The 57,671-nt window shown below is 37.2% G+C and carries 55 protein-coding genes and 2 pseudogenes (1 of these 57 running past the window's edge); 17 read left to right on the top strand and 40 right to left on the bottom strand.

Going from position 1 to position 57,671, the window contains the following annotated elements; all coding sequences use genetic code 11:
• Positions 1-328, top strand: the end of a protein-coding gene (locus CD003_RS20785; RefSeq protein WP_096203179.1) for a DUF4179 domain-containing protein. Its footprint begins 992 nt before the window's first position; 328 of the gene's 1,320 nt are visible here — the last part of the coding sequence; the start codon falls outside the window, past its left edge; it ends in the stop codon at positions 326-328.
• A 159-nt stretch (positions 329-487) separates the two neighbouring features.
• On the opposite strand, the gene CD003_RS20780 is transcribed toward CD003_RS20785, so the two are convergent.
• Positions 488-1,726 carry an IS110 family transposase gene (locus CD003_RS20780; protein WP_096203178.1) on the bottom strand — a complete coding sequence of 413 codons (1,239 nt, stop codon included), beginning with the start codon at positions 1,724-1,726 and terminating at the stop codon, positions 488-490.
• 331 nt (positions 1,727-2,057) lie between these two features.
• On the opposite strand from CD003_RS20780, the gene CD003_RS20775 reads away from it, so the two are divergent.
• Both CD003_RS20775 and CD003_RS22790 read left to right on the top strand, forming a co-directional pair.
• The gene (locus tag CD003_RS20775; protein WP_096203177.1) at positions 2,058-2,552 is read left to right on the top strand and encodes a DUF3139 domain-containing protein; all 495 of its coding nucleotides are present in this window, start codon (positions 2,058-2,060) and stop codon (positions 2,550-2,552) included.
• Positions 2,553-2,716: 164 nt separating this feature from the next.
• Complete coding sequence (locus CD003_RS22790) at positions 2,717-3,100, top strand: DUF4181 domain-containing protein (protein ID WP_096203176.1); 384 nt, start codon at positions 2,717-2,719, stop codon at positions 3,098-3,100.
• A gap of 336 nt (positions 3,101-3,436) precedes the next feature.
• On the opposite strand, the gene CD003_RS20765 is transcribed toward CD003_RS22790, so the two are convergent.
• The 9 genes from CD003_RS20765 to CD003_RS20725 form a co-directional block, all read right to left on the bottom strand.
• The gene (locus CD003_RS20765; RefSeq protein ID WP_096203175.1) at positions 3,437-4,153 is read right to left on the bottom strand and encodes a haloacid dehalogenase type II; all 717 of its coding nucleotides are present in this window, start codon (positions 4,151-4,153) and stop codon (positions 3,437-3,439) included.
• Between the two features lie 20 nt (positions 4,154-4,173).
• Positions 4,174-5,157, bottom strand: a complete 984-nt coding sequence (locus CD003_RS20760; protein WP_096203174.1) for a quinone oxidoreductase family protein — start codon at positions 5,155-5,157, stop codon at positions 4,174-4,176.
• 38 nt (positions 5,158-5,195) lie between these two features.
• Positions 5,196-6,128 (bottom strand): malonate decarboxylase subunit epsilon, encoded by a 933-nt coding sequence (gene mdcH / locus CD003_RS20755; protein ID WP_096203173.1) that lies wholly within the window; start codon positions 6,126-6,128, stop codon positions 5,196-5,198.
• Positions 6,125-6,772, bottom strand: coding sequence for a malonate decarboxylase holo-ACP synthase (locus CD003_RS20750; protein ID WP_096203172.1), 648 nt, complete (start codon positions 6,770-6,772; stop codon positions 6,125-6,127). The genes mdcH and CD003_RS20750 overlap by 4 nt, the downstream gene beginning before the upstream one ends.
• The gene (locus tag CD003_RS20745; protein ID WP_096203171.1) at positions 6,763-8,481 is read right to left on the bottom strand and encodes a biotin-independent malonate decarboxylase subunit beta; all 1,719 of its coding nucleotides are present in this window, start codon (positions 8,479-8,481) and stop codon (positions 6,763-6,765) included. Before CD003_RS20745 ends, CD003_RS20750 begins: the two co-directional genes overlap by 10 nt.
• Positions 8,474-8,770, bottom strand: a complete 297-nt coding sequence (locus CD003_RS20740) for a malonate decarboxylase subunit delta (RefSeq protein WP_096203170.1) — start codon at positions 8,768-8,770, stop codon at positions 8,474-8,476. Before CD003_RS20740 ends, CD003_RS20745 begins: the two co-directional genes overlap by 8 nt.
• A gap of 19 nt (positions 8,771-8,789) precedes the next feature.
• Complete coding sequence (locus tag CD003_RS20735) at positions 8,790-9,680, bottom strand: triphosphoribosyl-dephospho-CoA synthase (RefSeq protein WP_096203169.1); 891 nt, start codon at positions 9,678-9,680, stop codon at positions 8,790-8,792.
• 12 nt (positions 9,681-9,692) lie between these two features.
• The gene (gene mdcA / locus CD003_RS20730) at positions 9,693-11,354 is read right to left on the bottom strand and encodes a malonate decarboxylase subunit alpha (protein ID WP_096203168.1); all 1,662 of its coding nucleotides are present in this window, start codon (positions 11,352-11,354) and stop codon (positions 9,693-9,695) included.
• Between the two features lie 181 nt (positions 11,355-11,535).
• Positions 11,536-12,183 (bottom strand): GntR family transcriptional regulator, encoded by a 648-nt coding sequence (locus CD003_RS20725; protein WP_096203167.1) that lies wholly within the window; start codon positions 12,181-12,183, stop codon positions 11,536-11,538.
• 389 nt (positions 12,184-12,572) lie between these two features.
• Here CD003_RS20725 and CD003_RS20720 point away from each other — a divergent pair, with 389 nt between their 5' ends.
• The 3 genes from CD003_RS20720 to CD003_RS20710 all read left to right on the top strand — a co-directional run bounded on the left by CD003_RS20720 (position 12,573) and on the right by CD003_RS20710 (position 15,885).
• The gene (locus CD003_RS20720; RefSeq protein ID WP_096203166.1) at positions 12,573-13,706 is read left to right on the top strand and encodes a tripartite tricarboxylate transporter substrate binding protein; all 1,134 of its coding nucleotides are present in this window, start codon (positions 12,573-12,575) and stop codon (positions 13,704-13,706) included.
• A gap of 104 nt (positions 13,707-13,810) precedes the next feature.
• Positions 13,811-14,335, top strand: a complete 525-nt coding sequence (locus CD003_RS20715; protein WP_096203165.1) for a tripartite tricarboxylate transporter TctB family protein — start codon at positions 13,811-13,813, stop codon at positions 14,333-14,335.
• A 26-nt stretch (positions 14,336-14,361) separates the two neighbouring features.
• Complete coding sequence (locus tag CD003_RS20710; protein WP_096203164.1) at positions 14,362-15,885, top strand: tripartite tricarboxylate transporter permease; 1,524 nt, start codon at positions 14,362-14,364, stop codon at positions 15,883-15,885.
• Between the two features lie 60 nt (positions 15,886-15,945).
• Here the strand turns inward: CD003_RS20710 and CD003_RS20705 are convergent, their stop codons facing one another.
• Positions 15,946-16,767 (bottom strand): sulfite exporter TauE/SafE family protein, encoded by an 822-nt coding sequence (locus tag CD003_RS20705; RefSeq protein ID WP_096203163.1) that lies wholly within the window; start codon positions 16,765-16,767, stop codon positions 15,946-15,948.
• Positions 16,768-17,103: 336 nt separating this feature from the next.
• Positions 17,104-18,750: a helix-turn-helix domain-containing protein gene (locus tag CD003_RS20700; RefSeq protein ID WP_096203162.1), complete on the bottom strand. Its 1,647-nt coding sequence runs from the start codon at positions 18,748-18,750 to the stop codon at positions 17,104-17,106.
• Between the two features lie 650 nt (positions 18,751-19,400).
• On the opposite strand from CD003_RS20700, the gene CD003_RS20695 reads away from it, so the two are divergent.
• Both CD003_RS20695 and CD003_RS22480 read left to right on the top strand, forming a co-directional pair.
• Positions 19,401-20,849, top strand: a complete 1,449-nt coding sequence (locus tag CD003_RS20695) for a hypothetical protein (protein ID WP_096203161.1) — start codon at positions 19,401-19,403, stop codon at positions 20,847-20,849.
• Positions 20,850-21,608: 759 nt separating this feature from the next.
• Positions 21,609-21,701: pseudogene (locus CD003_RS22480) on the top strand (YjcZ family sporulation protein); the annotation flags it as partial.
• Between the two features lie 562 nt (positions 21,702-22,263).
• Here the strand turns inward: CD003_RS22480 and CD003_RS20685 are convergent.
• From CD003_RS20685 to CD003_RS20580, 22 genes are all read right to left on the bottom strand, one after another.
• Positions 22,264-22,464 carry a cold-shock protein gene (locus tag CD003_RS20685; protein ID WP_096200152.1) on the bottom strand — a complete coding sequence of 67 codons (201 nt, stop codon included), beginning with the start codon at positions 22,462-22,464 and terminating at the stop codon, positions 22,264-22,266.
• A gap of 775 nt (positions 22,465-23,239) precedes the next feature.
• Positions 23,240-24,037, bottom strand: coding sequence for a 3-(cis-5,6-dihydroxycyclohexa-1,3-dien-1-yl)propanoate dehydrogenase (gene hcaB / locus CD003_RS20680; protein WP_096203159.1), 798 nt, complete (start codon positions 24,035-24,037; stop codon positions 23,240-23,242).
• Between the two features lie 31 nt (positions 24,038-24,068).
• The gene (locus tag CD003_RS20675; RefSeq protein ID WP_096203158.1) at positions 24,069-24,581 is read right to left on the bottom strand and encodes an aromatic-ring-hydroxylating dioxygenase subunit beta; all 513 of its coding nucleotides are present in this window, start codon (positions 24,579-24,581) and stop codon (positions 24,069-24,071) included.
• Positions 24,571-25,902, bottom strand: a complete 1,332-nt coding sequence (locus CD003_RS20670; RefSeq protein ID WP_257008413.1) for an aromatic ring-hydroxylating oxygenase subunit alpha — start codon at positions 25,900-25,902, stop codon at positions 24,571-24,573. Before CD003_RS20670 ends, CD003_RS20675 begins: the two co-directional genes overlap by 11 nt.
• 28 nt (positions 25,903-25,930) lie before the next feature.
• Complete coding sequence (locus tag CD003_RS20665; RefSeq protein WP_179295660.1) at positions 25,931-26,878, bottom strand: VOC family protein; 948 nt, start codon at positions 26,876-26,878, stop codon at positions 25,931-25,933.
• 68 nt (positions 26,879-26,946) lie between these two features.
• The gene (gene nadX, locus CD003_RS20660) at positions 26,947-27,726 is read right to left on the bottom strand and encodes an aspartate dehydrogenase (RefSeq protein WP_096203157.1); all 780 of its coding nucleotides are present in this window, start codon (positions 27,724-27,726) and stop codon (positions 26,947-26,949) included.
• Positions 27,727-27,740: 14 nt separating this feature from the next.
• Positions 27,741-29,192 (bottom strand): aldehyde dehydrogenase family protein, encoded by a 1,452-nt coding sequence (locus tag CD003_RS20655; protein ID WP_096203156.1) that lies wholly within the window; start codon positions 29,190-29,192, stop codon positions 27,741-27,743.
• A gap of 14 nt (positions 29,193-29,206) precedes the next feature.
• Positions 29,207-30,889, bottom strand: a complete 1,683-nt coding sequence (locus CD003_RS20650; protein ID WP_096203155.1) for a thiamine pyrophosphate-binding protein — start codon at positions 30,887-30,889, stop codon at positions 29,207-29,209.
• 26 nt (positions 30,890-30,915) lie between these two features.
• On the bottom strand, positions 30,916-31,707 hold the full coding sequence (locus CD003_RS20645) for an SDR family oxidoreductase (protein ID WP_096203154.1): 792 nt from the start codon (positions 31,705-31,707) through the stop codon (positions 30,916-30,918).
• A 13-nt stretch (positions 31,708-31,720) separates the two neighbouring features.
• The gene (locus tag CD003_RS20640; RefSeq protein ID WP_096203153.1) at positions 31,721-32,644 is read right to left on the bottom strand and encodes a VOC family protein; all 924 of its coding nucleotides are present in this window, start codon (positions 32,642-32,644) and stop codon (positions 31,721-31,723) included.
• A gap of 74 nt (positions 32,645-32,718) precedes the next feature.
• The gene (locus CD003_RS20635) at positions 32,719-33,252 is read right to left on the bottom strand and encodes a cupin domain-containing protein (RefSeq protein WP_096203152.1); all 534 of its coding nucleotides are present in this window, start codon (positions 33,250-33,252) and stop codon (positions 32,719-32,721) included.
• 317 nt (positions 33,253-33,569) lie between these two features.
• Entirely contained in the window at positions 33,570-34,355 is a 786-nt protein-coding gene (locus CD003_RS20630; RefSeq protein ID WP_096203151.1) for an IclR family transcriptional regulator, read from the bottom strand.
• A gap of 200 nt (positions 34,356-34,555) precedes the next feature.
• Positions 34,556-35,374 (bottom strand): alpha/beta fold hydrolase, encoded by an 819-nt coding sequence (locus CD003_RS20625; RefSeq protein ID WP_096203150.1) that lies wholly within the window; start codon positions 35,372-35,374, stop codon positions 34,556-34,558.
• A 25-nt stretch (positions 35,375-35,399) separates the two neighbouring features.
• Positions 35,400-36,152 carry an ABC transporter permease gene (locus CD003_RS20620; RefSeq protein ID WP_096203149.1) on the bottom strand — a complete coding sequence of 251 codons (753 nt, stop codon included), beginning with the start codon at positions 36,150-36,152 and terminating at the stop codon, positions 35,400-35,402.
• 42 nt (positions 36,153-36,194) lie between these two features.
• A complete protein-coding gene (locus tag CD003_RS20615) occupies positions 36,195-36,962 on the bottom strand; it encodes an ABC transporter permease (protein ID WP_179295659.1) in 768 nt (255 codons plus the stop codon).
• Positions 36,955-37,764 carry an ABC transporter ATP-binding protein gene (locus CD003_RS20610; protein WP_096203147.1) on the bottom strand — a complete coding sequence of 270 codons (810 nt, stop codon included), beginning with the start codon at positions 37,762-37,764 and terminating at the stop codon, positions 36,955-36,957. The genes CD003_RS20615 and CD003_RS20610 overlap by 8 nt, the downstream gene beginning before the upstream one ends.
• Positions 37,765-37,829: 65 nt before the next feature.
• Positions 37,830-38,855 (bottom strand): ABC transporter substrate-binding protein, encoded by a 1,026-nt coding sequence (locus CD003_RS20605; RefSeq protein ID WP_179295658.1) that lies wholly within the window; start codon positions 38,853-38,855, stop codon positions 37,830-37,832.
• A gap of 455 nt (positions 38,856-39,310) precedes the next feature.
• The gene (locus CD003_RS20600) at positions 39,311-39,736 is read right to left on the bottom strand and encodes a GlcG/HbpS family heme-binding protein (RefSeq protein ID WP_096203145.1); all 426 of its coding nucleotides are present in this window, start codon (positions 39,734-39,736) and stop codon (positions 39,311-39,313) included.
• A gap of 145 nt (positions 39,737-39,881) precedes the next feature.
• The gene (locus tag CD003_RS20595; protein ID WP_096203144.1) at positions 39,882-40,160 is read right to left on the bottom strand and encodes a hypothetical protein; all 279 of its coding nucleotides are present in this window, start codon (positions 40,158-40,160) and stop codon (positions 39,882-39,884) included.
• The gene (locus CD003_RS20590) at positions 40,147-40,941 is read right to left on the bottom strand and encodes a ParA family protein (protein ID WP_096203143.1); all 795 of its coding nucleotides are present in this window, start codon (positions 40,939-40,941) and stop codon (positions 40,147-40,149) included. The genes CD003_RS20595 and CD003_RS20590 overlap by 14 nt, the downstream gene beginning before the upstream one ends.
• 258 nt (positions 40,942-41,199) lie before the next feature.
• A complete protein-coding gene (gene sda, locus CD003_RS20585; protein ID WP_096203142.1) occupies positions 41,200-41,325 on the bottom strand; it encodes a sporulation histidine kinase inhibitor Sda in 126 nt (41 codons plus the stop codon).
• 364 nt (positions 41,326-41,689) lie between these two features.
• Positions 41,690-42,196, bottom strand: coding sequence for a hypothetical protein (locus CD003_RS20580; protein ID WP_096203141.1), 507 nt, complete (start codon positions 42,194-42,196; stop codon positions 41,690-41,692).
• A 100-nt stretch (positions 42,197-42,296) separates the two neighbouring features.
• On the opposite strand from CD003_RS20580, the gene CD003_RS20575 reads away from it, so the two are divergent.
• Positions 42,297-43,408, top strand: a protein-coding gene (locus CD003_RS20575) for an IS3 family transposase (protein WP_096200054.1) whose coding sequence is annotated in 2 segments (ribosomal slippage) — positions 42,297-42,546 and positions 42,546-43,408 — 1,113 coding nt in all. Because the reading frame shifts where the segments join, the coding sequence is not laid out codon by codon here.
• On the opposite strand, the gene CD003_RS22055 is transcribed toward CD003_RS20575, so the two are convergent.
• From CD003_RS22055 to CD003_RS20565, 3 genes are all read right to left on the bottom strand, one after another.
• The gene (locus CD003_RS22055) at positions 43,405-43,572 is read right to left on the bottom strand and encodes a hypothetical protein (protein ID WP_179295657.1); all 168 of its coding nucleotides are present in this window, start codon (positions 43,570-43,572) and stop codon (positions 43,405-43,407) included. The two genes, CD003_RS20575 and CD003_RS22055, sit on opposite strands and share 4 nt — an antisense overlap.
• Positions 43,573-43,722: 150 nt before the next feature.
• Positions 43,723-44,340 (bottom strand): hypothetical protein, encoded by a 618-nt coding sequence (locus CD003_RS20570; RefSeq protein ID WP_096203140.1) that lies wholly within the window; start codon positions 44,338-44,340, stop codon positions 43,723-43,725.
• Positions 44,341-44,470: 130 nt separating this feature from the next.
• On the bottom strand, positions 44,471-45,046 hold the full coding sequence (locus CD003_RS20565) for a recombinase family protein (protein ID WP_096203139.1): 576 nt from the start codon (positions 45,044-45,046) through the stop codon (positions 44,471-44,473).
• A gap of 147 nt (positions 45,047-45,193) precedes the next feature.
• Here CD003_RS20565 and CD003_RS20560 point away from each other — a divergent pair, with 147 nt between their 5' ends.
• The 4 genes and pseudogenes from CD003_RS20560 to CD003_RS20550 all read left to right on the top strand — a co-directional run bounded on the left by CD003_RS20560 (position 45,194) and on the right by CD003_RS20550 (position 49,396).
• On the top strand, positions 45,194-48,160 hold the full coding sequence (locus CD003_RS20560) for a Tn3 family transposase (protein ID WP_096203138.1): 2,967 nt from the start codon (positions 45,194-45,196) through the stop codon (positions 48,158-48,160).
• 282 nt (positions 48,161-48,442) lie between these two features.
• Positions 48,443-48,562 (top strand): annotated as a pseudogene (locus tag CD003_RS22785) (RepB family plasmid replication initiator protein); the annotation flags it as partial.
• A 3-nt stretch (positions 48,563-48,565) separates the two neighbouring features.
• A complete protein-coding gene (locus CD003_RS22780; RefSeq protein ID WP_373558592.1) occupies positions 48,566-48,748 on the top strand; it encodes a hypothetical protein in 183 nt (60 codons plus the stop codon).
• 132 nt (positions 48,749-48,880) lie between these two features.
• Complete coding sequence (locus tag CD003_RS20550; protein ID WP_096203213.1) at positions 48,881-49,396, top strand: nucleotidyltransferase family protein; 516 nt, start codon at positions 48,881-48,883, stop codon at positions 49,394-49,396.
• Between the two features lie 175 nt (positions 49,397-49,571).
• Here CD003_RS20550 and CD003_RS20545 read toward each other — a convergent pair whose 3' ends face one another.
• Positions 49,572-50,897, bottom strand: a complete 1,326-nt coding sequence (locus tag CD003_RS20545) for a replication protein (protein ID WP_096203136.1) — start codon at positions 50,895-50,897, stop codon at positions 49,572-49,574.
• An 862-nt stretch (positions 50,898-51,759) separates the two neighbouring features.
• On the opposite strand from CD003_RS20545, the gene CD003_RS20540 reads away from it, so the two are divergent.
• Both CD003_RS20540 and CD003_RS20535 read left to right on the top strand, forming a co-directional pair.
• A protein-coding gene (locus CD003_RS20540; protein ID WP_096200054.1) for an IS3 family transposase occupies positions 51,760-52,871 on the top strand; the annotation gives its coding sequence in 2 pieces (ribosomal slippage) (positions 51,760-52,009 and positions 52,009-52,871; 1,113 coding nt in all).
• 173 nt (positions 52,872-53,044) lie between these two features.
• Positions 53,045-53,569: a DoxX family protein gene (locus tag CD003_RS20535; protein ID WP_096203135.1), complete on the top strand. Its 525-nt coding sequence runs from the start codon at positions 53,045-53,047 to the stop codon at positions 53,567-53,569.
• A 321-nt stretch (positions 53,570-53,890) separates the two neighbouring features.
• Here CD003_RS20535 and CD003_RS20530 read toward each other — a convergent pair whose 3' ends face one another.
• Positions 53,891-54,502: an FMN-binding negative transcriptional regulator gene (locus CD003_RS20530; RefSeq protein ID WP_096203134.1), complete on the bottom strand. Its 612-nt coding sequence runs from the start codon at positions 54,500-54,502 to the stop codon at positions 53,891-53,893.
• A gap of 114 nt (positions 54,503-54,616) precedes the next feature.
• Here CD003_RS20530 and CD003_RS20525 point away from each other — a divergent pair, with 114 nt between their 5' ends.
• A complete protein-coding gene (locus CD003_RS20525; RefSeq protein WP_096203133.1) occupies positions 54,617-55,252 on the top strand; it encodes a pentapeptide repeat-containing protein in 636 nt (211 codons plus the stop codon).
• Positions 55,253-55,755: 503 nt separating this feature from the next.
• Here the strand turns inward: CD003_RS20525 and CD003_RS22420 are convergent.
• A complete protein-coding gene (locus CD003_RS22420) occupies positions 55,756-55,878 on the bottom strand; it encodes a hypothetical protein (RefSeq protein ID WP_257008412.1) in 123 nt (40 codons plus the stop codon).
• 293 nt (positions 55,879-56,171) lie between these two features.
• Between CD003_RS22420 and CD003_RS20520 the strand changes: the two genes are divergently transcribed.
• A complete protein-coding gene (locus CD003_RS20520; RefSeq protein WP_096202010.1) occupies positions 56,172-57,407 on the top strand; it encodes an IS110 family transposase in 1,236 nt (411 codons plus the stop codon).
• Positions 57,408-57,671: the final 264 nt, after the last annotated feature.

Genomic DNA, 57,671 nt, shown 5'->3' with positions numbered 1-57,671 from the left:
AACTGGTAACTGGAGCACCACATTTAGAATGCCGACGACGGGAGAAGAGAAAAGAATTGAATTTAATCAAGAATTTGGAACATGGACTTCCGATACGGTGTCAATTTCTCCTCTAGGTGTAACTATATATGGGAATGGTGATTTTAATCGTTCAAGTAAGATTGAAGTAAATGCTACAATTACTGACGGCAGTTCTCTAACTTTTGATTCAATTAGAAGTCTTAGCGAAAATGATAAGATTACGGTTAAATTCTTACCTGATAGGATATTAGATATCTCCAAAATACAATCAGTAACTATTGATGGTATAGATATCTTTAATGAATGATTAGTAGGGTAGCTTGTTGTGCTAAACCAGCTAATAGTTTGTCAACATTTTTCAATAAAAAATTTAAAACAAGCATGATATACTAAAAATGAACACGCCAAATAACCTTCCATGACACTCCTTTTGGAAGGTTTTGTTGTATTTTGTTAGATATAGTTTTTACGCTATATCATGGAAAGTAGTCTTGTTTCTTAGTAAGGCATAAATCCAATGTAAGAGTTTATTTACACAGGCAATAACGGCTACTCTAAATGGCTTTCCTTCTTCACGTTTCTTATCATAAAACTCTCTAAGTCTTTTGTTTCGTGGAATGATCTCATCAGTGGTTTTCTTTTTGCGTGCATCTCGAATTCCACTTCGAACAGCCATATACAAGGCGTGTCGTAGTCTACAAGAACCTCTTTTGGTTATTCGGTTCACAGAGGCAGTGAATCTACCTGAAGAATACACACTAGGATCTACTCCAGCAAATGCGACAAGCTTTTTGGCATGACTAAACCGATCTATCTCTCCAATCTCGGAAATAATCGTTGCAGCGATTTTTTCACCGATACCAGGGATGGTCTGGAGAATCTTATATTCTTCGATTTCTTGTGCGAGAGCATCTATTTCAGTGGCAATCTTAGATAGGTGCTCTTGATATTGAAGAACAATATCTATTAATACATTGAGATTGAAAACATGACTATCATACATATTCTTTTGAAACGGATTGCGTTTGGCTGCTTCTATTAGCTTTTCTGCCTTTTCTCCAGCCCATTTATCAGACCGTCTGGTACATAATGAAGCTATCTTTTCTGTTAACTCTCTTTCGCTAACACCTAATACGGACTCGGAAGTAGGAAATACAGATAAAGTTAATAGCGAAACTCTAGAGTATAAATCACCAAAGACACCTCTATACTCTGGAAATATTTGATCCAACAGAGTGTGCAATTGAACCTTAGTCTGAGCAGCTACTTCTGTAATACTCTCTTGTTGTCTTGTTAGGTTACGAAGGTTTAAGAGTTGTATGCCCCTTTTTTTATAAGGCTCTAATTCTTCTTTATAAAAGAGCTCACAAAGGTGATAAGCATCTATTGCATCAGTTTTTACTTTTCGTAAACTTGAACTTTTCGCTCTATGGGAAATTAGAGGGTTTACAATGATATAGACGTATTTTTTCTCCTCTAAAAATTGAATTACGGGAGAATGATAGTGACCAGTTGACTCTAAAATAACCGTAGGTTGTTGTCCTTTAGCCATTTTTTCTACTTCTTGTAGAAAGATTAATAATGTTCCTAAACCATCAAGATCATGAACAACACTAAAGCTCTTACGATAAGGTTTCCCCTTATCTAAAAATGCCTGTACTTGACTTTCTCCTTTAGCTACATCCAGACCAACGACTGGATTCATATATAAATCTCCTCCTTAGAAAATACAAATTAGTCGGTAACCCCTAACGCTTCTTGTAATATCATAGGTTCGCTTGTTAAACGGGATCTTTTTGTCCCAACCAGCCTGAAACATGTTTATACAAGTAGGGGGTGAACAGTTTAGCTGACGGGATCGAATCCCACGGAAGCTGCGTTCTACCCCGACTACCGTTATAATAAGACCATATAGAAAAAGGTCAACCAGAAATATCTGGCTAACCTTATATTACGAACGGGGGCGATAGCTGAAAAAGGTTAACGCCTTTCTCTTATTGAAGTTACGAGGTTAATGAAAGAAATGAGGTGACTGAGTGAAGATAAAAGCGATTGTTATTATTCTCTTTTTATTATCTATGTTATTTCTTTTAAGATTTTATAATGAGAAAATTGTTCCACATACACATTATTTCGAGGTTAATATTGCTTATTTAACAGTGGTTATTACTGTAATTTTATTTATGGTTACCTTGTTCTTAAGTAAAGAGCATAAGGTTCTATTAAGCATATTTATTACTATTTTTCTTATCGTACTACTATTTGGAATTAGCTTTTGGGGTGTCCGTCCTTATCATATTATTTATGAAGAAGTTCCTAAAAGAATGGAATTATTAGAGTCATATTTAGAGAATAATTATCCAGATAGGACTTGGGAAGTCAAAAAAAGTGATTTTACTTTTGATAGTCACTACTTGATGTTAGTAACATTTGATGATGAGCCAGATACAATATATCGTTACTTAATGAGTGACGAGGTAATAAAAGGAGAAAAAGAATTGAAAAGTAGTGGTAGCAGAAGCCCTAACTAACAACTCCTGAAATTGTAATTAAATTTTGTTATTTAAAAAACGGGGGCGTTTCTGCAACAAGCGGAGACGCTTTTTACATTTCTATCCCAAATAAAAGGGAATTAGTGTTAGCATTAAAATAGAGTATAAAAGCTTGAAGAATTTGGGAAGAAGAGTTGAAAAGTATGTACGGGGGGAAGTACCTAATGTACGATGTAATATTATTATTCACAGCTTTAGGAATGTGGCTCCTATTTGAGAAAGTCATAAAGAGAAAGTTTCAAATGGAGGACGATAAGATTTCAGAAACCAATAGAGGTTATGAGATATACGTGTATGGTAATTGGACCATTGTAATACTCGTAATTGCTTATTTTTTCATTATATTAAATTGGTGGTCGGACTATTATAATGGATGGTTGTCTTTCTTTATAATTGTTACTATTGTAAATGGTTTTGAAGCATTAATGAAACGTATATACCTTAATCACTCTAAAGCGTATCTTGTTCCACTTATTTTTTTAATACCTTGGTATATATCTATAATGTTCTTATCTATATTTTTATAGAAAAAATATAGTTAGTTCCAAGTTGTTGTCACTTATCTTATTCAATTAACGGGGCGTTTGATTAAATCTTTGTTGTAATTTTGCTTAACGTTTCATTTTCCTGATTGTACCCCAGTAAAGACTGATCCTATAACAAGGATCTTTAACTAAATACGCAACATTTACACAACTAATATTCCAACCAAGGAAGAAACGTAGAAATAAACGTTTCTTCCTTTTAATTTTATTCAAAAAAATAACACATGCGAACAAGGCATGTGTCCAAGTTATATATTAAGGGGGGAATACCTAGATTATCTAGCCTCAGTCACGAGGATAGAGTAAAAGAGAATGATATCAAGCACCAACTTGTTTCGCTAAATCGATGATATCATTCGCGATAACATCATACGATTCAGTTGGCCTGAGATCCGGTATGGCATCATGGCCATATTCCAATGGTCTAAGAATATAGGCTGTTTTCATACCGAGTTCCTTTGCGGCTTGTAAATCGTATTGATGTGCAGCAACCATCATCACTTGATGAGGTTGTAAATCAAATAACTCAATAGCCATCTTATATACATTAGGTTCAGGTTTGTAGCTTCTAATTAGCTCCGGAGATAATATCAAGTCCCATGGTAATCCACTATGCTTCGCCATGTTTGTTAGTAGCGAGATATTTCCGTTTGATAATGGACTAATAATAAATTTTTGCTTCAACCGATGAAGTCCAGCGACAGTGTCATTCCACGGTTCCAAACGATGCCAGACTTTATTTAGATGATCGATCTCATCTTCTGAAAAACACTCAATCTCAAACTCATTCAATAAGTTCTTCAATACTAATCTATGCAACTGGTCTAAGTTCATCCACGGTAGCTCTCCTCGTAATACACGGTCCATACTAGGGCGATAGCGTCCACGCCACTCGTCGATAAACTTTGGCCAATTAATATTAATATTTTTACTCTTATTCCATTGCTCCCCTTCTTTAATGACCGTTGTTCGGTAGTCTACGAGTGTTCCAAAGACATCAAATAAAAGTAGTTTACAACCAGATAGATGACTCATAAAAGGTACCATCCTATTAATTAGTTTTGTACATCTAAAATAATCTTTCCTCTACTTTGTCTACTTTCTATTAACTCATGTGCTTTTGCCACTTCTTCTAACGGATATCGCTGACTGATGTTTAGCTTCAATTTATCTTCCGCTAGATAAGAAAGCACTCTACTAGCCGTCTCTTTTAAAAGTAACGGTCGTTTATGAATTGTCGTTCCTAAACTGTATCCTAAAATAGAACGACAACTTGAGTGTAAATCCGTCGTTTTAAACTGACCTGCCCTACCACCAGCAGAACCAAAGTTAACCAATCTTCCATACATTGATAGACAGTTCATATTTCTATCTGATAAATCTCCGGCTATTGAATCTAGAATCACATTAGCACCTTCACCTTTAGTTATCTCATTTACAATTTCATCAAATGGTTCTTCCTCATAGCAAATGACATGATCAGCACCAGCTTCTCTGGCGTATGTCATCTTCTCTTTGCTTCCTACTGTTCCAATCACACAACCAGCCCCTAGTATTTTAGCTAGTTGAATAGATGTTGTGCCGATCCCTCCTGCAGCTGCATGAATCACTACGGTTTCCCCTTTTTCTAGTTGAGCTAGGTTTGCTAGGAGATGATAGGACGTAAAGGAAACGACCGGACAAGCAGCGGCTGTGTCTACTTCTACATTGTCTGGAACTACAAATGCAAGTTCCTTATCTACTGCAATATACTCTGCATAGGACCCGTTTTTAGGAAAAGCGATGACTCGTTGTCCTACAGTAAACTGCTCAACCTCTGATCCCATTTCCTCTATAATCCCAACAGCATCTAATCCCGGAATAAAGGGAGGCTTCCCGAATCCATGATATTTACCATACCTAGCTTTAATATCTGCAAAGTTGACACTCGTTTTCTCCACACGAACGAGTATTTGATTTGAACGGATCGTTGGCTTATCAATTGTTTGATAAGTCAATACGTCGGTTCCTCCAAATTCATGAATAACCACTGCTTTCATTAGAAGGTCCTCCTATTGAATAGATTCTAGTCTCACTATCATTCATTTTCCTGTTCACGTTGTGCCAATAACAATGCTGAATCCAATCCACTAGTAGTCACTGAAATGGCTCGTGCATCTAGAAAAGCTTGCGAGGCAAGGTCCGTTAGTACTTGACCCGGGGGCATTTCGAGAAATAATCGCCCCCCAAGCTCATAACACACTCTAGTTGCTTCATGCCATTGAACAGAGTTAGCGACACTTAATGCTAAGTCATTCCGGATTGCCTCCCCATCTCTCAAGGGACGAGCATTGCAATTCGCTATATACGGAACGGTTGGAGATGAAATCTCGATGTTTCTTAATGCTACATCAAGCTTCACGGAAACATCTTCAAGTAGTGGACAATGTGAAGGAACATTGACCTGTAACATTTGTACTTTTCTTGCACCAGATGATTGAGCCAATGCAAGAACAGACTCAATTCCCCTTTTTGTTCCTGATATTGTGATCTGAGTTGGAGAATTTATATTTGCTAAATAGACAGGTGTCTCTTTTGTAGTAACTTGCTCGATAATCGATTTTACTTGTTGTTTTGTCAGTCCTAAGACCACTCCCATCCCGTATCCATCTGGATAAGCAGCTTCCATTAATTGACCACGTAAGTTCACTAAGTGCAGGGCATCTTCAAAGGGAATGACGCCTGCCGTTACAGCTGCAGCGAATGCACCGACAGAGTGACCTGCGACCATACTTGGCTTAGCTCCGTCTTCTATCAATGCACGCCCCACCGCAACACTAGAGATAAAGATTGAAAGTTGAACAGCTCGAGTAGACTTCAGAGACTCTTCATTATCGAATCTGAATATATCAGTACCTAATAGACTAGTTGCTTCATCTAGAACACTTGTAACCCGGCGATGCTTAGGTAATTCTTGAAGCATCCCCGAATACTGTGAACCTTGACCAGGAAACAAAAATACGATACTCACGTTATCCCTCCTACCGCAACATCACGACACCACGGGTTCGTAACTAAGAGAGGACCAGTCATTGTCTTCAGCAATACAGGATTAACCCCACGTGCGTATTCAGCTAGGGATACAGCCCCTACTCCTGTATCTAATTGTACATCTATTTGAACAGGTAGTTTAGAGAGAGCCTCGACTGTTGCTTTTGCCTTTTTAACCTCTATAGGCTCATCTGCTCGAATGACTATATCTAAGTCACTTGATTCTCTGGCAGCGGAAATACCACTGATCAGTTCAAACCCTACACTACCAGCTGGACCCCATGTACACCCTTGTTTTATCATTAGATTATTAACTTCTTCTAAAACACGAATTGCATTAATCTCTTCGCCCCTTGTAGACGTAGACCACACACGCTCCTTACTTATTTGTTCAGGTGTAACATAGGTTGCGACAGCATCCATAGGAAGAAACGCGGCAAACCTCTCACTACGAGTTTTTCCCCGAACTCCTATTGGAATCATGCCGTCATACCAACTAGAACGACGAACCACTACCCACGGTGCCTCCATTAAAGCATCATTAACCCATGATGGACGTTCTCCATGATTAATAAGAGCATTCAGATTTTTTATTTTTACTAAATCATGTGGTTTTAGTTCCATTGTTCCTTTACCTTCTCACGTACTTTAATAGAAGCTTTTCGATTCGCTTGTGCCTCTTCTGAATGCAAGCGATGACGTAAATCACGAGTTGAGGAAGCGCGTGCGGTTTTTATTTCATTTACTAGTTCATTTGAGACGTTAGCAACATCATTCTCATTTGGGGAATCTGCGTCAATTCCTTCTAATACTCGGTTCACTGCACCTAATGTTGTAAATGAACCAATATCATACGCTGTCGCAGGTACTTTCTTTGCGGCTTCTTCCAACTCTGCAATCGTCCGTCTTGTAACTCTTGCGGCAGATTTCTTTGACATAACCTGCACCATCACACCAGGATCATCTAATGCAATGATTCGATTGGACTGCAATCCGTGTGCAAGGAACGCACCCGATATCGCATTTCCTACGATAAGCGTGATTACTGGGTGACCTTCCAACCTTGCAGTCGCATAGGCATCTAGCGCAGCGGCACATGATAAATTCACACCTAGTAATTCTTCATGAAATCCATATGCTTGACTTGGTACATCAACGATAGCAATAATTGCACGCTTTGTTTCACTATCCGCATCTTCCTCGACCGCTTCACGTACATACTTGGCTACCATCCAGCCCTCTTCTAAGCCTACTTCACCATTTCGCGCTCGGTAAAAGCGACTAGAACTGTTTGGGACGACAGAAATGTATCGAACACGCTCATCATCAAGTACTGAATCACTGCATAGAACGGAAGGAACGGTCACATCTGTTACTTCTCTCGTTTGCATGAGTGCTTCGATCCATGTTCGTCCTCGGCTTTCTTCCCGTTCAATCGGTATGTCTACATAAGCAGAACGAATTGATTCTAATGAGATATTTTCCTTATTAAAGTATTGATTCCAATCTCTACGTAACGTTGGACCATCAAGAGTCAGTTTCGAACTATCAATCGAGCCAAGCATAGCTAAGTATTGATTGACTTGTGAACAACGGTGATTATCTGTTAAACCACGCTCAAATACTTCATAAATTGATTGTTTAATAGAAAATAAATCATCTTCAACTAAAATGTCCGCAAAGTCCGTAGAACAACGTTGTTCTCCACCTACACTTTTCCAAATCCGCTCTCGATCACGAGAATCAAGCTCTACCACACCTGCTTCCATTTCAATAACCTCTGGACCATTAAGTGAAAGTCGCCCTTGCCTTGTCATGATGATATCGCTACAAAGGGAAGCGCAGATTGACATACCGCCAAAGCAGCCGATCATACCTGGGATGACGCAGACAACAGGGACATATCTACGCAGTGCTACAATTGCTGCTCCAATTTCAGCAATTGCAAGTAACCCATAGTTCCCTTCTTGAAGTCTAACCCCACCCGTTTCCAACACTAGCACAGCACGAGTTCGGATTCCGTTTTCATTATCTCGAAGGGCCAGCTCTAAAGCACCTGCAATTTTCGCTCCAGATACTTCTCCAATTCCCCCACCTTGAAATGCGCCCTCGATGGCAATTACAACTGCTGGTTCTCGATCAATTTTTCCTCTTCCGATGACAACACCATCATCACTTTGCGGGATAATCCCAAGTGACTCTAAATGAGGAGACTCCAACCGCTGAAATGGATCAAGGATTTCTCGAAATGTACCTGAATCAAGGATTTCTTTTACTCGTTCACGTGCAGAAAGTTCGATAAAACTTGTTACTGCTAAAATGTTTTCACTCATGAACAGCCACCTCCACAGCTTGCGCTAATCGTAATGATACAACCCCTGGTGTTGCCCCAAAATCATTGATTTCAACCTTAGCAGCAAAGTCATTCGTAGCAAAGAATCTCTCAAGAACAGCTTCCCATATTTCCTGAAAACCATTTACACTCGTTCTCACGAGTACTTCAGTCTGCTGATCCTCTAATGGTTCAAGTAAAATTTCTAAGTCGCCTGATCCTACAACACCTACATATGCCTGACGAGAAAGTGTTTTGGTTGCTTTATATTGAAACGATAACTTTTCCATCCTTTCACACCTCCAAAATTTACGTTCTATTCTCTACTTGTAAGACACGTTCACTGTACACTCGGACATGACGAACACTATCAATGAAAAGAGCCGCCGCTAATAGGTCTGCACTTCCACCTGGTGAAGCATTATAGGATAGCAAATCGTTGTCTAGCTTTTGATAGGCCATAAACCCACTAGGAGTTGACGACCCTCCTCTTTCTAATACAGTGGTTGCTCCCCTTTTTGCTACTTCCAACGCTTCTGGCCCACCACGATGCAGTATGCACGTATCATCAAGGCTTCCTATGACGGCTAGTAAGGCATCAAGTCTTGCATAAGTTTCAGGAACACCTAGATTACGAGCTTTGTAGAGTGCAGGTAGTGCTTCATGAATCACATGTGGGAATCCAAGATTTGCTTCCCCTCTGGCTCCAATTGCTCCATATTGTTTTTTTACCCGTAATCCATTTGATTGTTGAACAGGCGCAAATCGGTCCTCGAAACGAGAGAGCTTCCCTGCAACGTCTGCAATTTCCTTGGCAGCCGTTCCAGGTTCACTCATCGCTGTAGCTGAGACTAGTAATCCTAACGCCCAAATTCCACCTCGATGCGTGTTCACGCCGTCAGTCGCCTCTAACATGTTCTTTTCACCCTCACGACCAATCATCGCTATTTCTTCCCGAAGCTCCTGACTTACCGTTCTTTTATAAGAGACTCTAGCAATCTCAGCAAATGTTGGATGTAATACATTTGCTGAAAGTCGCATGAGTTCAACAGATAGGTCATCATGGGCACCCGTGTTTTCCATATCCACTAAAGCCGGTTTTGGAGTAAGTTCTGCCTCTTCAATAAGAGCTGTAACTGCTAAGTCTGCAAGTAATTTTGAGTAGTTATTTTCAGTAACCCATAGATTGTGTAGTTGCAAATAAACCCCTCCTTACCAGCTTCTGAATTTTGCAGGTGGTTGATAAAGACCTCCTGACCAACGTACAAGATCATCGATACTTTTCGCTGCGAGCAATGAACGCTTCGCATCTGTTCGTCTAATCCCAAGATCTTCTGGAAAAGCAACCAGCCCATCTTTTCTTAGTTGTTCGGTCTGACTAGGGTCGTGAGTTCTTCCAACTGGACTCACCCCAGCAACCGCGGCAATTGCACGCTTTCGTTCCTCTTTATCACGTGCTTTATAAAGATAAGCAATTCCCTCTTCTGTGACGACATGCGTAACATCTTCACCGTAAATCATGACAGGTGCTATTGGTAGATTCGCATCTTGACCAACTTTTACAGCATCTAACGACTCAACAAATGTTGGAACACCACCACTTTGGAAGGTTTCAACCATCTGAACAACTAATTTTCGCCCTCGAACAATTGGTCCATCCTCATTAATCATATTTAACCAAGCTGGAGTAGAATGACGACGTCCACGAGGATCGTGCCCCATATTTGGTGCTCCACCAAATCCAGCTAACCTTCCTGCAGTTACAGTTGATGAATTCCCTTCTGGATCTAGCTGTAGACTAGAACCTACAAACAAATCAACAGCATATTGTCCCGCTAACTGTGAAAGGGCACGGTTCGAGCGGAGGCTTCCATCAGGACCAGTGAAGAACACATCTGGACGTGCAGCGACGTAGTCTTCCATTCCTAACTCCCCGCCAAAAGCATTCACACTTTCCACCCAGCCACTTTCAATCGCAGGAATTAAAGTAGGGTGAGGATTGACTGACCAATTCGTACATATTTTTCCTTTCAACCCAAGTTGCTCACCGTACGTCGGTAGTAGCAATTCAATCGCTGCCGTGTTAAATCCTACACCGTGATTCAAAGATAGTACTCCGTGCTTTGCATAAATTCCCTTTATCACAAGCATCGCCATTAAAATTTGCGTTTCTGTTATATGTCTTGGATCTCTCGTAAAGAGTGGCTCCAATTGATATGGCTTATCTGCCACAACGATGACATCAATCCAAGAACCTGGAACATCAACCCGTGGTAGTTCATCAACGATTTCGTTAACCTGAACGATGACAATTCCATCATGGAACGCAGCCGATTCAATTAATGTCGGAGTTTCTTCTGTATTTGGTCCTGTATATAAATTCCCGTCTTTATCTGCCTTATCAGCAGCTACAAGGGCAACTCGAGGAATAAGATCAACAAACATTCGTGCATATAGCTCTAGATACGTATGAATCGCACCAACTTCTAACTTTCCGTCCTCTAACATTTGAGAGATACGTAAACTCTGTGGTCCTGCATATGCAAACTCTACTTTACTCCCAATGCCTTTTTCAAAGATATCTAGATGTTCCGGTCGAGAGATACTTGAAATAAGCATATGAAGATCATGGACCTTTTTAGGGGAGACCTTTGCTAATGCCTCAGAAAGAAATGTCGCTTGCTTTTGATTATTCCCCTCTAATACAACCCGGTCCCCAGGAGCAATGAGAACCTCAAGAGCTTCAACAATATTCTCTGTTCGTAAGACTCCTCCATCTAGTAATCCACTTATTTGCTCAATTCTCCTCTTCTTTTCTTCACGTCGTGTAGTCCAAGAGCGTTGCTGAGAGCTTTTCTTTAAAACTTTATTCATATTCGTTATCCTCCTCATAATTAGTAATTTAGAAGTAACATAGGAACGAAGTAAAATTCTGTTATTGTGGATTGTCGACAATTTAACGCAACACATATGTCCCTAAAAGTAGCTAACTATAAACTGACATAGCACAACAAAAAGAAAGCGCTTTCAATAAAAGGCCTCAAGTAGAGACCCTTTATTTAATTGCTCCACGAACTCGGAAAAATACTGCTTTATTATGAGAATTTAGTAGTGATTTTGCTTTTTCGATCTCTCCACCAATTAATAGCTCGATTAATTCTTCGTGCTCTTTAATGGAATTAGTAATCGAGTTCTCTGTCATAAAAGAAAGACCTTGTAATGAGATAAGAGGGCTGTATAGTTTAGAATATGCATTTAGAATCACTTCACTACCACTAGATAGAATTAAATGAAAGTGAAAATCATAATTTAATTTTGTATATTGATTTTTATCAATCCCTTCTTGTTTCATCTCAGCGACGATCTTTTTCATTTTCTTTACACATTGAAGCCTGTTTTCCGCTGTCATTCTTTCGATTGCCAGTTGCTCTAGCATATTTCTAATTTCTAAGATATCTCCAATATCTTCTGCGGAGAACCCTTTCACGACCGTACCTTTTCTAGGAATCTTTTCTGCATATCCTTCTAATGTTAATAAATAAAACGCTTCTCGTACTGGTGAACGACTCGTACCGAAACGTTCCGAATATTTCGTTTCTAGTAGTTTATCACCAGAAGCAAGTTTTCCTTGTACAATATCGTCTATTATACTTTGCTTAATAATATTCGGAAGTGCATATTCATCAACTTTACTTTTGTACATGGAGTCATCACCTTCTTTTTGTTTATTGTCGACACTGTAAATACTTAACTTAATTTTAACAACAAAAATTTTAATTTGTCAATTTAGAATTTTCTAAATATTTTAACATATTGTGTCTAATAACTACTTCCCTTCATAAATTGGCCTAGCAAAGAAAAAATTTAAATTACTTTTTATCCAAAATCTTGTTGACAAAGTAATATTTAGAATATTATGATTATTTTAAATTCAGATTGTCGACAATCCACAAACAACTTACCACCAAACTTGTAAGCGCTTCCACAATTCATTCAATCCAGGGGACATTCGACTACTTTATTAAGAAGAGGAGGTATTTGGTTACGTAAAGCTTAAATAGTTTCACAAAAATTTCTGGGGGTGTTCTTAATATGATGAAAAAAGCGTGGTTGGTTCCTATTTCAATGCTCTTATTTGCGATTTTACTAGCAGGATGTTCAACAGCAGAAAGTCAAGGCGGGAATGGTAGTGGAGATGGCCCAAGTAATGAAAACAACTTACCTCAAGAAGAAGTTATAGCTGAAATTGACCGAATTACTGCAGATATAAATAGTGGTGCAATAACTGAAGAAGAGGGCGTTGAACAACTTCAATCTGTTATTCCTAAGCCACATCGATATCCTTCTAGAAACATAGAGTATGTCATTGCTTGGGGTGAAGGTGGCGGTTCTGACCGTTATGCTCGTAGCATTTCAAGAGAAGCTGAAAAAATTATGGGTGTAAGACTAGTACCGAATAATATGCCTGGTGGAGCTGGTGAAGTTGCATTAGCTTATGCTTTATCTCAACCTTCTGATGGGTACACACTTTACGGAGCAATTACATCTCAAGTAATCAACGAAGCGCTAGGTGAGCAACCATATAGCTTTACAGAAGACACTACATTTATCATTCGAAACCAAGGCGCAACAGAAGTATTTTGGGTAAGAGACGATAGCGAGTTTGAAACGTGGGACGATGTAGTAGCAGCTGAGGAAAATAGCCCTGGATACGTGAAAATTACCGGAGTAGGTGGCATTGGAGATGACCAACTTCGTGTAAACGAGATAAATGAACAATTAGGTTTAAATATGACGTACATTCCTAGTAATGCGTCAGGTGAGCGTGTAGCTAGTTTACTTGGAGGTCACGTGCATATGCTTCATGAAACTGCTGGTGCAGTAGCTGACCTATATGCAGCAGGTGAAATTCGTCCAATACTAGTACCAAGCGATGAGCCGTTTGAAGGAATCGATGCACAAACGACAGGTGAATTAGGACTAAACATTTCTGTTGGTAGATGGAGAGGAACGAACGCACCTGGACAGCTTGAGCCAGAAGTTCAACAGTATTTGCATAATGTCTTTTATGCTGCATCAAACATGCCAGATTACTTACAGTATGAAGAAGAATCTTGGTTGCACATTGCCGATGGTTACTTAAACTCTGAGGATTATGAAAAATCTGCCAAGGAAGAAATGAACACTCTACAAACAATGCTTAAAGAAATGGGTTACCTAGAGTAAGAAATAGCTGAGTAAGGATTCTTCGTTAGACTTAGCGAAGAATCCTTACTTCCCCTAATTAAATTCTATCTATTAAATCTTGTTAAAATTAAAGGAGGAAAACTATGTTGATACGTTACCTTCACCGTTACGGCGAGATCATCGTCATTGCGTGCATCTTTTTAGTTGGATTATCCTTATTAATCGCTACTGACGATATCATCAAAATATCGGCAGAAAGGGCAGCTGGTGAACCTGCTGGTCCTAAATTTTGGCCTCTTTTAGTATTAACAGGATTGGTCCTTCTATCTGCTTTCGTACTAGTTAAAACGATTTTCGTTAAGAGACGTGAGAAAGTTAACAAACAAGCAGAAGATGAGTATCTACAAGACTTCTCTACTACTCGATTAATCTCTCTCATTGTAGGAATGTTTATCTACCTATATTTAATGCAATTTCTAGGATTCATCTTATCATCCTTACTATTCATCTACTTTGTCTGCACATTAATCAAAATCCCTCTTATCAAAAAGCTTATATTCACATTTGTTTCACTGGGAGTTTTCATCTTTCTCTTTGGAAAAATATTATATGTTCCTCTACCAAGGGGCATTGGAATACTGCGCGAACTTAGCTTTTTCTTTTATTAAATACGTAAAAAGAAGGAGGGACTACATTGGTCGAAAATCTATTATTAGGAGTTCAAATTGTCTTTCAACCTAACCACTTCTTAATGGTACTTCTAGGAGTAGTTTTAGGGATTATCTTTGGTACCGTTCCTGGATTAAGTGGTGTAACTGCTATCAGCTTATTAATTCCATTCACATATGTTATGGATCCTATTAGCGGATTCCTAGTAATGGTTGGGATTTACTGTGCTTCTGTTTATGGTGGTGGGATAAGTGCTATCTTATTCAATACCCCAGGTGATGCTCCTGCAGCAATAACGACATTAGACGGGTATCCACTCACTCAGAAAGGGCAGGCAAACAGGGCACTCGGCATGGCTGTCTTTGCCTCTCTCGTTGGTGGACTTTTTAGTACCATATTTTTAGCTCTATTAGCTCCTCAAGCCGCAAAAGTAGCCCTCACGTTTGGTGCGCCAGAGTATTTTGCACTAGGTGTATTAGGTTTAACTGTTGTTGCAAGTATTGATAATAAAAACCAAATCAAAGCACTAATTTCTGTTTTAATTGGATTATTCTTAGCTATTATCGGGTTAGATGTTGTAACAGGTGTCTCAAGATATACGTTCGGAACAAGCTTCTTACAAGCTGGGATTGATTTCATTCCTGCAATTATTGGGTTGTTCGCCTTATCAGAAGTACTTATGCGCTTCCATCAAAAGATTTTCAATAAGGAACTCCCTAAAGGAGACGGTGACATAAAAGGCTTCTCACTTCCTGAAAAGTCCGATATTAAAAAGGTGAGAAAGACACTCTTTCGCTCCAGTGTTCTCGGTTCGTTAGTCGGTGTGTTACCAGGTGCCGGTGCAACGATTGCCTCTTTCCTAGGGTACGGCTCTGCTATCCGTGCTTCTAAAGATAAAGACAGCTACGGAAAAGGAAACATTGACGGAGTAGCAGCTCCAGAAGCCGCAAATAATGCTGCTGTAGGTGGCGCAATGGTTCCATTATTAACACTTGGTATTCCAGGTGGCGCAGTAACAGCTGTTATCTTAAGTGCATTCTTAATTCATGGTCTAAAACCAGGTCCACTACTTTTCCAACAAAATCCGGACATTGTTTACTCCATGTTTGTAGGGATGTTTGTCGCAAACATTCTCATGGCCATCCTTGTATTAATTTCGATTAAATACATTGTAAAAATCCTGAGAGTACCTTATGAGTTCTTAGGTATTAGTATCTTAATGCTTTCCATACTAGGTACGTTTGCTATTAATAACCGCATGGGTGACGTATGGATCATGTTCTTCTTTGGAATTGTAGGTTTCTTCCTTAAGAAATACAACTTCTCAATCGCTGCAATTATCCTTGGTTTAGTACTTGGAGGAATTATTGAGAATGGCTTAAGACAAGGGCTTATGATGACAGATGGAAGTATCGTCGCATTCTTTGCACGTCCGATTAGTGGAACGATTCTAGTCTTTACAATTCTAGCTTTATTCGCACCTATCTTAAAAGGAATGTTAGAGAGACGAATTATGAATCGAAATAACAATAATAATTTCCCTGGTTAAACGAATAAAAGAAAGAACAAACAAAGGAAGAAACGTAGAAATAAACGTTTCTTCCTTTGTTTAGTTAATCGTTAATCCAATTCCCACAAAGAGTAAGACAAAACGAAAGATAGCTAATACATATTCTGCTTTCAATTTGTTATTGAGGTACGCACCAATTTTCGCCCCAAACCAAGCCCCTACAACTAGACAGCCCGCATACGTCCAATTGATATTACCTAATACCATATGAGTAATCGAACCTGTAATAGCTGATAGAAAGATGACCAACATTGACGTCGCAACCGCAATTCTAGTTGGAAAGTTAAATAACAAGATCATGACAGGAACCATTAACACGCCCCCACCTATTCCAAACAAACCAGCCAGGATACCGATACTAAATGAGATAACTAACATCACTGGCACATTATACCCATATGTCACTTCATCCCCGTTATCACCAATCGCTGTATAGAGAAAGGTTTTTCTTATAACAACAGGCTTCAAGTAATTACGTACCATCATTAAAATCGCAATACAGATAATGAAGATGCCAAAGTAGAGAGAGAATTGTTCTGATGAGAGAAAACGATTCAGCCACGCCCCCACAATCGCTCCCGGTCCACTACCGATAAAGAGCATCCATCCACTCTTGTAATCAACTGTTTTTTGTTTCAAGTAGGCGAAGGTCGATGATAGACCAATGACTAATATAACAAGTAGTGATGTACCGACAGCAACTTGAGGAGTAACCTCTGAGAATAAGGGGGAAATTGAAAACAGCCCTAAATATAATAGAGAAGGAACGATAACCATCCCCCCACCTATTCCAACTAGACTACCTAACATACCCGAAGCTAACCCAACAACAATTAAAATCAGGACGAATACGAGTAACATAGGTGACCTCCTTATATTTCATATTTTACAATGAAACATCACCTCACTTTTCTCTAGTTGTTTAAAAAATAATGCTATCTCTATTATCATATTTTAAAACAAGTAGTCTAATTCTTCTTTTAACGACTATGTTAGATTCCTAAAATTTCGAATAAACGTTTCTTCCAACCTTCTTTTATTCATACGTTTGTATATTTTCATAAAAAATAGCACATGCCTAACCAGCATGTGCCAAATAATTTATGTGTAACTTGGGGGGTTACTTAATACTTTCATGATACACCCTTTATATTACAATAACATTAAGAGCCCAAATCAATTGTGTTAAATTATCCCTTATTTGGGTTCCTCTTCAGTAATCCACTTCCTAAGCTTTTCATCATTCTTAGAATTAGGCTTCTTTATCTCGTTCTTCTCAAAACGAGATAAGGTCGTGTGAGCAATTCCAATTTCCTTAGCAGCTTTTGATAAGGTTAAGCCTCTCTTTTTCCTAGTATGTTGAACTAATTCTGGGGTTATTTTATAATCAGTCGAAGTTGAATCTGTTTCTTCAAAATGTAAGCCTAACACTAATTGCTCTTCTCGATTCATCTGGTCGTCTCTTTTTTTAGTCCGACTAAGCTTCTTACCAAACTCATTAATCACTTCTTCAATCTCAAGTGGCCTTGGCTTTTCTTCAATAGATAAGCCTGAGATGATTTCTTTTGGAGGGAGAATAATGACTTGTAATGTCATCCAATAATTTGTCAGCCAACCTCGGTTCCCTTTTCCCATTCTTGTCTCGTCAATCGATACATAGTGCCAAGAGTCTATAATCTTGTCCTCCTGCAGTGTATCTAAAATACTCTCAAACGATTCCTTAACTCGAAATGGTCTCTTATCATTTGTACTATCCATTCCGAGTACACTTAACAACCCTCGTTCACCACCGATATTATACGGTCGCTCGAAGTCCGTTTTACGGGAGCGAATTCGCCATTGCCAAGACAAGTAGCGAGTTAATCTTTTATGATGCTTATGCTTAACAGGATTATATTGTAGCGCTTTAAGTGAAAGCATACCCGTCGACTTTTTTGCACCATGCAAATAGCTTGCTAGTAAATCGCCAGGTCTAATCTCACATTCATAAATCCCAATCACATCATTTGTTTGCCGATCATGAGCAATCGTTACATTGTCTACTACAAACAGTCTTTTTAATTTAGATTTTTTATATTCTGATAGAGATGTCTGATCAATAAAATGAACTTCATCATCCTCATCAACTCGCAACCAAATAGAAGCTAGTGCAGCAATTCTTTTCATGACCTCATCTCGATCCTTTTTTCGAAAAGTGCCATATCCTAATTTATTTTTGTTCTTCTGTATTTGTCGCATCGTAAGTACATCTTCATGATTAAACGAAACCATATCTTTTTCAGTACTCGCGCTCTTCATCCAAAGAATTGAAATGACATCAAATGCATCCGCAGTTAAGTCGTCCATTGATGTTATCGCTTGAGCCATTAACGTTTCCCACTGGTCAATTTCCCCATTTGTAAGAATCATTCCATCGTCAACATGAGTATGTATTTGGGCTACATGGGTTTGATTTCCATTCTTAATTTCTACTGTGGGAATGCCATCTTTTTTAGAAAAACTATTTAAACTAATCGCTTCTCTTAATTTATGAAATAACAACGAAGACCCTGTTTCTGCTACTTCTTCGCTCAGTAACTTTTCTATCATCTCACCTTTTTCGGTACTATCTAAGTATGTCTCTAATAACGGGGACATAATCTGCACAATTTGTTGACCATAAAGGGTAACAATACTTGCACAACTTACCTCATCTTCATGATCAATAATTGTATTGATTAATAATTGAAAGGCTCTAAACGCCTCATCCTCATCATCGCTTCTCCATAACTGAAGGATTTCTTCATACTTATCACCTAATAAGTCCTCAGCAACCTCCATAAAAACGTCGCTATTTATATGCACTGTGCAGTCACCCTTTTCTGTGCATTTTTTAAAAATACCACTCTATAATTATACCATTTGCACAAAAAAATGCACAAAACTCTATGATATTGTGCATTTTAAAACTAATGTCGTCGCTTCAGTGGCTATTAAATGAAAAAATGCACATATTCTCATGTCACTGGCTATACACGTACCAAATGCACATAGTTAAATAATGAAATTTCCAATTTTAAGGATATTTAATACAAGACTGGACTTTGTGCACTTCATTTTCATAAAATGTCGTCACTTCACTGGCAATTAAATATCGTCACTTCACTGGCAATAAACCTATTACATTTAGTTACAAAAAAAGCTATTATATCAGTGGTTTCAGCCTGTTTTGGCAAAGAAAAAATAAGTAGGTAGGTTATTTTCCCCTTGCAAAAAAGGGTAATTACGCACATTTTTATCCTAATATATGGTAAAAACAACTAAAAAAGTCGTCGTTTGGGTGGCTATAAATTTTTTTGGAAAAAATTTTTATCCTTATGTACCAAGGGTTTAAGGGCTGTCGAAAGCTGTGCATTTTTCCTAATTAAGAGAGCCAAAAAAAAATGCACAGGATGCTATAATAATTCTAGTAATATATACCACAAATAGAAGATTACATGAGGGAGGTGAGGTACATGACAATTCTAGCTAATGCACGAGGATTAAAAGGGAAGAAAACAACACCAGTAGCCATAAGTACGGCGTTTTGGAATGAGCTGCTGTTTGCAAAAGTTCAGGATGATTTGCACAATGACCTCCCTTATGATTTATATCATATCACGAATGCAGATCTAGACTTACTCATCATTCTACACAAGATATGTAATACAAACGGCCGAATTAAAGAAACAACGGTGCATCAAATCTATCAAGCGATGCGTGAGTACTTTGAATCGCCTGCAAGCCATACTCAGGTTTATTTAAGTATGGATAAGTTCGTAAGACGTGGTTTAGTAACGGTAGAAACAATCGAAGGCACAAATCTAGCAAACTATACTCTTAATTACTTTATCAATGAAGCGACGAACAAGCCTCATCGCTATGCAGTCGTTTCTGAAACTGTCTTCACAACAGCATTCAGTGACTTAACACTCGCTGCACGAAAGCTTTTTCTCATGACAGCCATTCAACAAGGTACTAATGAGTTCATTTTCCGTTCAATTCGAGGAGAAAATGGCTTAATCAAGCTTCTACATAAAACACAACCTATTCAAGTGCAGTCCGTTCTTGATGAACTTTCAGGAAAAAATGCACAAGGGAAGGTTTATTTTCGTGTGGCAAAAATGGAGAAACAAAGAGGTCGCTATCATAAAGCCTATCTAGCATTACAAAAAGGCATTCAACCTGCGATTCAACAGGGACAAGAACTGAGAGATTCGCTAGAGTCACCTATTCGTTATCCAAGAAAAGCACAGTTTATGAAACGAGTATTGGACGAGTTAGGCATCGGTGAAGTGGCTGAACAAATGAGTCTTCTCATCAACTGCATGAAAAGCCTTGGCTATCGTGTTATCCGTCAAGTATTACGTGAAATCAAAAGCTTCATCAAACGGAACGGTCACGCTCCACGAGATTTAGCTCACTTTATCAAAAAAGAAACTCGTATTAGCCGCGAAAAAGAGATTACAGATATTGCTCATGAGACAGACATATACGATTACATTGCACCAGGACTAGACGAACAAGTAAAAGACCATCGACTCTTTGAATTTATAACAAAGTTTAGCTGGTATAGCACAAGAGAAATCAGGCGAATGTTTAAAGCATGCAAAGACGCAGTGAAAGAAACGTTCAAACTAGCCCCGACGATAAATGACTACATACTAGATAATAAGCTAACGACTCTTGAAAACATCTATCCAGTACGGCTGCATGCGTTCAATCGTAAAATTGACCCAACTACATATTGCCAGCTAGAAGAACATGTAGTAGCGTTCCACTACGATAAATCTGAAACATACATAATCGATTGGCTCATTGGTCGAATTGAATTAGCTGCACACCAAAGAGAACAAGAGCAGAATCAACAGACACTAATGAAATTAGAAGACTTTATCATAGAACGCTCTACTATTAATGCTTAACGATAGCCCTTTTAAAAAAGCGATGAAAAAGGGCTATTTGTCGTTCAGTTAACGAAAATAGTAATGATTTTGGCATAGAAACAAAGTATCTTAACAAGCTCACTTATTGCGTAAGTATACATTGAATTCACCAAGTAAAACTTTCGTACATCAAGGAAAGAAAAAACCATAAATAAATTAGTGAATTTGTGATTCAATCTCTACTATAAAGATGAAAAAACCTTAAGTTAAAGTAACTTATCTCTGGATACCTTGGATAAGTAGTCGAAGTTCATGCAAAATAACAGTTATTATTCATGCACTGCACCTCATCAAAATTCTTCAGCTTATTTGTTGGTTTATAAGCTTAGTTTCAGGAATTATCTTTATATAAACGACCTATCGCTGTCTCATTTCTGTTTTTTTCATCAAAAAAAAGCAACAACCCCAATTACACCAAGGGTTAGCGCGTTCGTATAAAAGGTTTTGATCTAAATTATAAAAGATCTAGGATATAAAAGTTTTCTATTACTACGAGATATGAATAGATTAAATAATTTATTTTATAAATGGGCTAACTATTTTTCAACTACATGATTATTATCATCATTTGTCTATTTATTTACTTTTACATCTCACAGACTCAAAATGACATGAATTATAGACATAATAGTTGTGTTCCCAATAAGCCCACTCGCGCCCAATCATTAAACTCATTCAGACATAGTCTGTTACTGTGTGGTTAAACTCTCACAAAACCCTTTTTAAGGAGAGATTTTAATGAGTGTAGGTACAGGAACAGGCGCAGGCAGCGGCTTCGCGTTAATTATAGTATTATTCATTCTCTTAATTATCATTGGTGCGTCGTGGATGGGCGGCGGACATACAGCAGGGTATGGCGTAGGAGGATTTGGAGCGGCGCCAGCAATGGGTGCAGCACCAGTAGCAGGAGGAATGGCAGCAGCAGCACCAGCAGGAATGGCAGGCGGTATGGGTGCAGCAGGATTTGGAGCTTACTAACTAATCTTGCATGGCTAAAAACGCTAACGCCCTGCATGGGCTTTCTTTTCACGACATACGGTAACGAAAAAGGCGGCAGTTTAAAGACTAGCCGCCTTTTTTGTAGATATGGTTAATCGATAAGAAGAAATAAAACAACCAATAAACGTTTCTTCTTTTATTCTACCGTTTGTTGGTTAGATAGTTAATGTTAATTCAATTAATTTTTCAATAAATTATGTATTCTCTAAGTAATGTGGTATGATGCACCTGACCATTTAAACCTTGTAACATATTTCTTCGAGGCTGACTAAAGGAATTTCTTTTCTTTCAATTTTGGCAAAACTTGATTGAACGAGGAGGTAACTTTTAGGAGGTCTTTTTTTGTGCGTGGAAATAAAAAAAGGACCCTAAGATAGGGTCCTTTTTTTCATACTTAGGCTTTGTTAACGTTTGTAGCTTGAGGTCCGCGTTGACCTTGCTCTACTTCAAAAGTAACTTTTTGGCCTTCATCTAAAGATTTAAATCCTTCGCCTTGGATAGCTGAGAAATGTACGAATACATCTTCTCCACCGTCAACTTCGATGAAACCGAAACCTTTTTCTGCGTTAAACCATTTTACTGTACCTTCTTGCATGTTTGTTTCCTCCTGTGTGGATGTATAATCCACGATTTATTACTATTGTTGCTCAAGTAGCTATCTAAGGCGAAAAATTTAATTACTTATTCTTTCCCTTACAAACCGAACAAAAATAATTCTTATTAAGATTAACAGATATAATTTAAATAAGCAAATAGAAGTTTACTACTGTTATTATGCTTAATCTGTCCATGAAAACATGTACCATGTTTTTTAAGGCTGACCCACTCAATTAGCCAGCCATTATTTTAAATAGTAGTACCCTACGACTCCTCCAACGCTGCCTCAATCAGAATATAGATATTCTTCTCCTGAATTAGCGATTGCATCTTTAGTTCTTTATGTAAGTCCGTTCTAATATCAAATGATACACGCTTTCTTCTTTTATTGTTATACTCTTTTCTTCCTTTATAACAATATTCGAATGAACTTTCTTCTTGTTATAATCTTTTATGCAACGCTCTTCTACTTTCTTTGCTTTATTCTATTTGATTCTTCAAAGACCTAGTAAATATTGTGTTTGATAGAACTAACAGAAAACCGAATGCTTTTATAAATTTATTTTCCAATTGTCATTATTAATTTGAATCTTTCAATAGAAAAAGCATGTATGTAAGCTTGAATACATGCTTTCTGGATTAATTTATATTTGAGAACTTAACCCCACGGGACCAAGATGAATGTTTACCCAAAAATTATTGGGAAATAAACAACTTTCATTCAGTGGGGGATTCTTTCCCCGACTGAATGAAAGTAACGTTCAAATGGTCTCTTAATTTAACGTTACTGCCATTCCTCGCACACCTAGGCCACCATCACTTTCAATCACTGTACCAGTAATAGCTTTCGATTCATTCGAAGCTAACAATACATAGGCTCCCATATGGTCTTCGGGGGTTTGTGCAATCTGTAAAGGATTCCGAGCGCTAATTAACCTTTTTCTTGTTTCTGGATCAAGTTGTTGTACACAATCTTTTAATGGAGGGATAGCGCTTAAATTCGTAATTGTGCCACCTGGGGAAACTCCATTAACTCTTATTTCAGGGGCTAACTCATAAGCCAATTCTTTAATCAAGCCAACAATAGCATGCTTACTAGCTGTATAGAGAGGGCCACCACCATTAGGATAAAACCCTGAATTTGAAACGGTAAATATAATAGTTCCACCTGTTTTCTTCAATTCAGCACAAGCTGCTTTGGCTCCAAGTAGACCACCTTTTACATTAATATCGAAAATCATAGAAAAAGCTTCATCGATACGACTTTCAGGTAGGCCTTCAAGAGAAACGAATCCATCAAATACACCTGCATTGGATACAAATATATCCAACTTCCCAAAAATTTCAACGGTTTTACTTATAGCTTCTTTATGGTCACTATAACTAGTAACATCGCCTCTAAATGTTAGAATACTGTCTCCAAATTCTTCTTTTAATTCATTTAACCCTTCTTCGGAAAGATCGAAAACACATACACGCGTACCCTCATCTATAAATCGTTTCGTGATTGCTTTCCCTATTCCTGAAGCTCCTCCCGTTACGATAGCTACTTTCTCATCCAATTTGCTCACTTTTCCCATCTCCTTTAGTAAAGAGTACCCATTACACAAAGATTGCTAGATTTCTTGTATCAATTGTTGTTTGATCAATAATGAAAAATCGTTTGGATAGCTTCCATTCCCCGTCGCTATACGTAAATTCGTCTTGACGCTCTCCTGAGATAAGGTCATGATGAATATCGTTTGTACGGCTACGATAAATAAGAAGATTACTTTTAACCCTAGCTTTTTCATTTTCAACATAATCAGTAATAAAAACATTGCTAACAGTACGGCGTGTTCGAGATGGGGGGATTTCAGCCCAGGCATAATCTGTTTTTAAACGGTCAACACGCATTTTCATTGTTTCATAATCATCTTCGAAGGCAAACATATCGGTTGAGTAATCTGGCCGTTCGATTCCTTCCTTATTGACCCGAACCGGCATTTGATAAACAAGGTCTGGATGGATTAGGCTAAACCAGGCATCAAATTTGATATTATCTAGTAAGGATGCTTCATTATATAACCATCTCTCAAACATAAACGTAACCAGCATAAGCTCCTTATTTTCCATCGTCTTTCTCCTTTCCATCACGATTCATGAGTTCTAACCAGTAGCTATAGAAGTTTCTGTGGCTCGCTTCGGTGAACTTATCATCATAGACAACACCTGGTCCTGGGAAATCTGTTACTGGTTTTCTATGCAATCCCATTGTATAGTTGTATTTCATTTCTTTTAAGAAAGGTAGTTTGCCTCGTGCTGCATCAGAGATATCAATAAACACCTCGGTATCGTCTTGTTCAAAAATTCCCGATGGACTAAATGTTAAAACAAAGGATTCTCTTGAACGTCTTTTCCAATCTTCCGACGCATTTTTTTCAACTAGAAACCATGTGGTTACTTCCATTTTATCTGGACCGACTGGATTCCATTGACGAAGCGATGTATTTGAAATTAATTGGCCTTTAATTTCTGTGTGCGAAACTAAGAATGATAGATTTGGAAACAGGTTTCCATTTGTATTTTTTAAGTTTGATATAATATCAAATTGTTCAGGAGATAAATTCTCCTTGTATTCAGGAATCAACTCTTCTGGAAATGCAAAGTCTGGATTTGGCATCCCCAAGTTACATCCATGCCCGTTCTCGGTATGAACTTGATAGCCTTTTTTTGAGTATTTCGGCCCTGGTACCATTCCTAGCTGAACAATTGAACCGTGCGTGACCATAGTATGATAAGAGTCACCGACAAAATTGTCTGAACCGGTTTTCCAATGAGCTGGGATTACATACTTTTGCGGGGGGCCAACAACTTCCATCTCAGTTCGACCAATGACCAAATCCCAGTACCATTTGAATTCTCCAAGAAAGTCATCTAGTGGTTCAGGAGTGTCATTCCATGTACCGAAAATACAACCTTTATACGTATCAAGCGTTACTTCATGTAGTGTCATCTTTTCTTTATCAAGCGTGTCCCCGTAGATTTCTTTTTGTAAAGGTGCTCCAATTAATTCACCTGTATTTTTAAATACAAAACCGTGGTAAGGACAGGTAAACTGCTTTTTGTTTCCTTTATCAGCACGACATAACTTCATCCCACGGTGAGTACACATGTTGTACGAAGCTCGTAGCTTTCCTTCGTCACTTCTTGCGATAATAATTGAGTAGCCAGCAAGGGTCCTTGTTATAAAATCACCACTGTTTGGTATTTCGGATTCATGACCAAGAAACATCCATGTTTTCATAAAAAGTTTTTCTTGTTCTAATTCATATATCGTTGGGTCACCTAGAATATAAGCAGGAATCGTCCCTTCCTCTGGTTGAACGGTTTCATTTAAATATTGAACCACTTCTTCGCGTGTCATCTCTTCTAACATCAGTTCTTTTTTAGCCAATGTCCCCTACCTCCATTCCATTTCTTGATTAAGAATCATACTTTTCTAGAAGTTCAATGATTACTTTAAATGTTGATGTTGTATCTATATAAGCGTATCTTCCATTACCATTAAAAAAGTTTCCTTTTTGAATAACTGGATATCCTAATTCTTCCAAAAGCGCAACTTTTTCTTCTAAATCATTTACATTAAAAGAAATATGGTGAATTCCTTCTCCATTTGTCTCTAGAAACTCATTCCACGTACTCGGAGAATCTCCTGGCTCGATCAGCTCAATTTGAATAAGTGGGGTATCGATAAACATAAATCTTCCTCTAGCATCTGTTTGTTTTCCACGATGGACCACTTGTGTAACGGTTGGATCACCTGCATGAACGATTGCTGGTTTTTCAACTCCTAGGAGGTTGCAATAGGCTTCCGCTACTTTGTCAAGATCGCGGACAACTACAGCCATTTGTGTTAATTTAGTAGTTCCTAATAATGAGTTCTTCTCATCGAGAGAAATAGGTTCATAAGGTGTTTCGCGTTCTAGTAATTCAATGAGTGTCTTATACGTTTCTTGGGTGTCTGCATAAGCATAACAACCATTACTGGAAGTGAAATTTCCTGTTTGTACAACTGGAAATCCATGTTCCTCCACTGTTTTAATTGCTGGTTCTATCGAGTTTACATCAAAAGCAATATGATGAATGCCTTCCCCAATAGTGCCTAAAAAGTCTCTCATCGTACTAGGTTCTTGATTTGGTTCGATTAGCTCTATTTGTACCGAGGGTGTATTGATGAAACACAGTTTACTCTGAGCATCAGAGGGTTTGCCATTATAAACAACTTGTGAGACATCACGTTCCCCTGTTAGAAACCAATCTGGCTTTGGAATCCCAAGCAATGTTGAAAAAGCCTCACAAGCAGCATCTATATCATTCACAACAAAGGCAATTTGGTTCACTGTATTATTTCCAAGTAATGTCTTACTCATAGACAAACCCCCGTTATTTTTCATTTTTTACAATCTATTAAAATCCAGACTAGAAAATCTCAAAACGGTTATCCAATGCTCATATTTCCTTCTATCTCTTTTAAGGTTGATAGAATACTTAACGCAGCTAGAAAACTCGTTTTGGGGTTTCCAGGCATTGGGTTATTTTCAATATTTAATGATAACGTTCCAAATTCACCTGTTGCTTCAATCGTATGGATGTTTTTTGTAATCCCCGGGTCAGCTATTATTTTTACCTTTGTTTGAGCAATTCCTAACCCGACAAGTGAGAGGATGATCGAAACATTAATATTTTTAGGAAAAAGCTTAATTGCCTCTTTTGCATATCCTTCAAATAAGACCTTTGGCTCTGTTATTGGTTCGTCAGTTAACGAGTTCGCTGGCTTTCTTGTCACGATGGAGACATCTTTTAATCCATCAACGGTAACCGCTGCTTTTAATACATCTAAACCACCAATTGCTCCTGAGGGTAAATATACTTTTGTACCGTGCTCATTACAGATACGAGCAACTTCTGTACTAAAATCAGGTTCTGCAAAGGCTCCAACACTGATGATGAGAATATCCTTGCCATTTTTAAGTAACTTCGGTGCATATTCAATTGTCGCTGTAATATTAGCAGCCTCAATGACTACATCAATATCGGAATGCATAAATTCTTCAAAACTATGAAAAGGAGTTACTTGATACTTTGTAGCTAGATATTGAGTCGTTTCAATGTTTCTACTAAAAAGTGCAGTTATACTTACATCTGTTTGCGGAGTAGTATGGAAATAATCTAATAAAAATTCGCTAATGTTTCCTGAACCAATCAATCCTATTTTCATGTTGTTCACCTTCCCTAATTGGCAAAGCCGTATGAATCCGTGAAAAACTCAAGTCCACCATAAAATGTTTCTGTTGATAAACCACTTTCTTTAAGGCCAGGGAAATCTAATCGCAAATCTTTAAAAATAGTGTGATTATTATGGAAGATTGCACCAGCTTCAATTCTTTCAGCTAGCTGAATTGCTTGGTTTTCATCTTCCGTCCACACTGATGCTCTTAGGCCAAATTCTGTATCATTTGCTAAGTTGATTGCTTCTTCAATATCTGAATAAGGCAAGACAGGAACAATTGGGCCAAACTGTTCTAATCGAACAATCTCACTCTCTTGTTTTACTCCGGTTACAATTGAAGGAAGCATAAAATATCCATCATTCCAAGATTCATCATTTAACTTTCTTCCTGCTGTCAGAACATTGACACCATCTTCTTGTGCTGTTCTTTCTTTTAATTCATTAACAAATTTGAATTGAGCTTCATTATTTATTGGCCCCATTGTCGTATCGGGATGCATCCCATTTCCGACAATGACACGTTGAAATTCTTTTTCAAGTTTGGTAACAAACTCATCGTATTTTGAGTTGTGTACGTAGATTCGCTTGATGGCTGAGCAAACTTGGCCGGATGCTCGAAGGACGCCAAGACGTAATTTCTGCATGTTCTCTTTATCTAAATTCGCATCAGGTAAGATAATGGCTGGGTCATTACCACCAAGCTCCAACGAAAGTTTTTTAACCGTATTTGCTGCATTTTTTATAATTGTTTTCCCTGTTTCTGTACTACCAACAAAAGCAATTGCCTTTACTTTTTTATTACTGCAAAGCTCATCACCAACAAGTCGGCCAGAACCAGTAACGATGTTGATTACTCCCGGTGGAAAACATGCCGCAACTTCTCTTAAGCAGTTCATGATCGTTAATGGACAATCTGTTGCAGGTTTGAATACAACCGTGTTTCCTGTTAGAACCGCTGGAATGACACGTTTAAACGTTAGGACCATTGGTGAATTCCAGGGAGCAATGACAGCAGTAACTCCACGTGGACGTCTACGAACCTGGACCTTTTGGTGCTCGTCACTTAGGTCAATGGTCTTCCACCAATCTTTTAGAAGATCGGGCCCTTTTCTTGTAATCTCAACACAACGCATTAAGTCCTTTTTCGCTTCCACTAATGTTTTCCCATTCTCACGTACAAAAAGAGAAATATTTTCTTTAATAATCACTTCTAATTTATCTGCTGCTTGACGCATGATGTTTGAACGTTCCTCAATCGAGGTTTGAGACCATTTTTTAAAAGCATCCGCAGCAGCGTCAACTGCTTGACTGATATCATTTTGTGAGCAAAGTGCAATTTCACCAACGACTTCTTTGATATCTGCTGGATTAATGACTTCCTTTAAATTTTTTGATTCATACCATTCTCCGTTGATTAAGTACTTTCCAGAAATAGAAGGAAAATTTGATTTCACAACTATCCCTCCTTTCATAATTTTTTTGGTTTGAATGTGGCAGCTACACCTGGAGGACCTGCGAAAGGTTTGTTCATTGGACCAATTGCATTCATGTCTACGATAATCATGGTTGTTTCTTTTCTATAGACAGCATCTTTCAATTCTTCTGAAAATTCCTCGGTTGTCGTTACCTTTTTTGAGTAAGCACCCATTGACTGGCCTAATAAAGCAAAATCAGGACTTACTAGGTCAACAGCAACTTGACGACCATAAGCAGCATCTTGAATACTTCGGAGAACCCCGTAGCCAGAATCATCAAACAAGACGATAATTAACGGAATTTTTTCTTGGACAGCTGTTGCCAATTCGCCAACATTGACCATAAATCCACCATCACCAGCGATTAAGACGACTTGACGATCACGGTTTGCAATCTGAGCACCAATGGCTGTTGGTAACCCTTGCCCGATCCCGCCACCTGACGCATGAATAGAGTTTCTTGGTTCATAGATTTCTAGTAGTCTACTCCCCCAGACATTTGCTGGAACAGTTACGTCTCTTACATGTATCGTATCTCGTGGCAATAACTCTCTCATACTATCAAGAATTTTCTCATAAGGACCTAACGTACTACGCAGTTGATCTCTTAAGTTATTACGCACGGATTTAACTTCTTCAAGATACGCTTTTTTTGTTGACAATGATTGTTGCATCAACTTCTCATTTATTTGTTTTAACGTTTGCTTTGCATCACCTACAAGCCCAAATGATAATGGATAATTACGGTTCATCGCTTCATAATCCCCATCAATACCAATATGATTTTCAGGAACAGTCACTGCCCAATTTGACGTTTCATTCCCTCTAAAGCGAACTCCTACACTAATGAGCAGGTCAGCCTTTTCTAAAAATTTCTTCGTTTCAGGGTGTGCACCAAAATGACCAAAGCATTGATCATGATCTTCTGGAATAATTCCTTTCCCAGATTGACTTGTAATCACCGCTGCCCCAATTTTCTCCGCTAAGCTTTGAACTTCTTCTGAAGCGTTAGCTGAAATGGCTCCACCTCCTACCCAAAGGACAGGACGTTTCGCTTCAGTAATTGACTCGATGACTGCATCAGGGATTAAGACCTCCGATGTCTCAGCAACTTGCTGATGGGCTTGAACAACTGACGTTTCATGAATAATAGCCGTTTGAAAATCAATTGGAACTTCCACAGTTATTGGACCAGAAGGAATAGCAAATGCTTCATGAATCGCTTTACGAATTAGAAATGGTGCTTGTTCTGGGTTTCTAAGTCGGTAGGCTTCTTTTCCAGAGCCTTTCATCATCGATAATTGGTCCTTACATTCGTGAATATAGCCTCTTCCAGTTCCTAAATACTTGGAACCTACTTCTCCTGTAAGATGAAGCAATGGAACTCCCGCAGCCCATGCTTCGATAATTGAGCCTGCTGCATTCCCAGCACCTGTACCGGTACTAGTAATGACAACACCTAACTTTCCTGTAGAACGGGCATAGCCATCAGCCATGTTTACGGCCCCGCTCTCTCCTCTAGAGCAAACTAAGTGGATACTTCCTTCTCTCAAGATTGCGTCATAGATTGGCATGTTATGAATACTAACAATCCCAAATGCAACTTCAACACCTGCATGAACCAATTCTTGAACAATTGCATCAGCCGTAGTATATTCTGTTTGTACGTCAGCCATTTTGATTCCCTACTTTCATCATAAAATCACAGCGTTTTTCCTATTCCACCAGCTACTTCTATCGTTGTGCCTGTAATATAACTAGCTTTATCTGAACCTAAAAACAGAATAGCACTTGCGACTTCTTCTGCTTCTCCTACTCTTCCAAGAGGGATATTACGTTTTTTTGCTAGATCCGCATAATACTCTTCCACTGGTACATCAGGACTTGACTCTTTTCTTCTTCGTTCCCATTGGTCCGTTTTAATTAATCCTAGACTAATAGAATTGACGAGAATATTATCTTTAGCAAATTCACGTGAAAGTGATTTACTTAAGTTTAGTAAGCCAGCTCTCGTTGCGGCTGTTGCGACCATATGTGTTTCTGGTTCCTTTGAAAGGGTTGCATTTATGTTGATAATTTTTCCGCTGCCTTTTTGCTTCATGTATGGATACACTGCTTTTACGGCATTAATAATCGCGAAATATTTTAAATTGATTTGCTCATCCCACTGCTCTTTTGTGATATCAAAAAAGTGTCCCATAATGCTTTTCCCTGCTGAGTTCACTAAGATATCGATTCCGCCAAACTTTTCAGCTGTTGCTTCTATAAATGCTTCAACTTCAGCCTGAGCGGTCACATCACACGATTGTGCAAATATTTTTTCCTCTGGTCCATGTTCCGTTAGCTGACGTACTGCATATTCTAGCCTTGCTTCATTTCGGCCACATATCGCTACATTTGCGCCTTCCTGTAAAAACATTTCGGCTGTTTTTAGACCAATTCCTGAAGAACCACCCATTATCACAGCAACTTTTGATTTTAATCCTAGCTCCATCCGTTTTTCCACCTCATTTCGTTTTAATTGTTTTTCGGTTAAACCAACCTAGATCCGGTTTTCCTCCCATAGCTGCACGTGCTTCTGGTCTAGGTGGTCCGGCTGTCCCCCATTGGTCCATTAAATGTGGTACTCTCTTCCATACTTGAGCCCTCCAAGTTGATTCATCCTCAACTGTTGATAGATAACATGTATATTCCATTACAAATCCACCTGGGTCCTGGAAGTAACAGAAGATATTATCACCAGGTCCATGTCTTCCTGGTCCCCATAGTTCTTGGTAGCCATTCTTTTTTATATTTGTAATGCCTCTCATTACTTCATTGACGCCATCAACTTCATAGGCAATGTGATTTACTGAAGCGTGTCCTTCATGGTTAAACGCAATGGAGTGGTGATTTTTATTACAACGTAAGAAGCACATTTGGTGCTCACTCCAATCTGTCACTTTAAAGCCAAGAACCTCTGTATAAAAGTCGACTGCATTGTCTATCGATTCTGTGTTGAGTACTACATGGTTTAATAAACTTGGATTTGATGATTTCTTTTTAGTCCATTCGGTTGTATGAATTTCAACCCAACAAGATAATTCAATGCAACGATTCTCTGGGTCAACAAAGCGGAAACCGTAGCCACCACCTTCTTCTTCTAAATAACCTGGTTCTGAAACAAGCTGAATCCCCATACTTTTTAATTTTTTCGCTGCTTCATCAACAGCATGCTTATCAACTAATCCAAACGCTATATGATGAAGTCCTTTCTCTTCTCCAGCATTTAAATGCAATATATGATGTTCTGGACCTGCACCGCGAAAGTAGACATTTTCTTCATCCTCATACACCTTATCAAGACCCCAAATTTCTGAATAAAACTCGGATTGTTCTTTTAAGTTCGGTGTAAATAAACTGATGTGGCGTAAGTGTGTGATACCTAACATTGTGTAAACACCTCTTTTCATAATTTTTTGAAATATGGAGTTCTAGGTCGAACTCCATATTTCTTTACATTTCTTTATTTATCAGCTTGTTGGATAATCGCGTCTCTTTCTTTCGCACGTTGAATTCGTAACTCTTCAAGCTCACTACCTTCAGGATAGCTTGGTAATTGAGGCTTTGGTGAACCTAACATAACGAGCATCAACGCATCTTCATTCCCATCATTTCGAACTCCGCGGTGAATACCTGGTGGACAACTAATGCAATCCCTTGTATCAAGTTGGATTTCGTAATCCTTCCCATCCTGTTGAAGAAGAGCTGTGATCTTCCCTTGTAACACGAAAAATACTTCTTCTACATCAGAGTGTAAGTGGAGTGGTCCAATACAACCTGGGGGCAATACCATTGTGCTTAATGTAAAATGTTCAGCTTGAATGACACTAGAGTCATTGTTTGCAGTAGCTCCTCGCCCAATGTAACGCATTTGCGCTCGACGGTATCTTGCATCTACTTCCTCTTGGAACGCCAGTACGTTCCAATCTAATTTACGTTCACTTAATCTAGCAACATATTTCTTTTCAAATTCTTGAATGTTAAGTTCTTCAGCCATATCAATCTCTCCCTTTTAAATAAATTAAACTTTATAAATAAGCGTTTTTAACACTTATTTATATTAATAAGTTCGATGTGTTTTAAATACGAAACTATGTTTTAACTATATACACATTGTAAAAAAGAGTTAATTAAATGTCAACGGAAGTTATCAAAATTGTTAGAATTATTTACCTATTTTTTTATTAGACTGATTAGTAACAATTATTTACCTATAATAAAAATTCATAGTTATGAAAATAGCCCCCCTTTCTTGTTTGGAATTTTACAAAAAAAGGGGGGCTATACTAGATACATACCTAGTGATTTTCATACTTAAGTGATACTAAAGCTATAGCTTGAAATCTTTGAGATCTGTGTAGCACAATGAACTACTTCTTGAATGATACTCTCAAGATTTTCTTCTCTTAATTCTGCTTTTGGTGCTGCAATGTTAATAGCGGCAATAACTTGATTATTTTTAACAATTGGAGCAGCCACAGAACGGATTTCAGCTTCAAACTCCCCATCACTAATCGCATAACCCTTTTCTTTTATCTCTTCTAATTCAGACAGTAAATCTTTAGGTAATGTTTTCGTTCTCTGGGTGAATTGTTTTAGCTCGACGCCTGCAAATTTTGCATAAAGCTGCTCTTCTGTTAAATAGGATAATAAACATTTGCCCATAGCTGTTGCATGTGCAGGAAGTCTCGATCCTATATTAATTGTTACCGTTGTCACTCCAATATTAGGCACCCTTGAAACATAGACCACCTCATGTCCTTCGAGTAACCCTAAATGGGTAGAAAACTTTGTATGGTCTCTTAATTCTTCCATGTACGGCTTAGCGATGTCAGGCAATTGTAGTGTGTTTAAATATGAATAACCTAGTTCTAAGACTTTCGGTGTTAGTCCATACCGTTTTGTTACCTCATCCTGGTATAAATATCCTAAAGTCTGAAGTGTATAAAGAAAACGATAGGGAACAGTACGACTCACCCCTAAATTTTGAGATATTTCAGCTAAGGAATACGTTGGATTTTCTGGAGTAAACATTTTTAAGATTTCTAATCCTCTTACTAACGAATTGGATAGATATTTGTCTTTTTCATTTTTTTCCATTTTTTAACCTCCATCTATAAATACTTGCATCAGAGATACAACCTCGATAAAATAAGGATTTTTATCTAGTAAATTATATCAAAATTTCTTTTTAAACCTATCTTTCAGTCTATCCCTCTATATACCGAATTTATATCTCCAAAGTCTTCATTAATATAGAGGAGTATCCATGATTGTATACAAACCAACTGCTTGGCCACCTATTTAACGCTTGATTCTAGGGCATCTTGTTTCTTGTGTAAAAAATGCACGATTAACCGGTTAAACCCTTCTGGATCTTCCTGGTAACACAAGTGCCCTGTCTTTTTTATAATACTCATGGAAGAGTTTGAAATTTCTTGATGAAAGTATTCAGACTCGGATACAGGAGTTACTTTATCTAATTCCCCACAAATAACCAACGTCGGTGCTTGAATGGTTTTGACCATATCATTTGGATTCAAATGAAACAATGAGTTGGCTACAGAACGATACCCAGCTGGTCGGACTTGAGACATAATCTCCTCAGCTTCTTTATGAACATCTGCAGGTGCATAGGGAGAAAGTAGATTAGGAACACGTCTTTTGGCAATTTCCACTCCTGGTAATGTGTCAATCATCTGGTGACGTTGTTCAAGCTTTTTCTTATTTTCTTCCGCAGTTAATGCATAACTTCCACGAGTAGAGCTCGCTAAGATGAGAGCCTTCACTTTATCTGGATATCTCGAGCAAAATTCTACTGCAATGGCAGAACCCATAGAATGGCCAAGTAAATAAATTGATTCGAAAGGCAAAGCCTCCACGAAATCATGGAGGACTTGTGCAAACTGACCAAACGTTTGAAATTCCTCCGTTGGATCAGAGCTCGCTCCGTATCCTGGTGCATCCCAGGCGATGACAGTAAAGTGTTCTTTTAACCCCTCTAGTTGCTTTTTCCAAGAACGTGAGTTATTCCCAAGCCCATGCAATAATACAAGCGGTTCACCGGTTCCTTCTATAGAATAGTGAATATCTAGTTCACCTGCTTTAACAAATGGCATTAGTTTTTACCTCCTTCGTAATCAATCACTTCCAAAAAACAAATTTATGCTGGATCAAGTCAAGGCAGGCACTTAACAAATAACCAACAGTTCCAATTAATAAAACAATGGCAAGTACGTTCTCCTGTACGAGGGTTGATGACATAAAACTCAGCATGTAGCCCATCCCTTTCGTTGAACTAATCATTTCAGTCAAGACAGCAATGATTAATGCCAGCGGTACAGCAATTCGGAAGCCTGTAAAAATCGAAGGGATCGTTGCAGGTAATAACACTTTCCAAAACATTTTTCTATCATTGGCTCCCATATTTTGAGCTGCCCATACATAAAGATGATTGACTCGCAATGCACCATAATACGTACTAATGACGATAGGGAACAAGCACTCTAATGCAATAAGCAAAATCTTAGACCCTGATCCGATACCAAGTATAAATACCAAGATTGGATATAAGGCAACACGAGGAATCGGGTAGCTAATTGAAAGCATTGGTTGCATTAATGAGTTTAGTAAATTGTATCGACTCATCATCAACCCTAATGGAACCCCGATTACTGCAGCAATTAAAAAGCCAACAATGACCCGGTACATCGTAACAGACAAATTATCCCAAAACATACCTTGCGTCATCGTTTCAAATGCCACACCTAGCACGGTCAAGAAAGAAGGGAATAGTCGTTCATTTATCATGCCAGAAAGGGCAATTAACTCCCAGAGTACAAAAAATAAAATGAGTGATTGATATTTAAAGAGTTTCTTCACTAGTTTTTTTGTCATGTCGTCACCTCATTACTGCTAGATTTTTTATAAGACCGTATGTTAGACTTTCTTTCCATCTTCATCCCACCAAAGCACTCTACTACGAACCTTTAATAAAATGCGATCAAATATAAAGCCCAACATTCCTATAAAAGCCACAGCAGCAAACATGATATCTGTTCTTCCTACCAGATCAGCATTTAAAATTAAAAACCCAAGACCTGAACCATTAGAGGCACCGATAATTTCAGATGAGAACATCATGACAAATGTCAGTCCAAGAGATACCCTTAAACCATCGAATATTTTCGGAAGTGTCGCCGGAAAGGCCACTTTATAAAGAAGTTGAAAGCGATTAGCCCCCATATTTTCCCTTGCCCATAAAAAGACTTGTTTAACTGAGCGAACCCCATCTCTCGTTGCAACAAAGGTTGGGAAAAATGCCGTTAGAAAAATAATAAGGATTCGTGTAAAATCTGACATTCCAAACCAAACCATAAGTATAGGTAACAAGGCGATTTTAGGAATCGGATTGATTGCATTGATAATTGGATCAAAGAAGTCACCGATTTTACGATAGTAACCCGCTACGATACCAAAAGTTACCCCAACTGTTGCTACAATCAAAAAACCAAAGAATGAACGATAAAGGCTTGAGCCCGCATGGCTAAAAATGTCCCCTGTTTTCATTAACTCCCACATGGTACCTAAGATAATTGATGGACTAGAAAGATAGGTTGGGATCCATTGAAAAAACGCCAACAGCTCCCAAACAATTAAAATAACACTAACTTCAATAATTGCGATTTTTTGAAATTTTTTATCCATTGGCAGCCTCCGGGATGGTAACATCTGGAGTGCGGCGCTCCTCATGTAATAAATCCCAAATATGATTGCGATAATCTCTAAATTCAGCTGATTTGTATAAGCTTAAATCACGTGGTCTTTCAAATTTAATATCAATGATTTCTGAAATTTCACCTGGTCTTCCTGATAAAACAACAACGAAATCACTTAAGAAAACAGCTTCCTCAATATCATGTGTGACAAATAGAACACTCTTTTTAGATTCGCTCCAAATTCTTTGTAATTCAACTTGCATTTCTTCTCTTGTTTGGGCATCCAACGCACCAAATGGTTCATCCATTAGTAGTACATCTGGGTTAAATGCCAATACTCGCGCTAGAGAAACCCTTTGTTTCATCCCACCTGAAAGCTGAGAAGGCAAATGATCTCTGAAGTCCCATAAGTGAACGAGTTTTAAATAACGCTCTACTACTTCCTTAACTTCGGCCTTTGGTCTTCCTTGAATTTCTAGACCCCATGCAACGTTATCAAATATGTTTTTCCAAGGGAACAGGGCAGATTCTTGAAACATCATCCCACGATCGGGACCTGGCTTTTCTACTTCTTTTCCTCTAATACGAACTGTTCCAGATGTTTTAGGGATAAAACCACCAACAATGTGTAAGAATGTACTTTTTCCACATCCACTTGGACCGACAATACTTACAAACTTTCCCTCAGGGATATCTAAACTAATATCTTTAATAGCAAGTACTTCTTCTTTTTTTGAAGTATACACTTTTCGTAAATTTTCAATCTGTATTGCTGGTATTTTAGTTGCCATCGAGCATTCCCTCCTTGGTATTTATGCTTGAGAGGACATGATATCCTCTCAGGCTCTTTCTTTAATTAAGGTAATAGAGATATATCAATTAATTCATCAAGGTCTACTTCTGATGAAAGCCAACCATCTTTCAGCATCATTTGTTGGATTTCTGGCCAAGCATCTACTTCTAAATATGCTGAACGATTGCTATCTGTCATGCCTACGTAAATTTCCGGATCCGCGTCTACTTTGCCTGCATCAATTAGCATTTGTCTTGCTTCTTCACCATTTTCCATGTAATACTCTACTACTGCTGTGTAATCTGCTAAGAAATCTCGTACCGCACTTTCATTTTCCTCAATAAATGTTGGATTTAAGAAGATTACTAAGAAATCTTCATCAACTGGAACACCTGTTTTTGATGTAAATACGATTTTGAACTCGCCAGATGCTTCAGCTGCTGCTGCAAAAGGCTGAGGGAACAGACCAACATCAATTCGACCTGCTTTAACAGCTTCGGTCATTGCTGGAATAGGAGTAATTGCATAACTTACATCTCTATCAGGTTCTAACCCAGCAGAACGAAGTGCATTTCTAGCCCAGAAATCTGCTGGTGCTCTAAAGTCAGATAAACCAATTGTTTTTCCTTTCAAGTCTTCAACACTATTAATATCTGAATCAGCTAAAGCCATGAAAGCATTATTAAATCCTTCATTTGGTGTATCTTTTGTAAGACCTGCTACTACTTTCATTTCAACGCCTTGTTCACTAGCAATCATAGAAGCGGCTTGACCTAACGAACCCCCATCTAGTTGACCGGCTTGGTAAGCGTTTAAACGATCCGCATTTGCTCTAAACTGTGAAACATCTAATGTGTACGTTTTACCTAAATTTGGAGCTAAAGTATCATCGGCAATTTCAAGTAACCAAAACGGTTCCTCAGCAGCGTAGCCACCTCCAAATCGAATTTCTACAGGACTGTTCTCTTCAGAAGTTTCACTGCCTCCGGTTGATTCACTAGAACTTGAACTTGAACCAGAACTTGAGCAACCAATTAAAATAATAGCTAGTAATGCCGTAATACAGCAAAGTAATAAGTTATTTTTCATGTTTACAACTCCATTCATTGAGTAATTTTTTTTACATTGTAAGATAATATAAAGTAAGCGCTTACATCAGGTGATTTTTACCAACCAATTTGCTAGACAGTTAGCAATAAAATAGTAAATTACCTTTGCAACCCCTTTCCTTGTTTTTTATATAAAACTACGTTTTTATAATTTACATTGTAAATATGTTGCAAAGGTAAAGTCAATAGAACTTTTTAAAATTTCTAAAAATTCCTGTAATTTAATCTGACAAAATTAGTACGTACTTTCTAACTATCACTCATAAAGCTTTTATTTGACTGTTATTTGAACGTAGGATAGCTGTTGTTTCAAATGCTTAGACATACTTCAAACTTTTGAAAACATGCTTTTCTAAAACAAAAAAACATCTGTTTTCTGCAGAAAGAACTCTCCGCAACAAACAGATGTTTTTAGTAAACAAATAATTCTATATTTTATTTATCGTTTAACAGTATATTTAGTGCTGCTTCGGCACACATAATATCTTGCTCGCCTGTTCCTCCTGAAACACCTACTCCACCAACTAAATCTTCTTCTATGTAAATGGGTAGGCCTCCACCGTAAATAGTCATTCGATCAGTATGAACAATCCCATGTAACAAAGCTGGTTTGTCTTTAATTTTTGGATACCAATCAGATGTCGGTAGTCCAAAACCAGCAGCTGTGTAGGCTTTATCTTGTGCAATTTGGCTAGGTATTAAATTTGCACCGTCCATTTTAATAAAACCTTTAAGGTTTCCTCCATCATCAACAATAGCTATACAGACTTTTATTCCTAACTCGTCTGCTTTTTGTACAGCTGCATCAAGTGCTGAGGTTATTGCAACATGCGTAAGGATACTTTTCATTTTTTTTGACATTATAGACTCACTCCTAATACAGCTTTTAAATTATGAATCAATAATATATCACAATTGTTCCTGTTCAATGTTGTTTCTATAATAGTTGTAGATAGCTTATGCTTACTTTGAAAACTATTTAATACAAGTTTCTCTTTAATTCCTATTAATCTTTCTTTAAATACTCCTCCAACGCTTCTTCAATCAATATATAAATATTCTTCTCCTGAATCAGCGATTGCATCTTTAGTTCTTTATGTAAGTCGGTTCTAATATCGAATGACACACGCTTTCTTTCAACTTTCGTTTCTTCTTTTGTTGTCATATTCCTTTCTTCCTTTCTAACAACGTTGTTTTCTTCGTTTATTGGTTCTGATAATGCATGTGATGGTGAGACTTGTTTTTGTTGTCTTTTTCGATTTTTAATATCATCAATTCTTGACACGTTCTAACAACTCCTTATAAAAGCTTTCATATTGATCTAACGCTTGCCTTAATTCACTATTGTCTTCAAATCCATAGAGTGAAAGTCTCCCTGTTGGAGCTTTTCTTGTAATCACTGTTTTGAATACAAGCTCTGGGTAGTCTTCTTCGATCATTTCGTTGAATGCCTTTGCATCACTGCGACGAACATCATTCATTGTTCTTAGAATTCCAGCTATCTGTAAATCATGTTTACTTAATTCCTGTGCTACATATACTGAGTCTAAAAAGTTAGGGATTGCTGAGTAGCACCAATTCGAGCATTCATACATTACAACAACGTAATCGCTGATGCAAAGTGCATTCGTTGTCTGCTCACTTAAACTTGGTGCAGTATCTACAACTATATAATCATACTGATCTTGAAGCGGCTCTAATACCTTATCTAATACAAGACTAGGATTCCCCGAATAAGGTAAATAATCACCACTATAGGTTTTCCCCGTATATAACCAACGCTGGAATGTTGCAAGGAAGTTATTAGCCGGTAGCAAGTCTATATTTTCATTAATAGAGTAAATGTACTTTGCTGCATCATTCTCTTGCATCGCTTCAAGGACCGAACGATTAACAAATTCATTTGAGGGTTGCTGAGCAAGAAGTTCGGTCAAGTTTCCTTGAGAGTCTAGATCTACAGCCAACACTCGATACCCATCTCGACTTAACAGATGAGCTAGAGCCCCAGTAGTAGTACTCTTACCACATCCGCCCTTCTGAATTCCCATCGTTATCGTAATTGCCATAAAATGACCTCCAATATTCGAATAAACGTTTCTTCTTTTATAGGATTCTACGTTTCTTGGTATATTCCTTCAATAGATATATATTTTAACAAGTATTTATAGGCATGCCAAGTTGGATATTCAGAAACCAATAAAACAATGAATATTCGAATAAACGTTTCTTCTATATAGGTATTTATTTTTCTTCCTCTGAATTCTACTAGTTTTAATAAATAAAAACCCCAGCAAAGAAGCTGAGGCTTAAAAGTGAAATATATACTATAACTGAATTCCTCTTCTCTCCAATTCCTTTTTGAGTAATAAAATAAAATATTTATCTATCTGGCTTAACTTTACTGCTTTTTCGTAACTTTCAACTAACAATAAATCATGAATGTCAGACATTTTTATAACTCGACTCCCCTATAAATTTCCAACCGACTAGTCAGTTTGTTTTTTACTTAATCATTATGCAAAGATCAATCCTAAAAATAAAGCATTTCGACCAAACTAGTGGATTATTGACAAAAAAACTTAGCATATCAAAAATAAATACAAGTAGGGGTAGCGTCAGGAAAATGCGGATTTACAACGTTAAGCAAATAAAAGCATAGAAAAATCGGTTCCTTACAAAATGTTTAGGAACCGATTTTTTCATTTGGCTTGTTAAGCTAAGCTCCCGTTAAATAACCTACAACCATTATCCTTCAGTGACTGGTACCAAAATGTCAAAGATATAGGTTATAACTAAGTATAGTCCTGCCCGTTGTCAGTCATAATCTATTGCATCATGTAAATGTTTAATCTCGTTATAGAATAGGTGATTAAACTCTTCCATACTTTCTCTAGTCTTCTCTCGGTATAAGTAATCCCTTGAAAGAAATGTATTCCTAAATTGATATAACTGCATATCAATATTTTCTATGTACTTTTTTAACTGTTCAAGTTCTTCACTTACATAAAGTTGATTTATATTATTGTGAAACAAAGAACGGATATCATTAATCATTGAATGACTTGCCACTTGGTCGGTACCATAGAAGTGAAAGCGAAATGGCGCTTCAGTAAAAGCGGCTAACCTTATACTATTCTGGTACTCACCGTATGGGTTTAATAAATTCAATACAAATAAAAATTCATAAAATGAATATATCGTATTATGAAACTCTTTAATATCTTTATCACTTAACACATTTGAATTCATTTTTTTGATTAAATTATTCATCTCTTGGTGGAGTTTTTCTGACTCCCCTGAATCTAATAATAGGTAATACATTCCTAGTTTATTTTCTTCATAATGGATAGGCTACACTAAGTTGGACAGGTTTGTTAAGGTGCTATACACTTGAGTCAAATTACTCGAAGGAGACGAGACTATGACAAAACGTAAGCGCCGATCATTTACGAAAGAATTCAAAGAACAAATCGTCCAATTATATGCTTCTGGTAAACCTCGTTCGGAAATTATTAAAGAATACGAATTGACGGCTTCTTCCTTTGACAAATGGGTTCAACAAAACCAGGCAAGTGGTTCCTTTGAAGAAAAGGACAATCGAACGCCAGAACAAGAAGAACTACTTCGACTTCGAAAAGAAAACCAACGCCTCGCTATGGAAAATGACATTTTAAAGCAAGCCGCGCTGATCATGGGACGAAAGTAGATGTGATCCGTAATAACCTTCACAAATACTCGGTATCAGCAATGTGTAACGTCCTACAACTTCCTCGAAGTACGTATTATTATGAAGCAAAGAAACGAGAGAACCCTGACGAAGAGGTAACGAAGCTCATCGTTGACCTTTTCAATAGAAGCCGCCAAATTTATGGACAACGTAAATTAAAGAAAGAACTAGAAAAGCAAGGGTTGCAAGTCTCTCGTCGGCGTATTAGTCGGATTATGAAGGAACAAGGACTGGTATCCAAATACACAGTGGCTCAGTTTAAACCATCGAAAACAAAGTGTAATGAATCTCCTATCGGCAATGCCTTAAATCGAGAATTTAACCAAGAAAAAGAACTCAAAGTCGTAGTGAGTGACTTGACTTACGTTCGAGTTCAGCAAAAGTGGCATTACATCTGTATTTTAGTAGATTTATATAACCGTGAAATTATTGGATATAGTGCTGGTCCTCAAAAAGACGCAGCCTTAGTTCAGCGTGCCTTCGCAAAAGTTCCATACAACCTTCATCGTCTTGAATTATTTCACACGGATCGGGGCAGTGAATTTAAGAACAAACTTATTGATGAAGCACTAAAAACCTTTGGAATTGAACGTTCTTTAAGCAACAAAGGAACCCCCTATGACAACGCTGTAGCGGAGGCAACCTTTAAAGTTATTAAAACTGAGTTTGTGAATGGTAGAGTATTCTCTAACCAACCCGAACTTGACCTTGAACTTTTTGATTATGTTCATTGGTATAACCATGTTCGTATCCATGGTTCACTAGATTATGTTACACCTATCGAATTCAAGTCAGTACACCTTTAATTATTTGTCCAGTTTAGTGTTGACATACCATAATGAACAATCGTTTTCTTATATTCTTGCACTTGAACAGCTTGATAGATGTTATAACTAATCGAAACTATGAGGAAAGCGCCAATCAATCCAATAAATAAAGGCATATTGTTCTTAATTATATCTCTAATCATTAAATTCCCCCTGCACCTATTACCTCTTAAAAAAGTGGATATATTATTCTCTTAGGTAATTATCTTTACTATTTCTAATTGTACGAATTTCTTTTCTTAAACTCTTCTGCTCTTTAGTTATACAATTTGCTAACTTTAGATACGCTCCCGTTACTCAATTATTATTTTTAATGCTGTACCCTTACCTGGATTTGTTAGAACTTTTGGTCCGACATACCAAACAGATACTCTTTGCCCTATCTCAATCTCTTTAAAAGAAAACGGTTTTTCTATTCCCTTATAACTTAAAAAAGCATCATCTGTTGGTGTTATCCAAACAAATTTATTATTAGTTGGTACTTCTACGATTAGTATTTTATTTTTATCATAGTCTATATCTAAAATTTCACCTGTAATATTAGAGTTTTCCTTAATTGTAAACTGTTCTAGCTCTACCGTAACTTCATGTAATCCAATAAAATTAGTTATTGTTTCACGAATTCCTTCTTTTTCTTGACTTGTTAGCTTTGTTTCAAATTCTCCAAGCTTCCTAATATCCATATTCACTTTTATTGGTAAAAGAGGTATATAAGACATTAATACAATGTCATGCTCTTTTAATAAAACTTTAGATAATTCATCAACATCAACAGCACCTAAGTAATTTTTATAGTTTTCAACCTCTTGGTTATTCGTAGTTATATGTTTAATTTCTGGATATTTACTTTCTGAAATTTGGCACCCTGTTACAACTAGAATCAAAATAAATAAGACTACTATTTTATACATTAAAACCACCTCAATAATTATCCTTATAGTGTAATGTATATGCTTGTCTTCGATGATTATTTTTCCTCTTGTTGTGCTAAACTCTCGTTAGTATAAGTGAAACAATTCACAATGTGTTGTGATTATCGTGTTAATTTTTCTCTTCTGTTAATTTTCTATATAGTGAAGCCCTAGATACATTTGTGATCTCACATATTTGATTTACTGTCATATTCCCCTCATTATACAACTTTATTGCATAGTTCATCCCTGCATGGTTCTTATGATATTTTTTTAATCGTCCTTTAAACTTTCCTTCTATTTTTGCTAGTTCAATACCTTCCCGTTGACGCATACGAATAAGGTCTCTTTCTAATTGGTTAACGCCAGCCATGACAGTAATTAAGAATTGGCTGTAAGGATTTTCTTCTGACAAGTCGATCCATGTATCTTTAAGTGACTTTAGGTTAGCATTTTTATTTCGTATGATTTCAATCAATTCAAACAAATCTTGTGTGCTACGAGTGATTCTTGTTAAATCGGTAATATAAATGGTGTCACCTTCCTGTATATCCCCAAGCATTTTTTGCAATTGTTCTCGTTCCTTTGTTGCACCAGATATTTTTTCTTCATATATAATATCCATCCCAATTTCTTTTAATTGCTGAATTTGTCGGGCAGGATTTTGACCTACAGAACTTACTCGAACATATCCAATTTTCCTCATTTTTTCACCTCATTTTCGAGACAAGTCTTATGAGACACTCTTATCTGTAATTCTATCAGTCTACTACGCTTGTATCAATAGAGTACACTCTATTGATATATAATTGAACTAATTAACTGAATAATTACAGAAATGAGATGATGCTGTATGAAAGTTGCGAGAGGTAGAGAATTGCTTACATCGGAACAGCGACAGGCCCTTATGCAAATTCCTGAAGATGAGTGGGTTCTGGGAACACACTACACTTTTTCCAAACGGGATTTAGAAATTATAAATAAAAGGAGAAGAGAAGAAAACCGTTTAGGGTTCGCCGTTCAATTAGCCATTCTTCGGTATCCGAGTTGGCCATACACCCATATCAAAAGCATTCCGGATTCAGTCATACACTATATATCGAAGCAAATCGGTGCTACTCCATCTTCGCTTAGTCTTTATCCCCAAAGAGAAAATACACTTTGGGATCATTTAAAGGAAATTCGAAGTGAATATGACTTTTTAACTTTTACTCTAAAAGAATATCGAATGACATTTAAGCATCTTCATCAATTAGCATTTGAAAATGGTGATGCCATTCATCTACTACATGAATGCATAGATTTTCTAAGAAAAAACAAAATCATACTACCTGCTATTACTACACTTGAGAGAATGGTGTGGGAGGCAAGGGCAATGGCTGAAAAGAAGCTATTTAATACGGTTAGTCAATCTCTAACAAATAACCAAAAAGAAAAACTTGAAGAGATCATTACTTCGCAGCATCCATCTGAATCCAATAAAACAATATTGGGTTGGTTAAAGGAACCGCCGGCTCACCCTTCACCTGAAACATTTCTAAAAGTGATAGAAAGACTTGAATACATAAGAGGAATGGAATTAGAAACAGTAAGCATTAGTCATTTGCATCGCAATCGAATGTTACAGCTATCCCGTTTAGGCTCAAGATATGAGCCTTATGCTTTTCGTGATTTTCAGGAAAATAAGCGTTATTCAATATTAACCGTCTTTTTATTACAACTTACTCAGGAGTTAACAGATAAAGCTTTTGAAATTCATGATAGACAAATACTAAGTCTGTTATCAAAAGGTCGTAAGGCTCAAGAGGAAATTCAAAAACAAAACGGGAAAAAGTTGAATGAGAAGGTTTTACACTTTACGAACATCGGACAAGCTTTAATCAAAGCAAAACAGGAAAAATTAGACGTTTTCGAGGTTTTAGAATCCGTTATTGAATGGAATTCCTTTGTCTCTTCGGTGGAAGAAGCTCAAGAGCTTGCACGTCCTGCCGACTATGATTATTTAGACTTATTGCAAAAACGGTTTTATTCACTTAGAAAATATACGCCAACGCTACTAAGGGTATTGGAATTTCATTCTACAAAGGCAAATGAACCACTTTTACAAGCTGTTGAGATTATCCGTGGAATAAACGAATCTGGAAAGCGAAAAGTGCCTGATGACTCGCCTGTGGATTTTATTTCAAAACGTTGGAAAAAGCATTTATACGAGGATGATGGTACAACAATCAATCGTCATTACTATGAAATGGCTGTTTTAACAGAACTTCGGGAGCATGTTCGGGCTGGTGATGTCTCCATTGTAGGCAGCAGACAATATAGGGATTTTGAGGAATACTTGTTTTCAGAAGATACATGGAACCAAACGAAGGAGGATACGAGATTATCAGTTAGTTTATCATTCGAAGATTATATGATAGAGAGAACAAGCAGTCTTAATGAAAGGTTAAAGTGGTTATCTGCCAATACCAACAAGTTAGATGGAGTTTCTCTTGAAAAAGGAAAACTATCAATTTCACGGCTAGAAAAAGATGTACCAGAAGAAGCAAAGAAATTTAGTGCAAGCCTTTATCAGATGCTCCCAAGAATAAAATTAACCGATTTACTCATGGATGTTGCCCATATAACAGAATTTCATGAGCAATTTACACATGCTTCTAATAATCGAAAACCAGATAAAGAAGAAACAATCATTATCTTGGCTGCCCTTTTAGGGATGGGAATGAATATTGGATTGAGCAAGATGGCTGAAGCAACACCCGGATTTACATATAAGCAACTAGCCAATGTGTCTCAATGGCGCATGTATGAAGACGCAATGAATAAAGCCCAAGCCGTATTAGTAAATTTTCATCATAAATTACAATTGTCTTCCTATTGGGGCGACGGTACAACATCCTCGTCAGATGGTATGAGAATGCAGCTAGGTGTTTCGTCACTACATGCAGATTCAAATCCACATTACGGAACTGGAAAAGGAGCCACCATCTATCGATTTACGAGTGACCAATTCTCTTCTTATTACACAAAGATTATTCATACAAATTCAAGGGATGCAATTCATGTTTTGGATGGTTTATTACATCATGAAACGGATTTAAATATAGAAGAGCATTATACAGACACAGCCGGTTACACAGACCAAATATTCGGATTGACCCATTTATTAGGATTTAAGTTTGCTCCAAGGATAAGAGATCTATCGGACTCAAAATTATTTACAATAGATAAAGCAAGTGAGTATCCAAAACTAGAAGCTATTTTACGTGGACAAATAAATACAAAGGTCATTAAAGAAAATTATGAGGATGTTTTGAGATTGGCTCATTCAATAAGAGAAGGAACAGTCTCAGCATCCCTAATTATGGGGAAATTAGGTTCTTATTCAAGACAAAACAGCTTAGCTACAGCTTTACGCGAAATGGGACGAATAGAAAAAACGATCTTTATTCTTAATTACATTTCGGACGAATCTTTAAGAAGAAAAATACAAAGAGGATTGAATAAAGGAGAAGCCATGAATGGATTGGCAAGAGCTATTTTCTTCGGAAAACAAGGAGAACTTAGGGAACGAACCATACAGCATCAGCTTCAAAGAGCCAGTGCTTTAAACATAATTATCAATGCCATCAGTATCTGGAATACTCTACATCTGACCAAAGTAGTTGAATATCAAAAACAGACAGGTAGTTTTAATGAAGACTTATTGCACCATATGTCACCTTTAGGCTGGGAACATATTAATTTACTAGGAGAATACCATTTTAATTCGGAGAAAATGGTCTCATTAGATTCTTTAAGACCACTAAAACTTTCTTAACGTTGTTAAAAACAGGGGAATCGTTTTGAAAATGGGCTTAACGTTGTAAATCCGCATTTTCCTGACGGTACCCCAAGTAGGTACATTTATGGGCGTTTAGAGTGGCAACACAGTTTAGGAGTAAGTAAACTTAAATAAGTGATGTAATTACACTAGCTTAATTTTTATTTATGATATTTATTAAACAAATACGGTATGTGAAATTTTATATGTACGTAGCCTTTTCTAAAATCGTATGCGAAATACGTTTAAAAAACATTGATAGAATAGTAGTTTTGAGAGATAACAATCACTAGTAGAGGGACGCTACGTCCTTTTCTATTAGAATGGAAAAAGCAGTTTACACCATTTAAGTTACGAAATGTTCTGCGTCAACGAAGTGGCTATTCCTTAAGGGTATATGAATTGTTAAAACAATATCAATCGCTAAAAGAACGGACATTCTCAATTGAGGAAAACGATAGTTATTCTTTATTAATACGATTAGGCATAAGACCAGATAAGGCTAGAGAGTTAATTGATATGTATTCCGAGGAACGTATCAGGCAGAATATATTACATACTAGCTACCGCTTCTTCAAGTATTAAAGCCCCTCTGTTACTTTAAGAAGAAATAAGGTCAAGGAAAAAAGAAATTTAAATATTACACAGCTTAAAAGGAGTTTATTTATTGTGTTGAATGAGGCTGACATCATTACCCTTATAGAAGAAGATGAATGGATGATGGACATATTAAAAACTACCAAATCTTTAAATTTACCAGATTGGTGGGTTTGTGCAGGTTTTGTTAGAACAAAAATTTGGGATGTTTTACATAGATTTAGTGTAAGAACACCGATTCCAGATATTGATGTAATCTATTTTGATACAACAAAAATAAATGAATTAGAAGAAAAGAAATTTGAAGAAAAACTAAAATCTCTTTTACCGAATATTCCTTGGTCTGTTAAGAATGAAGCCAGGATGCACCTTAGAAATAATGTTGAACCTTACTTTTCTTCTGTTGATGCAATTTCAAAGTTTCCAGAAACAGCAACAGCATTAGGAGTAAAGTTAGATAAAAGAAACAAGGTTATTTTAATAGCTCCTTATGGTATTAGTGATGTTGTTAATTTAATAGTTAAACCGACAACATATTTTTTGAATAATGAAAATCTTTTACCTATCTATAATGAACGGATTCTTAAAAAGAATTGGCAAGCTAGATGGAATAAGGTAAGCGTTCATCAAATATAGGACCTTCATTTTAAGGTCAAGAGCCTGACGCGCTATCGCTTGTATCGCTGACCTCGCGACGAGGCTATAGTTCTCACAAAAACAAACATAACAACTTCTTTTTTAACTAATCTATGTACCTTTTTTAGCAAGCAGGCTACGCCCATAATATAAGGGCGACGAACCATTATCCCCCCTACAAATGTTCGTATTTTAGTTTTAATGACTGTTTTAGTTGTTTGATTCGTGGTATTGAGAGCCCTAAAATAGATGCTAAAACCCTCTTAGTTATGGTAGGGTTTTGGGCTAGTAATTCACGAAGAGTATGTAAATGTTCATGCGCTTTATCACTACGATTCTTCAAATACACTTCACGCTCTAAGTCACCCCTATTTCGGCGATTATTTTCTTGGTACTCTTTATCACGTTGTTTCTTTCTTCTTTGCTTTTCTTCATTATCGATAATGGTCTTTAGGTGTTGTTGTTCTTCAGAAGTTATATTAAACCATTCAATAATTGTTGTATTTTTTAGATTGTATCCAGCTCCTGGATAGCCTTTTTCAAATGCAATTATATTAGCAGTTTCATCATGGCGTGCTTGCCATGCTTTTTCTGCACTTAGAGTTGCCCTTACTACTTCTTTTTCTGGTAATGGAGATGTAAATGCTAGATTAATTTCGAGAGTTCTTTTTAAAGATTCGTTAGTGTCTTGAGTAAAACAGCAGCTCCAGTAACGATACAAAAAGCAAAAGAGTTCTCGATACCCTTTCATATCATAATTTCTTAGTTCTGCAAGCTTCTCAATATCTAGTAACCGATTATAGTGGAGATTGTATAAGTTGGTAAGACAATAGACCTTGGCTTCTTTAGAAGTTCTATTTGGTGATAATAATTCAGGTAAATATTCTTCTTGTAGTTCACGTAATGTTGAACGATGATCATGACAAATATGTAATCTTACTTCTCTTCCATTCTTGGAATTCCTAGTGCCAGCAATCCTAAATACCCTTGTAGCATCAGTAGACATTGGATCAGCGCCTACATATTTTAGCTGTTCGAAAAAGTAAGATTGTACTGCTTGCCATAGTGGTAATGCTCGTTTAGGTACGGGCTCGATTAACCAAACACAAACGAGCCCTCTTCCTGAAAAAATTACGTGGTTAGGATAGGGAAGCGTTGTACCAAATACCTCTAAGGTTAGCTTCCCATATACCCATTCAGGATCAAAATCTAGTTGGTGACAATCAATATCGACATATATGGAGCGGAGTTGCCTTATATTCTCTAATCGACGTTGTGGTTTGAAAAATGAGTTTTGTGAAAAGAATACGTCTTCTCCCTCCCACTCTTTTAAAACGGAAGACAGTTCTTCTGGTTTATAGTGATACTGTCTCCAACTACCTTTCTTACATTTTTTTGCTAGAGTTATCCAACCATCAGCCTCATGATGGTGAAATAGGACATGCTCTTTCGCTTTATCTAGTGTTGTGCGAATAGGTAGTGCATTTGACATGTTTTGCATATTTACATCCCCCAATGTAGAAGGGATCGCACCTATATGGTAGTATTAAGTTATAAGTTAATGAGGGATCGATACGATTCCTTCAATTTTTAGTCCTTCTTTATTTGCGGTAAAGAAGGGCTCTTTTTTTGTTTTTTTAGTATTGTTTTTTATTTTTTTCTATTTTGTATCTATAATGCTAGAAAAGCAAAATACAATTATGAGTGACAAAGTTGTAGTGATTTGCAGTAAGTGAGGCTAAGAAAGAGATATTCTAAGAAAATTCTATATAATCTAATTATATAATATAATTACCTATAATTCGACTAAATTTAGAAGAATTATGTAATTTTATGAAGAAAATTTCATCTATCATTATGTTAGCGTAAGACGCTAGCATATTTTTTGGCGTTGTAGGGTCAGATTATGAGTAATAGACAAGATAAGATTAGTAAATCTAAGACAACGAAGCGATATGGTCAGAGGGGGATGTACGGAGTGTTTCCCTCTGTTTGTGTTGCATTACTTCTTGTTATATACCTTGCAGCAACACAAAGAACCAAGCCCCTTCCTTCGAGAGAAAGTAGACCCTTCGACGCCAACTCTACGAGGTCAAGGGGAACAGGCCGAGCGGAGTGATGGTGCTGTGGAGACTTGGCCGGAGCATCGCTTCATGAATCTACTCTAGTAACTGCTGCGTGTGGTCTTGCTTCCAGTGAGACAGTTCGCTTCTTCTAAGATTATTCTTCTTTGAATGGGAGCGATGAGTCGAGCGGTGAGTAGACTACTTTGTTTTTCCATTTGTTGGATAGGCTACACTAAGTTGGACAGGTTTGTTAAGGTGCTATACACTTGAGTCAAATTACTCGAAGGAGACGAGACTATGACAAAACGTAAGCGCCGATCATTTACGAAAGAATTCAAAGAACAAATCGTCCAATTATATGCTTCTGGTAAACCTCGTTCGGAAATTATTAAAGAATACGAATTGACGGCTTCTTCCTTTGACAAATGGGTTCAACAAAACCAGGCAAGTGGTTCCTTTGAAGAAAAGGACAATCGAACGCCAGAACAAGAAGAACTACTTCGACTTCGAAAAGAAAACCAACGCCTCGCTATGGAAAATGACATTTTAAAGCAAGCCGCGCTGATCATGGGACGAAAGTAGATGTGATCCGTAATAACCTTCACAAATACTCGGTATCAGCAATGTGTAACGTCCTACAACTTCCTCGAAGTACGTATTATTATGAAGCAAAGAAACGAGAGAACCCTGACGAAGAGGTAACGAAGCTCATCGTTGACCTTTTCAATAGAAGCCGCCAAATTTATGGACAACGTAAATTAAAGAAAGAACTAGAAAAGCAAGGGTTGCAAGTCTCTCGTCGGCGTATTAGTCGGATTATGAAGGAACAAGGACTGGTATCCAAATACACAGTGGCTCAGTTTAAACCATCGAAAACAAAGTGTAATGAATCTCCTATCGGCAATGCCTTAAATCGAGAATTTAACCAAGAAAAAGAACTCAAAGTCGTAGTGAGTGACTTGACTTACGTTCGAGTTCAGCAAAAGTGGCATTACATCTGTATTTTAGTAGATTTATATAACCGTGAAATTATTGGATATAGTGCTGGTCCTCAAAAAGACGCAGCCTTAGTTCAGCGTGCCTTCGCAAAAGTTCCATACAACCTTCATCGTCTTGAATTATTTCACACGGATCGGGGCAGTGAATTTAAGAACAAACTTATTGATGAAGCACTAAAAACCTTTGGAATTGAACGTTCTTTAAGCAACAAAGGAACCCCCTATGACAACGCTGTAGCGGAGGCAACCTTTAAAGTTATTAAAACTGAGTTTGTGAATGGTAGAGTATTCTCTAACCAACCCGAACTTGACCTTGAACTTTTTGATTATGTTCATTGGTATAACCATGTTCGTATCCATGGTTCACTAGATTATGTTACACCTATCGAATTCAAGTCAGTACACCTTTAATTATTTGTCCAGTTTAGTGTTGACATACCATTGTATGTCTGAGTTGTGAAGTCTATAGACAGATGCGAGAATACGGGTTACAATAAGTTTGTGAAATTATTCACATAAGAAAACCTCACTTGTCGCGACTAGGAAACTTAAACTCAAAAGATACCTAACAAGGAGGAATTACAATGTTTGGACAATTCTTACGTACTAATAAAATAGCAGCTGGGATTTTAACGTTCTTACGATTATATATAGGTTGGATGTGGTTATCAGCAGGAATTGGCAAGGTTATGGGAGACTTTAATGCTGGTGGCTACCTGAATGGCTCAATTGCAAATCCTGTTATGTCAGGTGAGCAATTAGTGTACCCGACTTATGTGGCGTTCTTAGAGAGATTCGCTTTACCGAATGCCGAATTGTTTAGCTTTATGGTGGCATGGGGCGAAGTGCTTGTAGGTTTAGGACTTATTTTAGGAGTATTTACTAGTGCAGCCGCATTCTTTGGAGTCATGATGAACTTTGCCTTTATGTTTGCTGGAACTGTTTCTACTAACCCATGGATGGTGTTATTCTCAATGTTCATTTTAGCAGCTGGAGCGAACGCAGGACGCTTTGGTGGTGACCGTTGGGTGTTACCATATATCAAACAAGCAATCTTCAAAAAAGAAGAAAAGAATTATGTTTCAAGTGATAAGTTGAAAACTGCTTAATATTTATCTCCGCTTTTAAATATATAAGCTGTTGCTAGCCAATGATTACTCAATGAGTAATCATTGGCTTTTATTTATCTATTGGTAGGGTTACTATATGCATAAAACTATAATAGATTAATTGTATCAGGTTGTATTTTTAGTTCTGTTAAAGCACTTGGTTAATTATCTTTAAGATTTTTATATAACCAACGTTCCATATTATAAAATAAACAAGCTTGTCTTTTATTGAACATAATGGTTATCTGCGCAGTAAAATATTATTTGTTAGTTGCTCTTATTCAAACAATAGGCACCTGTGATTGCAATAACATTAAACATTTACTTTTTTAGATTTTCCTTCATTAATGAAGAAATCTGTTGCTCATCTGTATTTGAAATTTGTTCTAGTTGATTAATAACTAGCTCTTGTCGCTGCAATGAATGATTTTGACTTAACTTAGCCTTCCCTTCTATCTTGTTGATTTTTATTTTGAAACCTTGTACTCCTTTGTTCATACCAGAAAGAAACTCAGCATCTACATCTTGTAATCTATATGAACTGTCAGGAGCTTCATATTTCAATACCATTTGGTGTAAGGAATCCATTAACTCATTTTCATCCTCTAATAGTTCGACTTCTCCATAAACATGGACTGTCACGTAATTCCACGTTGGTACTGCTTTATTCGTTTCATACCACGATGGGGAGATATAACAATGAGGACCATGAAAAATAGCTAGAACGGTTTGATTTCTTATATCCTTCCACTGAGGGTTTGGACGAGCAAAGTGACCATATAAGTATGTATTCTCCTTGTTCAAAATTAACGGTAAATGAGTTGCAAATGGCGTTCCATTGTGCCCCGAAAAAAGCATCGCAAAACTATGTTCTTTGATAATATCGTATGCCGTTGTTTCATCTGTGACTTTAAAATGTAAAGGAATATACATAAAAATCCACCTTTCAAAATTTTCATTTGAAGACACCTTGCATTATTATGAACACATTATTGCTGATATACTATCTTTGCTAGTAGCTAACGAATAATCGAAAGAAGGTATAGTATGAAAATTAATATTCCTAATATTTCGCTAGAGTTAACTGCAAGGAATTTTAACGATATTTTTAATGAAGAAGATTCAACACTTGAAATGTGTGACATCACCGATTCTGATTTTACAAATGAAGCTGTAGATAGAGTACGACTTTACAATGCATTGATACAGAATTGCAGGTTCACGAATACAGATTTTAGTAATATTGATATTACAGATGTTCGTTTTGAAAACTGTGATTTATCCAATGTAAATATGAGTAATTCTTCCATTCATAGGGTAGAATTTATTAACAGCAAATTAATCGGTTGTGAATTCCCGGAATCCTACATTGGTAATGTTAAATTTGAAAACTCGATATTAAACTTGAGCACATTCGGAAATTCTAAACTTGAAAAAGTTATATTTAAAAATGTTTCATTAAAAAATGCAGATTTTTATGACTGCAAACTAAAAAAGGTTGAATTCGATTTATGTAATCTCAATGAAGCAAACTTTGAACAAACATCACTAAAAGGAATAGATATTAGTTCCTCAAATTTTGAGTCACTAACCGTTTCAATAAATGATTTAAAGGGATGCAAAATATCAACATATCAGGCTATTCAGTTTGCATCCCTAATGGGTTTGATAATCAAAGACTAGTATTTCTGGGAACTAATTAGTTGATACATTCCTCTGAAAATAATGGTACAACCCTACAGAAAATTCTATTCCTATCTATAACAATGCGACCATTATAAAAATTACTCATGAAGCGTGATACATTCACGCTTTTCTTTTAGAAATTCATATTCGACAACTCCTTGTTCTACTCTTGCTACACAAACGGCAAGAAAATCCAAGATGTTAGAACAATTAATATAAAATTAGAAATTAGCATAATCATCATAAAAACAAAGTCCACATTATTACCTCACTATAACTTTATCCTCCCCGACTTTAACGACGTCGGGACTTTTTCAGATCTCATTATTTGATTCGAGTCTCTTTGAAAATCCATTCATTGTTCAACATTCCTGCTTCGTTAATGAAAAGAAGCGTATCTTCTTATTGTAAATACGCTATGCGTTACTTTGATAAGACATCAATCACTAAATTCTTTAAAAAGAGTCTCCTATTCCTTCACATCATACATATGTTTATCATTATGATTTGTCCTTTATATCTTCAAGTAGCTCAATAATTCTTTTATTTTGACTTGATTGTTCTTTTAGATACCCAATGATTGTACCCATGCCAATTACAATAATTAGTATTAATATCCACATACCAATCCCCCTATAAAATTTACTAAACTGCTTCGTTCGTATTATAAGGTTAGCCAGATAAGAAAATATTTCTGGTTGACCTTATTTTATATGGTCTTATTATAACAGTAGCCAGGGTAGAACGTAACTGCTCGTGGGGCATTGACCCCGTCTGCTAAACAGTTCGCCCCCTACTTGTAGAAACATGATTGAGGCTGGTTGGGACCTAGATCTCGTATAACAAGCGAAGCTGTGATACTGCATGGAGGATTAGGGGTTACTGGCAAATCAATAGTTTAGGAGGGAGATTAAAAATGAATCCAGTCATAGGTCTGGATGTTTCAAAGGGAGAAAGTCAGGTTCAAGCATTTCTTGATAAGGGGAATCCATTTCGTAAGAGTTTTAAAATAAGTCATACCTTGGAGGGGCTTGCTTCTCTTAGAGAATTTCTTGAGGAAGTGAAAGAACAATCGGGTGTAAAACCACCAATTATTTTAGAGTCAACAGGGCATTATCAAACACCAGTGGTTCATTACTTAGAGGAACGTGGGTACTTGTTGATTATCATTAACCCACTGATTTCCTATAAGGCGAAAAGTTCGAGTTTAAGGAAGGTTAAGACCGATGCGGTTGATGCTTATCACCTCTGCGAGCTCTTTTACAAAGAAGAGTTAGAACCCTATAAAAAGCGTGGAGTTCAACTCTTAAACCTTCGTAATCTAACAAGACAACATGAAAATATTACAGGTACACTGATTCAAACTAAATTACAATTCCAAGCCATCCTTGACCAAGTATTCCCTGAGTATAGAGGGGTTTTTGGCGATTTATATTCAGTGGTGTCGCTCTTAACTTTATTAGAGTTCCCATCTTCTGAAGATATTCTAAACGTGAATGAAGAGATACTAACTGAAAAGATAAGTGAGCTTTGTAAGAGTCGTTCAATAAGATGGGCAAACGAAAAAGCGAATGAACTTATAGCTGCGGCTAAACGTAATCCATTCGAAAAGACTGTTTACCAAAGCCATATTTTAAGCCTTGGAATGTTCATCAATATTATTCTTCAATATAAAGAGCACCTATCAAAGTTAGAGTCAGAGATAGATGCCCTTGCCAAAGAAATTGAAGAATATAATATTATCAAATCTATCCCTGGTATCGGAGAAAAGATCGCGGCAACGATTATCTCTGAAATTGGTGAGATAGACCGATTTGATAATCCCAAGAAACTTGTAGCTTTCGCTGGTGTTGATCCTAGTGTATTCGAGTCTGGTAAGTTTACAGCTACCAGAAACCGAATTACGAAGCGAGGGTCAAGTAGGCTTCGACATGCCTTATATATGGCAGTCCGCTGTGCCATACGTGATTGTCGCAAAAAGAAGACGAGTGATGAAATCATTCCTCGTAATAAGAAATTACGTGCGTTTTATGATAAAAAGCGTGAGGAAGGAAAACCTTTTAAAGTAGCTGTTATTGCTTGTGTTAATAAGCTCTTACACTGGATTTACGCCCTATTAAATAGCAAGAGTGCTTTCCAAGATATAGCCTAAACTCTATATATAACTAAATAGAACAAAACCTTCCAATAAAATAATATAGGAAGGTTATTTGGTATGTCTATTTTTAGTATAGCATGTGGTTTTTAAGATTTTTATAGAAAAATATTGACAAACTATTAGCTGGTTTAGCACGATAAGCGATAGCTGTTATTTCGCTATCGCACCCGTTCGTATTATAAGGTTAACCAGATAAGAAAATATTTCTGGTTGACCTTTTTTTATATGGTCTTATTATAGCAGTAGCCAGGGTAGAAC

It is taken from the genome of Bacillus sp. FJAT-45350 (genome assembly GCF_002335805.1).
Lineage (GTDB): Bacteria > Bacillota > Bacilli > Bacillales > NISU01 > FJAT-45350.
Note: the sequence above shows the minus strand (reverse complement) of the source record. Positions and strands in the feature narration are given on the sequence as shown.

Bases quoted from the DNA above. Each gene is read 5' to 3' on its own strand.
- CD003_RS20780 (WP_096203178.1), bottom strand. From the start codon at position 1,726: ATGAATCCAGTCGTTGGTCTGGATGTAGCTAAAGGAGAAAGTCAAGTA.
- CD003_RS22790 (WP_096203176.1), top strand. From the start codon at position 2,717: ATGTACGGGGGGAAGTACCTAATGTACGATGTAATATTATTATTCACA.
- CD003_RS20765 (WP_096203175.1), bottom strand. From the start codon at position 4,153: ATGAGTCATCTATCTGGTTGTAAACTACTTTTATTTGATGTCTTTGGA.
- CD003_RS20760 (WP_096203174.1), bottom strand. From the start codon at position 5,157: ATGAAAGCAGTGGTTATTCATGAATTTGGAGGAACCGACGTATTGACT.
- CD003_RS20750 (WP_096203172.1), bottom strand. From the start codon at position 6,772: ATGGAACTAAAACCACATGATTTAGTAAAAATAAAAAATCTGAATGCT.
- CD003_RS20745 (WP_096203171.1), bottom strand. From the start codon at position 8,481: ATGAGTGAAAACATTTTAGCAGTAACAAGTTTTATCGAACTTTCTGCA.
- CD003_RS20740 (WP_096203170.1), bottom strand. From the start codon at position 8,770: ATGGAAAAGTTATCGTTTCAATATAAAGCAACCAAAACACTTTCTCGT.
- mdcA (WP_096203168.1), bottom strand. From the start codon at position 11,354: ATGAATAAAGTTTTAAAGAAAAGCTCTCAGCAACGCTCTTGGACTACA.
- CD003_RS20725 (WP_096203167.1), bottom strand. From the start codon at position 12,183: ATGTACAAAAGTAAAGTTGATGAATATGCACTTCCGAATATTATTAAG.
- CD003_RS20720 (WP_096203166.1), top strand. From the start codon at position 12,573: ATGATGAAAAAAGCGTGGTTGGTTCCTATTTCAATGCTCTTATTTGCG.
- CD003_RS20715 (WP_096203165.1), top strand. From the start codon at position 13,811: ATGTTGATACGTTACCTTCACCGTTACGGCGAGATCATCGTCATTGCG.
- CD003_RS20705 (WP_096203163.1), bottom strand. From the start codon at position 16,767: ATGTTACTCGTATTCGTCCTGATTTTAATTGTTGTTGGGTTAGCTTCG.
- CD003_RS20695 (WP_096203161.1), top strand. From the start codon at position 19,401: ATGACAATTCTAGCTAATGCACGAGGATTAAAAGGGAAGAAAACAACA.
- CD003_RS20685 (WP_096200152.1), bottom strand. From the start codon at position 22,464: ATGCAAGAAGGTACAGTAAAATGGTTTAACGCAGAAAAAGGTTTCGGT.
- CD003_RS20675 (WP_096203158.1), bottom strand. From the start codon at position 24,581: ATGGAAAATAAGGAGCTTATGCTGGTTACGTTTATGTTTGAGAGATGG.
- CD003_RS20665 (WP_179295660.1), bottom strand. From the start codon at position 26,878: ATGAGTAAGACATTACTTGGAAATAATACAGTGAACCAAATTGCCTTT.
- nadX (WP_096203157.1), bottom strand. From the start codon at position 27,726: ATGAAAATAGGATTGATTGGTTCAGGAAACATTAGCGAATTTTTATTA.
- CD003_RS20650 (WP_096203155.1), bottom strand. From the start codon at position 30,889: ATGGCTGACGTACAAACAGAATATACTACGGCTGATGCAATTGTTCAA.
- CD003_RS20645 (WP_096203154.1), bottom strand. From the start codon at position 31,707: ATGGAGCTAGGATTAAAATCAAAAGTTGCTGTGATAATGGGTGGTTCT.
- CD003_RS20640 (WP_096203153.1), bottom strand. From the start codon at position 32,644: ATGTTAGGTATCACACACTTACGCCACATCAGTTTATTTACACCGAAC.
- CD003_RS20635 (WP_096203152.1), bottom strand. From the start codon at position 33,252: ATGGCTGAAGAACTTAACATTCAAGAATTTGAAAAGAAATATGTTGCT.
- CD003_RS20630 (WP_096203151.1), bottom strand. From the start codon at position 34,355: ATGGAAAAAAATGAAAAAGACAAATATCTATCCAATTCGTTAGTAAGA.
- CD003_RS20625 (WP_096203150.1), bottom strand. From the start codon at position 35,374: ATGCCATTTGTTAAAGCAGGTGAACTAGATATTCACTATTCTATAGAA.
- CD003_RS20620 (WP_096203149.1), bottom strand. From the start codon at position 36,152: ATGACAAAAAAACTAGTGAAGAAACTCTTTAAATATCAATCACTCATT.
- CD003_RS20615 (WP_179295659.1), bottom strand. From the start codon at position 36,962: ATGGATAAAAAATTTCAAAAAATCGCAATTATTGAAGTTAGTGTTATT.
- CD003_RS20610 (WP_096203147.1), bottom strand. From the start codon at position 37,764: ATGGCAACTAAAATACCAGCAATACAGATTGAAAATTTACGAAAAGTG.
- CD003_RS20605 (WP_179295658.1), bottom strand. From the start codon at position 38,855: ATGAAAAATAACTTATTACTTTGCTGTATTACGGCATTACTAGCTATT.
- CD003_RS20600 (WP_096203145.1), bottom strand. From the start codon at position 39,736: ATGTCAAAAAAAATGAAAAGTATCCTTACGCATGTTGCAATAACCTCA.
- CD003_RS20590 (WP_096203143.1), bottom strand. From the start codon at position 40,941: ATGGCAATTACGATAACGATGGGAATTCAGAAGGGCGGATGTGGTAAG.
- sda (WP_096203142.1), bottom strand. From the start codon at position 41,325: ATGTCTGACATTCATGATTTATTGTTAGTTGAAAGTTACGAAAAAGCA.
- CD003_RS20580 (WP_096203141.1), bottom strand. From the start codon at position 42,196: ATGTATTACCTATTATTAGATTCAGGGGAGTCAGAAAAACTCCACCAA.
- CD003_RS22055 (WP_179295657.1), bottom strand. From the start codon at position 43,572: ATGATTAGAGATATAATTAAGAACAATATGCCTTTATTTATTGGATTG.
- CD003_RS20570 (WP_096203140.1), bottom strand. From the start codon at position 44,340: ATGTATAAAATAGTAGTCTTATTTATTTTGATTCTAGTTGTAACAGGG.
- CD003_RS20565 (WP_096203139.1), bottom strand. From the start codon at position 45,046: ATGAGGAAAATTGGATATGTTCGAGTAAGTTCTGTAGGTCAAAATCCT.
- CD003_RS20560 (WP_096203138.1), top strand. From the start codon at position 45,194: ATGAAAGTTGCGAGAGGTAGAGAATTGCTTACATCGGAACAGCGACAG.
- CD003_RS20550 (WP_096203213.1), top strand. From the start codon at position 48,881: ATGATGGACATATTAAAAACTACCAAATCTTTAAATTTACCAGATTGG.
- CD003_RS20545 (WP_096203136.1), bottom strand. From the start codon at position 50,897: ATGCAAAACATGTCAAATGCACTACCTATTCGCACAACACTAGATAAA.
- CD003_RS20535 (WP_096203135.1), top strand. From the start codon at position 53,045: ATGTTTGGACAATTCTTACGTACTAATAAAATAGCAGCTGGGATTTTA.
- CD003_RS20530 (WP_096203134.1), bottom strand. From the start codon at position 54,502: ATGTATATTCCTTTACATTTTAAAGTCACAGATGAAACAACGGCATAC.
- CD003_RS20525 (WP_096203133.1), top strand. From the start codon at position 54,617: ATGAAAATTAATATTCCTAATATTTCGCTAGAGTTAACTGCAAGGAAT.
- CD003_RS22420 (WP_257008412.1), bottom strand. From the start codon at position 55,878: ATGTGGATATTAATACTAATTATTGTAATTGGCATGGGTACAATCATT.
- CD003_RS20520 (WP_096202010.1), top strand. From the start codon at position 56,172: ATGAATCCAGTCATAGGTCTGGATGTTTCAAAGGGAGAAAGTCAGGTT.